The 57,671-nt window shown below is 64.6% G+C and carries 48 protein-coding genes (2 of these 48 running past the window's edge); 30 read left to right on the top strand and 18 right to left on the bottom strand.

From position 1 onward, the window contains the following. On the top strand, positions 1-281 hold the final stretch of the coding sequence (locus tag BO39_RS11815) for an aminotransferase class IV (protein ID WP_043833454.1). 664 nt of this gene lie to the left of the window's left edge; 281 of the gene's 945 nt are visible here — the last part of the coding sequence; its start codon lies off the left edge, out of view; its stop codon occupies positions 279-281. Beyond that, the gene (locus BO39_RS11810; protein WP_043833258.1) at positions 281-1,864 is read left to right on the top strand and encodes an ABC transporter substrate-binding protein; all 1,584 of its coding nucleotides are present in this window, start codon (positions 281-283) and stop codon (positions 1,862-1,864) included. Before BO39_RS11815 ends, BO39_RS11810 begins: the two co-directional genes overlap by 1 nt. Before the next feature lie 812 nt (positions 1,865-2,676). Here the strand turns inward: BO39_RS11810 and BO39_RS11805 are convergent. Beyond that, on the bottom strand, positions 2,677-3,390 hold the full coding sequence (locus BO39_RS11805) for an SOS response-associated peptidase (RefSeq protein WP_043833256.1): 714 nt from the start codon (positions 3,388-3,390) through the stop codon (positions 2,677-2,679). A 339-nt stretch (positions 3,391-3,729) separates the two neighbouring features. Here BO39_RS11805 and BO39_RS11800 point away from each other — a divergent pair, with 339 nt between their 5' ends. Genes BO39_RS11800 through BO39_RS11780 form a run of 5 tightly spaced genes read left to right on the top strand, consistent with a single transcriptional unit; the run spans position 3,730 to position 7,598 of the window. After that, positions 3,730-4,350, top strand: a complete 621-nt coding sequence (locus BO39_RS11800; RefSeq protein ID WP_043833254.1) for an HAD family hydrolase — start codon at positions 3,730-3,732, stop codon at positions 4,348-4,350. Further along, on the top strand, positions 4,347-5,468 hold the full coding sequence (locus BO39_RS11795; protein WP_043833252.1) for an alanine racemase: 1,122 nt from the start codon (positions 4,347-4,349) through the stop codon (positions 5,466-5,468). The genes BO39_RS11800 and BO39_RS11795 overlap by 4 nt, the downstream gene beginning before the upstream one ends. Positions 5,469-5,470: 2 nt before the next feature. After that, positions 5,471-5,860, top strand: coding sequence for a RidA family protein (locus tag BO39_RS33595; RefSeq protein ID WP_043833452.1), 390 nt, complete (start codon positions 5,471-5,473; stop codon positions 5,858-5,860). Next, the gene (locus tag BO39_RS11785; protein ID WP_052401975.1) at positions 5,857-6,837 is read left to right on the top strand and encodes a Bug family tripartite tricarboxylate transporter substrate binding protein; all 981 of its coding nucleotides are present in this window, start codon (positions 5,857-5,859) and stop codon (positions 6,835-6,837) included. Before BO39_RS33595 ends, BO39_RS11785 begins: the two co-directional genes overlap by 4 nt. Positions 6,838-6,878: 41 nt before the next feature. After that, positions 6,879-7,598 (top strand): GntR family transcriptional regulator, encoded by a 720-nt coding sequence (locus tag BO39_RS11780; RefSeq protein WP_052401974.1) that lies wholly within the window; start codon positions 6,879-6,881, stop codon positions 7,596-7,598. 130 nt (positions 7,599-7,728) lie between these two features. On the opposite strand, the gene BO39_RS11775 is transcribed toward BO39_RS11780, so the two are convergent. Continuing rightward, positions 7,729-8,637: a LysR family transcriptional regulator gene (locus BO39_RS11775; protein ID WP_043833250.1), complete on the bottom strand. Its 909-nt coding sequence runs from the start codon at positions 8,635-8,637 to the stop codon at positions 7,729-7,731. A gap of 89 nt (positions 8,638-8,726) precedes the next feature. Here BO39_RS11775 and BO39_RS11770 point away from each other — a divergent pair, with 89 nt between their 5' ends. Then, positions 8,727-9,170 carry a PACE efflux transporter gene (locus tag BO39_RS11770; RefSeq protein ID WP_043833248.1) on the top strand — a complete coding sequence of 148 codons (444 nt, stop codon included), beginning with the start codon at positions 8,727-8,729 and terminating at the stop codon, positions 9,168-9,170. A gap of 91 nt (positions 9,171-9,261) precedes the next feature. On the opposite strand, the gene pdxR is transcribed toward BO39_RS11770, so the two are convergent. Then, complete coding sequence (pdxR, locus tag BO39_RS11765; protein ID WP_052401973.1) at positions 9,262-10,734, bottom strand: MocR-like pyridoxine biosynthesis transcription factor PdxR; 1,473 nt, start codon at positions 10,732-10,734, stop codon at positions 9,262-9,264. Positions 10,735-10,825: 91 nt separating this feature from the next. Here pdxR and BO39_RS11760 point away from each other — a divergent pair, with 91 nt between their 5' ends. Both BO39_RS11760 and BO39_RS11755 read left to right on the top strand, forming a co-directional pair. After that, on the top strand, positions 10,826-11,449 hold the full coding sequence (locus tag BO39_RS11760) for an FMN-binding negative transcriptional regulator (RefSeq protein ID WP_043833246.1): 624 nt from the start codon (positions 10,826-10,828) through the stop codon (positions 11,447-11,449). A 29-nt stretch (positions 11,450-11,478) separates the two neighbouring features. Next, a complete protein-coding gene (locus tag BO39_RS11755) occupies positions 11,479-12,129 on the top strand; it encodes a LysE family translocator (protein WP_043833245.1) in 651 nt (216 codons plus the stop codon). A gap of 388 nt (positions 12,130-12,517) precedes the next feature. Here BO39_RS11755 and rpoD read toward each other — a convergent pair whose 3' ends face one another. Further along, positions 12,518-14,434, bottom strand: coding sequence for an RNA polymerase sigma factor RpoD (gene rpoD / locus BO39_RS11750; RefSeq protein ID WP_043833444.1), 1,917 nt, complete (start codon positions 14,432-14,434; stop codon positions 12,518-12,520). Positions 14,435-14,747: 313 nt separating this feature from the next. Beyond that, positions 14,748-15,071: a hypothetical protein gene (locus BO39_RS32575; RefSeq protein ID WP_156963658.1), complete on the bottom strand. Its 324-nt coding sequence runs from the start codon at positions 15,069-15,071 to the stop codon at positions 14,748-14,750. A gap of 147 nt (positions 15,072-15,218) precedes the next feature. Here BO39_RS32575 and BO39_RS11745 point away from each other — a divergent pair, with 147 nt between their 5' ends. After that, positions 15,219-16,451 carry an MFS transporter gene (locus BO39_RS11745; protein WP_043833243.1) on the top strand — a complete coding sequence of 411 codons (1,233 nt, stop codon included), beginning with the start codon at positions 15,219-15,221 and terminating at the stop codon, positions 16,449-16,451. 209 nt (positions 16,452-16,660) lie between these two features. Here BO39_RS11745 and BO39_RS11740 read toward each other — a convergent pair whose 3' ends face one another. From BO39_RS11740 to BO39_RS11720, 5 genes are all read right to left on the bottom strand, one after another. Then, positions 16,661-18,283, bottom strand: a complete 1,623-nt coding sequence (locus tag BO39_RS11740) for an amidase (RefSeq protein WP_052401971.1) — start codon at positions 18,281-18,283, stop codon at positions 16,661-16,663. Positions 18,284-18,329: 46 nt separating this feature from the next. Beyond that, a complete protein-coding gene (locus tag BO39_RS11735) occupies positions 18,330-19,304 on the bottom strand; it encodes a Bug family tripartite tricarboxylate transporter substrate binding protein (RefSeq protein WP_043833241.1) in 975 nt (324 codons plus the stop codon). A gap of 112 nt (positions 19,305-19,416) precedes the next feature. After that, positions 19,417-19,626 carry a type 2 periplasmic-binding domain-containing protein gene (locus BO39_RS11730; RefSeq protein WP_043833240.1) on the bottom strand — a complete coding sequence of 70 codons (210 nt, stop codon included), beginning with the start codon at positions 19,624-19,626 and terminating at the stop codon, positions 19,417-19,419. Positions 19,627-19,647: 21 nt separating this feature from the next. Beyond that, on the bottom strand, positions 19,648-20,277 hold the full coding sequence (locus tag BO39_RS11725; protein WP_245615118.1) for a DUF2270 domain-containing protein: 630 nt from the start codon (positions 20,275-20,277) through the stop codon (positions 19,648-19,650). Positions 20,278-20,546: 269 nt separating this feature from the next. Then, positions 20,547-22,421, bottom strand: a complete 1,875-nt coding sequence (locus BO39_RS11720) for an ATP-binding cassette domain-containing protein (protein ID WP_084698052.1) — start codon at positions 22,419-22,421, stop codon at positions 20,547-20,549. A gap of 359 nt (positions 22,422-22,780) precedes the next feature. Between BO39_RS11720 and BO39_RS29865 the strand changes: the two genes are divergently transcribed. Beyond that, positions 22,781-23,377, top strand: a complete 597-nt coding sequence (locus BO39_RS29865) for a DUF2383 domain-containing protein (protein WP_052401968.1) — start codon at positions 22,781-22,783, stop codon at positions 23,375-23,377. A gap of 57 nt (positions 23,378-23,434) precedes the next feature. Here BO39_RS29865 and BO39_RS11710 read toward each other — a convergent pair whose 3' ends face one another. The 5 genes from BO39_RS11710 to BO39_RS11695 form a co-directional block, all read right to left on the bottom strand. After that, positions 23,435-23,719 (bottom strand): hypothetical protein, encoded by a 285-nt coding sequence (locus tag BO39_RS11710; RefSeq protein ID WP_043833237.1) that lies wholly within the window; start codon positions 23,717-23,719, stop codon positions 23,435-23,437. Between the two features lie 1,363 nt (positions 23,720-25,082). Beyond that, entirely contained in the window at positions 25,083-26,087 is a 1,005-nt protein-coding gene (locus tag BO39_RS11705; RefSeq protein WP_043833235.1) for a sensor histidine kinase, read from the bottom strand. Positions 26,088-26,360: 273 nt separating this feature from the next. After that, a complete protein-coding gene (locus BO39_RS31020; protein WP_084698050.1) occupies positions 26,361-27,440 on the bottom strand; it encodes a PAS domain-containing protein in 1,080 nt (359 codons plus the stop codon). A 572-nt stretch (positions 27,441-28,012) separates the two neighbouring features. Beyond that, positions 28,013-28,510, bottom strand: coding sequence for a hypothetical protein (locus BO39_RS11700; RefSeq protein ID WP_043833232.1), 498 nt, complete (start codon positions 28,508-28,510; stop codon positions 28,013-28,015). A 121-nt stretch (positions 28,511-28,631) separates the two neighbouring features. Then, a complete protein-coding gene (locus BO39_RS11695; protein WP_043833229.1) occupies positions 28,632-29,552 on the bottom strand; it encodes a LysR family transcriptional regulator in 921 nt (306 codons plus the stop codon). 118 nt (positions 29,553-29,670) lie between these two features. Between BO39_RS11695 and BO39_RS11690 the strand changes: the two genes are divergently transcribed. The 9 genes from BO39_RS11690 to BO39_RS11650 all read left to right on the top strand — a co-directional run bounded on the left by BO39_RS11690 (position 29,671) and on the right by BO39_RS11650 (position 37,635). Continuing rightward, on the top strand, positions 29,671-30,621 hold the full coding sequence (locus BO39_RS11690) for a ketopantoate reductase family protein (protein WP_043833227.1): 951 nt from the start codon (positions 29,671-29,673) through the stop codon (positions 30,619-30,621). Then, the gene (locus BO39_RS11685; protein WP_043833224.1) at positions 30,618-31,004 is read left to right on the top strand and encodes a VOC family protein; all 387 of its coding nucleotides are present in this window, start codon (positions 30,618-30,620) and stop codon (positions 31,002-31,004) included. Before BO39_RS11690 ends, BO39_RS11685 begins: the two co-directional genes overlap by 4 nt. A gap of 13 nt (positions 31,005-31,017) precedes the next feature. Next, on the top strand, positions 31,018-31,476 hold the full coding sequence (locus tag BO39_RS11680; RefSeq protein WP_043833221.1) for a MaoC family dehydratase: 459 nt from the start codon (positions 31,018-31,020) through the stop codon (positions 31,474-31,476). Positions 31,477-31,507: 31 nt separating this feature from the next. Next, positions 31,508-32,746 carry a CaiB/BaiF CoA transferase family protein gene (locus tag BO39_RS11675; RefSeq protein ID WP_043833218.1) on the top strand — a complete coding sequence of 413 codons (1,239 nt, stop codon included), beginning with the start codon at positions 31,508-31,510 and terminating at the stop codon, positions 32,744-32,746. Positions 32,747-32,837: 91 nt separating this feature from the next. After that, positions 32,838-33,824 (top strand): Bug family tripartite tricarboxylate transporter substrate binding protein, encoded by a 987-nt coding sequence (locus BO39_RS11670; protein ID WP_043833433.1) that lies wholly within the window; start codon positions 32,838-32,840, stop codon positions 33,822-33,824. A gap of 47 nt (positions 33,825-33,871) precedes the next feature. Continuing rightward, positions 33,872-34,852: a Bug family tripartite tricarboxylate transporter substrate binding protein gene (locus BO39_RS11665; RefSeq protein ID WP_043833216.1), complete on the top strand. Its 981-nt coding sequence runs from the start codon at positions 33,872-33,874 to the stop codon at positions 34,850-34,852. Positions 34,853-34,969: 117 nt separating this feature from the next. Further along, the gene (locus BO39_RS11660) at positions 34,970-35,815 is read left to right on the top strand and encodes a shikimate dehydrogenase family protein (protein ID WP_211257435.1); all 846 of its coding nucleotides are present in this window, start codon (positions 34,970-34,972) and stop codon (positions 35,813-35,815) included. Between the two features lie 11 nt (positions 35,816-35,826). After that, complete coding sequence (locus tag BO39_RS11655) at positions 35,827-36,639, top strand: 3-ketoacyl-ACP reductase (protein ID WP_052401966.1); 813 nt, start codon at positions 35,827-35,829, stop codon at positions 36,637-36,639. Positions 36,640-36,825: 186 nt separating this feature from the next. Further along, the gene (locus BO39_RS11650) at positions 36,826-37,635 is read left to right on the top strand and encodes a sugar phosphate isomerase/epimerase family protein (protein ID WP_043833214.1); all 810 of its coding nucleotides are present in this window, start codon (positions 36,826-36,828) and stop codon (positions 37,633-37,635) included. A gap of 526 nt (positions 37,636-38,161) precedes the next feature. On the opposite strand, the gene BO39_RS31015 is transcribed toward BO39_RS11650, so the two are convergent. Further along, a complete protein-coding gene (locus BO39_RS31015; RefSeq protein WP_156963657.1) occupies positions 38,162-42,457 on the bottom strand; it encodes a multicopper oxidase domain-containing protein in 4,296 nt (1,431 codons plus the stop codon). 912 nt (positions 42,458-43,369) lie between these two features. Between BO39_RS31015 and BO39_RS32570 the strand changes: the two genes are divergently transcribed. From BO39_RS32570 to BO39_RS11620, 8 genes are all read left to right on the top strand, one after another. Beyond that, positions 43,370-45,451 (top strand): replication initiation protein, encoded by a 2,082-nt coding sequence (locus BO39_RS32570; protein ID WP_156963656.1) that lies wholly within the window; start codon positions 43,370-43,372, stop codon positions 45,449-45,451. Between the two features lie 833 nt (positions 45,452-46,284). Beyond that, a complete protein-coding gene (locus BO39_RS35215) occupies positions 46,285-46,530 on the top strand; it encodes a DUF6634 family protein (RefSeq protein ID WP_408735169.1) in 246 nt (81 codons plus the stop codon). 340 nt (positions 46,531-46,870) lie between these two features. Beyond that, on the top strand, positions 46,871-48,802 hold the full coding sequence (locus BO39_RS31010) for an AAA family ATPase (RefSeq protein ID WP_169742752.1): 1,932 nt from the start codon (positions 46,871-46,873) through the stop codon (positions 48,800-48,802). After that, positions 48,799-49,035, top strand: a complete 237-nt coding sequence (locus BO39_RS32565; protein WP_156963655.1) for a hypothetical protein — start codon at positions 48,799-48,801, stop codon at positions 49,033-49,035. The genes BO39_RS31010 and BO39_RS32565 overlap by 4 nt, the downstream gene beginning before the upstream one ends. A gap of 333 nt (positions 49,036-49,368) precedes the next feature. Further along, the gene (locus BO39_RS35610) at positions 49,369-50,004 is read left to right on the top strand and encodes a type IV toxin-antitoxin system AbiEi family antitoxin domain-containing protein (RefSeq protein ID WP_478212676.1); all 636 of its coding nucleotides are present in this window, start codon (positions 49,369-49,371) and stop codon (positions 50,002-50,004) included. A gap of 205 nt (positions 50,005-50,209) precedes the next feature. Next, positions 50,210-50,842, top strand: coding sequence for a type IV toxin-antitoxin system AbiEi family antitoxin domain-containing protein (locus BO39_RS35210; protein WP_084698046.1), 633 nt, complete (start codon positions 50,210-50,212; stop codon positions 50,840-50,842). Positions 50,843-50,958: 116 nt separating this feature from the next. Next, a complete protein-coding gene (locus tag BO39_RS11625) occupies positions 50,959-51,966 on the top strand; it encodes a nucleotidyl transferase AbiEii/AbiGii toxin family protein (RefSeq protein WP_043833204.1) in 1,008 nt (335 codons plus the stop codon). A 465-nt stretch (positions 51,967-52,431) separates the two neighbouring features. After that, positions 52,432-53,613 (top strand): hypothetical protein, encoded by a 1,182-nt coding sequence (locus tag BO39_RS11620; protein ID WP_156963654.1) that lies wholly within the window; start codon positions 52,432-52,434, stop codon positions 53,611-53,613. A 211-nt stretch (positions 53,614-53,824) separates the two neighbouring features. On the opposite strand, the gene BO39_RS11615 is transcribed toward BO39_RS11620, so the two are convergent. Continuing rightward, positions 53,825-54,943 carry a DUF4062 domain-containing protein gene (locus BO39_RS11615; RefSeq protein WP_043833202.1) on the bottom strand — a complete coding sequence of 373 codons (1,119 nt, stop codon included), beginning with the start codon at positions 54,941-54,943 and terminating at the stop codon, positions 53,825-53,827. A gap of 189 nt (positions 54,944-55,132) precedes the next feature. Between BO39_RS11615 and BO39_RS11610 the strand changes: the two genes are divergently transcribed. Beyond that, entirely contained in the window at positions 55,133-55,636 is a 504-nt protein-coding gene (locus tag BO39_RS11610) for a hypothetical protein (protein ID WP_043833200.1), read from the top strand. Positions 55,637-56,370: 734 nt separating this feature from the next. Here the strand turns inward: BO39_RS11610 and gyrB are convergent. After that, positions 56,371-57,671, bottom strand: the 3' portion of a protein-coding gene (gyrB, locus tag BO39_RS11605; RefSeq protein WP_043833198.1) for a DNA topoisomerase (ATP-hydrolyzing) subunit B. 1,156 nt of this gene lie beyond the right edge of the window; only the last 1,301 of its 2,457 coding nucleotides appear in the window; its start codon lies off the right edge, out of view — the gene reads right to left on this strand; it ends in the stop codon at positions 56,371-56,373.

The raw sequence follows: 57,671 nt of genomic DNA, 5'->3' as shown, positions 1-57,671 counted from the left end.
CGCGCCGCACGGTGCTGGAACTCTGCGCCGATCTCGGTATCGCGGTCGACCAAACTGAGGTCTCGCTCGACGCACTACGAGGCGCCCAAGAGGTGTTCCTGACTACCACGGCGGGCGGCGTGCTGCCGGTGACTCGAGTGGACGACGTCGCCATCCAGAACGGACCGGGCGCCTACACGCGGCGCCTGCACGAAGCTTACTGGTCGCGCCGAGCCGAAGGATGGCTTGGCGAGCCGGTCGATTACGCCACCTCACCCCCTCCAGCGAAGCAGGTGACCTGATGATTGATCGTCGTGGCCTTCTGGCCGCCGCAGGTGCAGCGATGCTCGCCCACCCCGCGCTTGCCCAACCCGCCTCGGCCCGCGTCCTCCGCTTCGTGCCGGAGACGGGGCTCATCGTCCTCGACCCCATCGTCACCACCGCGGCCGTCACCACCATGCATGGCTACGCGGTGTTCGACACGCTCTACGGCGTGGATGAGCAGCTCCAACCACAGCCGCAGATGGCAGAGGGTGCGCGCAGCAGCGATGACGGCCTGAGCTGGGAGATCCGGCTGCGGGAGGGCCTGCTCTTCCACGACGGCGAGCCGGTCCGGGCGCGCGACTGCGTCGCCAGCCTGCAGCGCTGGAGCAAGCGGGACAGCTTCGGCCAGGCGCTCGCCGCGGCGGTCGAAGCCTGGGAGGCGCCGGACGACCGCACGCTACGCATCCGGCTGAAGCGGCCGTTTCCGCAACTGCTCCGCGCCATCGGTAAGCCGCATTCCTCGCCCGCCTTCATCATGCCGGAGCGGATCGCGCAGACGGACGCGATGATCCCGGTGACTGAGATGGTCGGCTCCGGCCCCTTCCGCTTTCAGCGGGATGAGTACGTCGCGGGCAGCCGCGTGATCTACACGCGTTTCGACGCCTACAAGCCGCGCGATGAGGCCGCCTCCTGGAGTGCTGGAGGCAAGCGGGCGCACTTCGAGCGCGTCGAGTGGCACATCATGCCCGACGCCGCGACCGCCAGCGCCGCGTTGCAGGCGGGCGAGGTGGATTGGCTGGAGACGGTCCAGGGCGACCTCGTGCCGGTGGTGAAGCGGAATCGCCAGATCAATGTCCGGCCCCTGAATCCACTCGGCCTGATCCTCGGCATGCGCTTCAACCACGCCACAGCGCCTTTCAACAACGTGGTGCTCCGCCGCGCTATCCTCTCCGCCGTCAATCAGGACGACTACCTCCAGGCCGTAACAGGCGGCGACGCGGAGAGCTTCCGCCTCTGCCGCGCGATGTTCCCCTGCGGCCTGCCCGGCGTGAACGAGCTGGGCACGGAAGCGATGCGGCAGCCACCCGACCTCGGCAAGGCGCGTGCGGCCGTTGCCGCGGCAGGCTACAAAGGGGAGAGGGTCGTTCTGCTGCACGCTTCCGACCACCCCATCGTCGGCCCGCTCGGGGACATCACGGCGGACCTGCTTCGCAAGCTCAACATGAACGTCGAGCAGCAGACGATGGACTGGGGCACCGTGGTGCAGCGGCGGACATCCAAGGAGCCCGTCGAGAAGGGCGGCTGGAGCATCTTCCACACGACTTGGCCAGGGTCGTCCGTCACCAATCCTGCGGAGAACCTCTACATCCGCGGGCAAGGCGCTACCGGGTGGTTCGGCTGGCACGACAGCCCCGAACTGGAGAAGCTGTCCGTGGATTGGCTGCAGAGCACGGACGCGGACGAGCGGCAGAGGCTGTTGGACGCCGTTCAGCGGAGCGCGTTCGAGACGGTGCCGGTGGTGCCGCTCGGGCAGATGCTGCCGAACATGGCGCATCGGACCAGCCTCACTGGCATCGTAACCGCGTCGGCGCCCGCCTTCTGGAATGTGCGGCGGGGCTGACGCCGACGCTCCTGGCTGCCGCGCGCCACAACCTTGGCGCGCGTCCTCCCCCTTATCGAGGTTTTGCTAATAAGGTTCCTCTTATAGGCCTTGGCCGCGGCTAGGCGCCCGCACCTCGGTCGGCACGCTCGCCGTCGGTACTGCGTAATCATTCAGTCCAGCCCGGTCGGCTAGAATTCTGCCCCGCTGCTCAGGGTGCCACGGCGGGCGCAGCACGCCTCACCCACCACTCCGCGGCAAGAAGGTTTGGAATCCAGCACAGCCACGCGATAGCGGGGTAGGACAGGCAACGAGGTGCCCTCGTTTACGAGCGCGACCGTGCCCACCTGCATGGCATGGCCCGCAAGAAGATCCCCAACCACTTCGCCGCCTATGCTTGGTTCGCGGAGGCTGGTTGGGTCTTCGCGATGCACAGCGTCCAACTCTGGGCCGACCCCGCTAGGGCTAGCGCACGTTTGGCCGTCCTGGGGGCCGAAAAGCAAAAGGCTTTCGCCGAAGGCGCGATGAAGGCCAGCACTGCCGCCCTAAGCGGGGCAAGGCCCGAAGCTATCGCGAAAGCCGCCATGGCATCCGCCCGCCGTCGTGTGCGGGCGAATGCGAGAAAGATCCAGAAGGGGTAGGAAAGAAGGTAGGAGAACTTCCCCGGAGGCCCTGCGCGACATCCGCCTGCGGCGGAACTTCACTTGGCCAGTCGCATTAAGTTCGCTCGCCGCGACAACCTGCGCGAGTTTGCCCGACATGCCTGCGGATACCTGCACTCGGAGCCTCGGGTGTGCCAAACATCACGCGCGGGATGGTCGCGGTGCTGTTAGTTAGAGCAGGCTGCCTTGGCTCGGGCGCACGTCGCCGCCGGGCAAGGTCTCCTCGTCCGGCTGGTCGCTCCTCCCGTGTCCCACGACCCGCAGCAGCCCATCCGGCAACGGACGCTGCAACTCCTTGGCCACTGCCCAGGGCGCCGTCATCCAGGCCTCCAACTCGTCGGCCTCGGTCAAAATCACCGGCATCGCTTTTGGATGGATCGGGCCGACCTCGGCGTTCGGCTCGGTGGTGAGGAAAGCGTAGAGGTCGGCCGTCACCTCGCCCTCCTTTACCTTCCGCACCGACGTCCACTGCGGCACCCAGATCCCGGCGAAGAAGGCGAGCGGCCTCTCCTCGCCCTTACCCAGCGCGAACCAGGCCGGAACGGACTTCCCCTCTACCTTGTCCGGCTCGCTGAAGGCCGTGAATGGCACGACGCAGCGATGCTCGCGGGAGAGCCAGCGGCGCCAGTGTGGCGAGGCGGTGTTGCGGACGTTCGTCACGCCGGGGTCGGATTTCTTGCCCTGTAGCGCGAAAGCAGGGGACGGCATGCCCCAGCGCGCCATCGCCAACTCGTACACGCCGTCCGCAGCAGTACGGACGATCGGCGCTGCATAATCCGGATAGATGCCCGGTAACGTCTGGAGATTACCCGCGAGATCCCGCGTGTAGCGGGTTGCGTCCTGGATGGCGCGCTGGTTGGTGCGGGCTGTGTAGAGGTTGCACATACCACCGATGATAGCGGAGGGGTTGGTTGCCGGGCCACCCGGCCCAAACGAAAACCTCCCACCGCTGTAGAGGGACCAAGACGGGCGTCGCTAGAGAAGCGGTCGGGCTCCCGGTTCCGGCATTGGCTTGCCCATACTGCCTTCCCCCAAATTCCTGCTGGCGGCCTCAACCTCGTCTCCAGGCGCTGCCAAGCGCTTAGCACAACGTCGTGGAACTCCACGCTAAACCGATCGGCTTTGGCACGGAGTTCCATGGTTAACGGCGATGCCTCTGGTGCTTGCTCAGTCCAGCCCACTTGTGCAGCTTGCAATTCTACATGTAAAATGTAGATAGGATGTATGACTCAGCCCAAAGCCGTTGTTTTTGACCTCCTCACTGCGCTCCTGGACAGCTGGTCTGTCTGGGACGCCGCCGCCGGAACCGAGGAAGACGGGCGCCGTTGGCGTGCCCGCTACCTGGAGCTGACTTACGGCTGCGGTGCTTATCGGCCCTATGAGGTGTTGGTGGCCGAGGCGGCGCACGACGCTGGCCTGCCGCCCTCCGCTCCCGCCGCGCTCCATGCCGGGTGGGACGGGCTGCAGCCCTGGCCCGAAGTCCCGGCTGTGCTTCGGGATCTCAAAGCGCGCGGCATGCTGCTGGGCGTCGCCACGAACTGCTCTGTCGAGCTCGGTCGCCGCGCCGCGGCCCGTTGCGGCGTGCCTTTCGATGCTATCGTCACCTCCGAAGAGGCTGGGTTCTACAAGCCGCGGCCTGAGCCCTACCGCGCTGTCCTCGCCGCCCTCGGGGTGGAGCCACAGGACGCGCTCTTCGTCGCGGGCAGCAGCGCCGACGTGCCCGGCGCGGCTGGTGTCGGGATGGCGGTGGTCTGGCACAACCGCGTCGGCTTGCCCGCGCGGCCCGGCCCCGCCCCGCTGCAGGAGGCGCGGACCCTGGACGCGGCGCTGGAGGGCTTGGCGTGACCGCGACGCCTCGTCTTCTGCTCGACCGCGAGCGGCTGGAGCGCAACGCCGCTCGGCTGCGCGCGCGCTGCGCGGCTCTTGGTGTCACGTTCCGGCCGCACCTCAAGACCGCCAAGTGCATCGAGGTGGCGCGCGTCGCCCATGAGGGACAAATGGGGCCGGTCACCGTCTCCACCCTGCGCGAGGCAGAGTTCCTGATCGAGGGGGGCTTCGCTGACTTCGTCCTTGCCACCGCGATCACGACGGACCGGCTGCACCGTGTGGCGGCGCTCCAGGATCGAGGGGCGCGGGTCGCCGTCGTCGCGGACGACCCGACTATGGTGCGAATGCTGGGGGAGGCGGCCGCACAGCCGGTGGACCTCCTGCTGGAGGTAGATTGCGGCGAGCACCGTTCGGGCACGGACCCTGACGGCACCGTCCTCCTCGCCGCGGCCGGGGAGGCGGAACGGCACCCTAATCTTCGCCTGCAGGGCGTCCTGACCCATGCCGGGCACTCCTACGGCACGGACGATCCGGCGCGTCTTGCGGACCTCGCGGAGGTCGAGCGCGATGCGGCCGTGCACGCGGCGGAGCGTCTCCGCGAGCGTGGCCATCGGTGTCCTGTCGTCTCAGTCGGCTCCACTCCCACCCTGCTCTTCGCCCGCCACCTGGAGGGCGTGACGGAGGTTCGGGCGGGCGTATCGCTCTTCTGGGACCTGGCCCAGCTTTCCCGCGGCATGTGCAGTTGGGACGACCTTGCCCTCTCAGTCGAGGCGGCGGTTATCGGGCACCAAAGGACCTTCCCGGGCATGGCGGGGGCGCTGGTGCTGGATGCCGGGGCGCTCGCGATGAGCAAAGACATTGGTGCCAATGCCTTTATGCCCGAGGCCCGCTTCGGGATCCTGGCGGACGCCGCCACGGGCGAGCGCCTGCCGCTCTCGATCGCGGTTCTGCACCAGGAGCACGGCACCGTGCCCGTGCCAGATCCCGGCTGGTTCGAGCGGCTGCCGCTAGGCGCACGGGTGCGCGTGCTGCCCAACCACGCCTGCCTGACTGCCGCTGGCGGTCATGGCGGCTACGACGTGCACATGGGCGACGGCGTGCCGACGGCACGCTGGGCGCGCTGCGACGGGTGGTGAGCGTGCAGGTCGTCACTGCGCCTGACCTACCGCCGCCCGCCGGGCACTACGCCCACGCGGTGCGCGCGAGCGGGCTGCTGTTCATCTCGGGCTTGCTAGGCGTCCGGCCGGAGGAGCCCGAAGACCGGCTGCTGGGTGCAGGCGCCCAGGCTGCCGCCGTGCTGCGCCGCCTGGACCGGGTGCTGGCGACGGCAGGGTTGGAAGGCCACCACGTCGCGCGCCTCGGCGTCTACGTCACCGACGTCGCCCACTGGGCGCCGGTGAACGCTGCCTGCGCCGCGTTTTTCGGCCCCCATCGCCCCGCACGAACCATCCTGACCTGCCCCGGCCTGCATCACGCCTCCCTCGTCGAGATCGACGCCGTCGCCGCCTTCCCGGAGCCCTCCCCATGATCCTGAGCCGCCGTGCCATACTGGCCGCCCCGATGATCCTGCCCGCCGCGGCACAGGCCCAGGCCGCCTACCCCAACCGGGCCATCCGCCTCGTGGTGCCCTTCGCGCCGGGCGGCCCATCCGACACCCTGGCGCGCACCTTCGCCGAGCGCCTCTCGGCCATCCTCGGCCAGCCGATGCCGGTCGAGAACCGCTCCGGCGCGGGCAGCACGGTCGGCAGCGATGCCGTCGCGAAGGCGGCGCCGGACGGCTACACGCTGCTGTTCAACAACATCAGCCAGGCGACCAACCCGGCCTTCTTCGCCCGCCTGCCCTTCGACCCGCTGAAGGATTTCGCGCCCGTCGGGTTGCTGGCCGAGAGCCCGGTGGTGCTGCTCGGCGCGCCGAACCTGCCGGTGAGCGACCTGCGGGCTTTCCTGGCCCTCGTTCGCGACCACCCGGGCCGCTACGACTACGGCAGCGCCGGGAACGGCACAGCGGCCCACCTGGCCGTGGCCAAGCTCCTCTCCTCGGCAGGCCTCTCCATGAACCACGTCCCCTACCGCGGGGTAGCGCCTGCCACGAACGACCTGATGGCTGGGACCATCGCCCTGGTCGGAGATACGGCTACCACAGGCCTCGGCCAAGCGCGGGGCGGTACCCTCAAGGGCCTGGCCGTCACCTCCGCACAACGACTGTCCCAGGCCTCGGAGATCCCGACCGTCGCCGAGAGCGGCTTCCCAGGTCTGGCCGACTACACCATGGCCTCCTGGAATGTGCTGCTTGCCCCCGCACGCACCTCTGAGCCGGTGGTCGCGCGGCTGAACGAGGCCGTGCGGCAGGCGAAGGCCGACCCGACCTTCCGCACGCGGCTGAAAGCCCTGGGCAACACGCCCATGGACGACGCGGCGCCCTCGGCCATTGCAAACTTCCTGGAAGCCGAGCAGGCGCGCTGGGGCGAGGTGCTGCGGGCCGCTGGTATCCGGCCTGACGGATAGCCCGACTTGCCGGGCGCCTCTGCCTGCCCGAAATCGGAAAGATGACGAATCGCGCCAAGACCACGGACGACCCCCTTCCAACCATCGGTCCCGCGCGGGTGGTGGACGAGACAGTGGCCGCCCTGCGGCAGGCGATCCTCTCAGGTGATCTGCGGCCGGGCCAGAAACTCTCTGTTCCGGCTCTCGCCCTTCGCATGGGCATCTCCCGCTCCCCCGTGCGAGAGGCCGTGCTCGCCCTGACCGCAGAGGGGCTAGCCGTGGAGAGCCGACGTCGCGGCGTCGTCGTGACCGAGCTTGGCCTCAAGGAGACGGATGCCATCCACGAGGCGCGCGGCCCCCTGGAAGGCTTCGCGACGCGGCTCGCGGCAGAGCGAGGCCCCGCCGATCTCGGCGAGCGGCTGGATGCCATCCTTGCCGAGCAGGCCGAGGCTGTGGCGGCGGGTGACGAGGATAAATACTTCCGCACGAACGCCGCCTTCCACAGTGCGATCGCCGCGGCCTGCGACAATGCCGAGATTTACCGCCTTCTCGTCTCGCTGGAGGGGCGGATGGCCCTAGCGCTCCGGCAGGTTGCCGCTCGCCCTGGACACCGGGAAAGTGGCATCGAGGAGCACCGCAAGGTCGTCGCAGCCATTAAGGCGCGCGATGGAAGCGGCGCGGAAGCCGCCATGCGCGCGCACCTCGCCGCAACCCGTCAGCGGGTGGTGAGCACGCTGCACCCAGACGACCGAATGACCGTAGGGTCGGGCGCCGCCGAGTAGAGTTATCGTTCTACGGCCGCCTCCTCGCGTTTTGGCCGAGAAGAAACCTTCCGCTTCCGAGATCGTAGCGCGTGAGAGCGGACATCGATGCTCTGACGGATGCCGCTGCGGCCCATCGAAAATCTCTGCCTCAACTTGCCCGGCCACCTCCTGATAGGCTGCCGACCCGCTCTGCTGCGAAGCGCTCGCGCAGCCACGTCGCGGCCGGGCCGCAGGGCCGCTGCTTGTGCCAGACCAGCTCCAGCGCCACGGGCCAGTCGCCCTTGTCGAACTGCAGGTCTGGCGTGACGAGGTCCGGCGCGGCGGGGGAAGAGGCGATGACGTGGTCGGAGACGAACGCCCAGCCGATCCCGTGCTTCACCATCTCCAGGATGACCCAGTGGCTCTCCACCCACCAGACCTCGGCAGCTACCCGCAGGCGCCGCTTCTCCGGCCCGTCGCTGCGTGCAGCCACGAGGATCTGGCGGTGCCGCTTCAGCTCCTCCCACGCAACCCTTTCCTTCGCCAGCGGGTGATCGCGCCCGCAGACGAGCTTGAGAGGCACCCAGCCGATGGTCTGGAAGCCCAGTTCCGTCGGCAAACCCTCCTGGCGCCACATGACGCCCAGGTCGGCCGTGCCGGACTGCACCATGCGGCTGACATCCTCCATCAGCGGGAAGAGCAGCTCCAGTTCTACGAAGGGGAAGTGCCGGGCGAACTCGGCGAACAGGGCGCCCAGTGCGTGCTCGGGGTAGAGTTCGTCGATGGCGATCACCAGCCGGTTCTCCACCCGCTGCTCCAGGCTGCTTGCCACCCCGATGAGGTGCTCGCGCCGGTCGAGCACCACGCGCGCCTCCAGTAGGAGGCGCTCCCCTGCCGGGGTGAGCACCGGGTTCCGACCCGCTCGACTGAACAGTTCCAAGCCGAGGTCCGTCTCGAGGTTCGCCACCTGGGTGCTGACGGCCGATTGCGCCTTTCGCAGCGCACGGGCGGCACCGGAGAAGGACCCGGCCTCGGAAGCCGCCACGAAGGCCTGAAGCTGTTCGAGCGTGACGGCCATCTATCTGTTTCCTAGATACCTTCCAACTTGCTGGCCTGAGTATCGCAGATAGAAAGCGGCCCATCACCCAGGCATTTCGGGGCAAGACCATGCGCAGCACACGCGACCGTATCCGCCACGCCATCCTGTTCGAGGTAATCGGCCTCGCCCTCATCATCCCGCTCGGGACGCTGCTGTTCGGGCTACCCGCTTCCGACATGGGCGTGATCGGCGTCGGCAGCGCCTTCGCCGCGACGGCCTGGAACTATGTCTACAATCTCGGCTTCGACCACGCGATGCAGCGTCTGGCCGGACATACCCGCAAGAGCCTTCCCTTGAGGGTGGCTCACGCCGTGCTGTTCGAGGCGGGGCTGCTCGTTATCCTGCTTCCGCCCATTGCCTGGTACTTGGGCATGAGCCTTGTCCAGGCTTTCATTATGGATGTCGCGATCGCGGCCTTCTACGTGGCCTACGCGTTCGTCTTCAACTTCGCCTACGACCAGACGTTCCCGCTACAAAGCTGGGATAAGGTCGCTGTGGAGCCATTCCGCTGAGAATGCACGTGACTCGTGCCCAAGGGGCACGGGCGACTGTAGGCAGAACGGCTATTTTGGGAGGCGGCAGGCACCAAAGAGATCGCTCGTATCATCGTCCGACCTCGCCTCTACGGCGGACGGTATCCATTACCTCCGCAAGGATCTGGACGCCCCGGATGATGCTGCGCGCATCGAGGCTGGCGTAGCCAACGACCAGCCCTGCCGCATCGGGCCGGTCCGCCGCCGATCCCGGGGCGTAGAGAGGCGTGACGGGGTACACGCCGAGGCCCGCCGCGTGCGCCCTGACAGTCAGGTTTTCCTCCTGGTGTCTCGGCACGCTGTTCAGCCAGACGACCACATGCAGCCCGGCCTCGACGCCGACTACCGTCACCGCATCACCCAGCGTGGCCGAAAGCGCGGCGAGCAGCGCCATCCGACGTTCGGCGTTCCTGCGGCGGACACGACGGACATGCCGCTCGTACGCGCCGCTCTCGATCAGCTCGGCGAGGGCTTCCTGCTCAAGGCCCGGAGCGTGCCGGTCGGCCAGCCGCTTGGCCTTGGCAAATGGCTCCGACAGCGCCTTCGGGACGACGAGGTAGCCAAGCCGTAGGGTCGGGGAGAGCGTCTTGGAGACAGTGCCGAGATAGATGACCCGCCCGGCACCATCCAGAGCCTGGAGGGGCGGTATCGGCGCGATGTCGAAGCGATACTCGCTGTCGTAGTCGTCCTCGATGACATGGGCGCCCGTGCGTCGCGCCCAAGCCAGGAGTTCACGGCGCCTGCCCGCCGACAGGACCCCGCCGAGCGGGAACTGGTGGGAGGGCGTGACATAGGCCAGCGATGCGTCGGGCAGGCTGTCCGTCCGCATGCCCTCCCCGTCGACGGTGACGGGAGCCACCTGCGCCCCGGCGGCGAGGAAGACCTGGCGCGCGAGGGTGTAGCCAGGGTTCTCCATCACGGCCCGGTCCTCCGGGTCGAGCAGCAGCCGCGCGCACAGGTCGAGGCCCTGCTGCGAGCCGTTCACCACGATGACCTGCTCCGGCTCGCAGCGCAGGCCGCGCGCCCGCCATAGGTAGCCCTGCAAGGCGGTTCGCAGGCGGAGTGAGCCGCAGGGATCATCGTAACGCAGGCGTGGCTGTCGGCGCAGGATGACGCCCGTGACTGCCTTCCTCCACGCAAGCGTTGGGAAGTCCGCTGCGGACAGGTCACCATAGCGGAAGTCGGCCACCAGCGAGGGGGCGGAGGCGACGGAGGGCAGCGGGAACTCGGCCAGTCGCCGCCCGAAAGCCGAAAGCTGGCCGGTCATCGTCGTGGAGGCGGAGCGGGTCGGTTGGGGGGAAGAGGGGCCAAGGCCCCGCGCCACCTGAGCCCGGGCGCCCTGGCGTGTCTCGACGTAGCCTTCCGCGATGAGTTGCTCATAGGCGGCGGTCACCGTCGTCCGCGAGATCCCCCATTCAGCGGCGAGCGCCCGGGTCGAGGGCAGCTTGTCGCCAGGCCCGAGCAGCCCGGAGGCGATCCTGGTCTTGATGGTGTCGCAGATCCGCTGGGTGACCCGGGCCTGCGCAGCGTCATCCGATGCCATCCAAAACTGGCCCTCTGCACTTGGCAGAAACTGGCCGTTCCTTGTGGGCCAGGGCTGATGCATCGTCCAGTCCGGTCAAGGAGCCCAGCCGATGTACGTCCCGCCCGCCTTCCGCGAGGAAGACCTCCCCGCCCTGCACGGGACGATGCGGGACGCGCGGCTCGCGAACCTCGCCACGGCCACGGCCGAGGGCCTGATTGCCACGCCGCTGCCACTCTTCCTGGCACCTGACGAAGGCCCGTACGGCACGCTCTACGGCCACATGGCGCGCGCGAACCCGCAGTGGAAGCTGCCGCCCGTGGGTGACGCCATGGCGCTGTTCATGGGGCCGGACGCCTATGTCAGCCCCGCCTGGTACCCGTCCATGAAGGAGCACGGGAAGGTGGTGCCGACCTGGAACTACGTCGCCATCCACGCCTACGGCCAAGTGGAATTCTTCGAAGACGCCGACCGCCTGCTCGACGTGGTCACACGGCTGACGAACCTGCACGAAGGCCCCCGTGCCGAGCCCTGGGCCGTGACCGATGCCCCAGAGGGCTTCATCTGGGCGCAGCTCAAGGGGATCGTGGGCCTGCGCCTGCCCATTACACGTCTCGAGGGCAAGCGGAAGATGAGCCAGAACCGCATCGCCGAGGACCGGGCAGGCGTTGCCGCCGGGCTCGCCGCGAGTGACCGGCCCTCCGACCGGGTCGCTGCGGCTCTGATCCCGACCTGACCCTTGCAGCCCTCGCCAAGGTTCCTCCCGTGCCAGATCTGACCCAGCTCGCCCTCTACGTCGCCGCCGCCCTGCTGCTCGCAGTCACACCGGGCCCAGGCATCTTCTACGTCGCGGCGCGCACGCTCGCTGGCGGTCGTGCGGAGGGTATCGCGTCCAGCTTTGGTACCGGGCTTGGCGGCATGGTCCATGTGCTCGCGGGAAGCCTGGGCGTCTCCGCCATCGTGCTCGCGAGCGCGGAACTCTTCACTGCGCTGAAGCTGGCCGGTGCCGCCTACCTCGTCTGGATCGGGTTCCGCACCGTCCAGGCCGCTCGCCGGGATGCCTCGGCGGCCCTGGCCGGGGAAGTCGTGGCGCCGCCGATCGGGCCGCGCCGCGCATTCCGAGAGGGCGTGCTGGTCGAGGCGTTGAACCCCAAGACCGCAGCCTTCTTCCTCGCTTTCGTCCCGCAGTTCGTGGATCCGGCCGCCGGAGCCGTCGCCCCACAGTTCATGGTGCTCGGCATCATCTCGGTCGTGCTCAACACCCTTGTGGATGTTGTGGTCGCCTTCGCGGCGAGCGGCATCCGGGGCGGTGCCCGCGCGCGTCCCGTGCTGATCCGGCGCCTCCGGGCGGGTTCAGGAGCCGCGATGGTCGCCCTGGGTGCCGGACTGGCGCTGGCGAAGCGCCCCACCGGCTGAACGCGTCGTCTCAGCAAGGCCCGACTTGTGTCTGCTCCTGCCTGGACTGGCTTCCTACCACCAGCAGAAAGGTCCGCTTACGGGATGTCAGGAGAGACCCAATCGGTGACCGACATGGGCGCGAAGCTGCCGCTCCTGCCAGCCCTCATCGGGATGTAGTTCGGCGGCTGGCTTTGCCTGAGCGCGCAGCCCGAGATCTTCCGCCGCGGCTTCTTCATCCCACTCCTTCTCGGCAGCGAACCGATCTGACGGGGGCTGGCATGACCGGCCGCCGTGCCCTGGCTCTTACCCGCGCAACGGTGCTGAGCTTGGCCGCTCCCCTCCATGCTTGAGCAGACAAGGCCTCCACGCTCGCAACGCCGTTCGACACTCCCTTCAGCCACGCGCCTCAGACACCGTCCAGGAAGCTGCGGAGCTGCTTGGACCGGGTTGGGTGTTGCAACTTCTTCAGCGCCTTGGCCTCGATCTGGCGAATGCGCTCGCGGGTGACATTGAACTGCTGGCCGACCTCCTCCAGCGTGTGGTCGGAGTTCACGCCGATCCCGAAGCGCATCCGCAGCACACGTTCCTCACGGGGGCTCAGCTCGGATAGGGCGCGGGTCGCGGCATCCCGCAGGCCCGCATGCACCGCCACATCCAGCGGCATAACAGCGTTGTCGTCCCGGATGAAGTCGCCGAGGTGACTGTCCTCCTCGTCACTGATCGGCGTCTCGAGGCTGATCGGCTCCCGGGCGATCTTCTGCGCCTTGACGACCTTGTCTACCGGCAGGCCCATCTTGGCGGCCAACTCCGCGGGCGTCGGCTCCCGCCCGAGTTCGTGCATCATCTGCCGCGACGTGCGGTTTAGCTTGTTTACCGTCTCCGTCATGTGCACCGGCACGCGGATGGTCCGAGCCTGATCGGCAATGCTCCGTGTCACCGCTTGGCGGATCCACCAGGTGGCGTAGGTCGAGAACTTAAAGCCGCGACGGTACTCGAACTTATCCACCGCCTTCATCAGGCCGATATTGCCCTCCTGAACCAAGTCGAGCAGCTGCAGGCCGCGGTTGGTGTACTTCTTGGCGATCGAGATCACGAGGCGCAGGTTCGCCTCCGTCATCTCCTTCTTGGCCCGGTTCATGTCGCGCTCACCTCGCGCCACAACCGCCTGGACGCGCCGGAACTCGTCAACGGGCATCCCCGCCTCGGCGGCGAGTGCCAGGATCGCCGAACGGGCGCTCTCGGCCTCCTCCGCATATCGGGTGGCCAGTGCCATCCACCCTCTCCCCTTGCGGTTCGCAAGGCCGGGGATGAAGTCGGGCGACGAGCCTGCGGCGCGGTAGGCCGTCAGGAAGTCATCGCGCTTCACACCAGCTCCCTCGGCGACGCGCAGCAGCTGTCCCTCGGCAGCGGTCAGCCGCTTGTTGAGGTCGCGCATGCGGTCGACGAGTTCGGTAATACGGTTCGCATGCAGGTGCAGCTTGCCGACGAGCGCCACAAGTTCGCTGCGCAGTCGGGCATGGTCCGCCTCTTCGCCGTGCGACAGGGATCCGCCATCGGCGTAGGCGGCCATCCGGCGCAGCTGGAGGCCTCTCATCCCGTTATGGGCTGCTTCGATCGCGGCAAAGGAGGCCAGGGCCTCGGGCTTGACCTCCTGCTCCAGGACGGAAGGGGAGGTCGTCGCGGACTGCCCCTCCGCCTCGTCCCGCTCTTCGTCGCCCTCGCCATCATCGACCGGTCCCTCTCCAGCGCCCGCGGTCGCCTCAAGGTCAAGTACGTCGCGCAGGAGCATGCGCTCCTCGCAGACGGCGGTCGCCCAACCGAGGATCGCGTCGAGCACCAAGGGGGCCTCACAGAGCCCCCCAATCATCATGGCGCGCCCGGTCTCGATGCGCTTGGCGATCGCGATCTCGCCCTCACGGGTCAGCAGCATCTTCTCACCCATGTCGCGCAGGTACATGCGGACCGGGTCGGCGCTGACGCCCGCCTCGGCCTTGATGTTGCCGCTGGCGTCCTCGTCCTCCTCCGCAGCTGCCCCCGGCTTGCCGGGAACCCCGACATTGACGCCGTCGGCTTCGTCGGCGTCGTCCTGGTCGGACACCTCGACACCGAGATACGTCAGAACACGCAAGGCATCCTCGATGCGATCGGACGAGATCTGTTCACTTGGCAGAGCGGCTTCAACCTCGGCGTGGGTGACGTGGCCACGGCTCCGGGCGATCTCTGCGAGCTGCCGCAGGGCACGTCCTTCGGCTTCGGGCAGCGCGGCAAGCAGGGCCTCCTCACGCTCGTCCAACACCAGCTCGCCTGCGCCTGTCACTGCCATTTCGAACTCCACCAAGAAGACGCACGACGTCGCGCGCTCGGCCGTGAGGCGTCGCGCGGAGGCGCACATCTGCAACCTGTGTGCGCTAATTTCTAGGCCGGATGCGTGAAGCTTCCCGCCTCCACCGCATTGCCGCCCTGCATCCTCGGCGCTTGCGGTACTACAAGGGAGCACTGCCGATCGGGCCTCCCAGGATCCGCGAGGCTGCTTTCAGTGAACCGCGGATCATGGCCGACACCCTTGAGCCCCCTTAATTAGCTCCCGGCGTGCAGAAATAGCCGATGAGCGGCTTCAGAGTTCGGAACGCTGGTAGTCAGCGCTCCTCTGCAACAGGCAAGACTATGGTGCAGCGCAGGCCAGCCGCCTGAAGCTCATAGCTGGTCTCGGCCCCCAGTTGATGGGGCAAGGCCTGCTCGATCAACTCACGTCCATAGCCTCGCCTAATCGGACGTGCGTTAAATCCCAAGAATACCGGCACGCCAGTTTCTTCCCAGTCGATCCTGAGTTGCCGCGCACCGTTCGGCTTCTCTCGCAGACGCCAGGCTGCCTGAAGCCGACCTTCCGGCTGGGAAAGGGCACCATACTTCAGGGCGTTGGTAGCAAGTTCGTGCAAGCCTAAAACGAGTGTCTGCACCATGGACGAGCGCAGGCGCACGCCAAGTGGCCCGTCCAGCCTCACCTGCGGTCCGCTCGCGCAGCTATCTCGGCCGTGTCAAGTTTGGCCGAGTGAGGGCAGTCTGGTGCCGCTGCAAGTACGGCGATGCCAATACGAGGAAGCAAGTCGGTGTTAAAGGAAAGCGTAACGGACTCCACTTATGCCTGGCGGCGCCTGATCGCGGCAGTGCTTCTGGCCACCATCGGCGGCATCGGCCTCTGGTCCATTGTAGTTGCGCTTCCTGCCATCCAGGCCGACTTCGGTGTGGCCCGGGCTGACGCTTCGCTGCCCTATACCCTTACCATGCTCGGCTTCATGGTCGGCGGGGTAGCCATGGGCAGGCTGGCGGACCGCTTCGGCGTGGTCCTGCCGGTTGTCATCGGCACGCTCGGATTGGGTGTCGGCTACATCGCCACGGCCTTTGTTGCCGACCTGTGGCAGTTCGGGGTGCTTTACGCGCTGTTTGTCGGCGGGCTAGGCAGCTCCGCGGTGTTCGGACCGCTGGTAGCGGACACCTCCTTCTGGTTCACCCGGCGCCGAGGCATTGCCGTGGCGCTCTGTGCGAGCGGCAACTACTTCGCCGGTGCCATCTGGCCACCTATCCTCCAGCACTTCATCGCAGCTTACGGCTGGCGCGCGACGCATGTCGGCATCGGCCTGTTCTGCGTGGTCACCATGCTGCCACTGGCACTCGCCCTGAGACGGCCGCGGCCGATGCAAGCTAGCGAAGCCAATGTGCAGGCTACGAATGGTCTGGCCCAGCTAGGCCTTTCACCAAATGCGCTCCAGTGCCTCCTCATGCTGGCTGGTGTCGCCTGCTGCGTCGCGATGGCCATGCCTCAGGTGCACATCGTAGCATATTGCGCCGATCTTGGTTACGGGCTCGCGCGCGGGGCGGAGATGCTCTCCCTTATGCTCGGCTTCGGCGTCGTCAGCCGCCTGATCTCCGGTGCAATCACCGACCGGGTCGGAGCACCCGTCATGCTGCTACTCGGGTCGGGTCTGCAGGCGATTGCTCTGGCGCTGTTCCTGCAGTTCGACAGCCTTGGCGCCCTCTACATCCTCTCGGCGATCTTTGGCCTTTTCCAGGGTGGTATCGTGCCGAGCTATGCAGTCATGGTCAGGCAGTTCTTCCCGTCGGCGGAGGCCGGGCTGCGGGTGAGCCTCGTACTGTCCGCGACCCTCGCGGGCATGGGGCTGGGCGGTTGGCTGTCGGGTTTGATTTTCGACGCGACGCTCAGTTACCAGCTGGCGCTGGTGAATGGCATCGCCTGGAACGCCCTTAACCTCACCATTGCTGCCTGGATCGTTATCCGGCTGCGTACCCGGCCAGCACCTGCGGGAAGGCACCTAAGAGCCTAAACCAGCTTCCACGGCTCCCAACCCAACAAGACGCGATGGCGGGATTGATGCGGCACTTTTGCGCTTGAGCCGAGCGTAAAGGGTGCACGCGCACGCGTTCACCCTTTACGCGTTCGGAACCCTCTTCCGTGTGCCGCTTCCCCGGCTTGGAGTGCTTCTCGGCGTCCACTCCTATCCGATCGCGAGGCGGCAGCTGATCTCCTGAAGCGTCAGCCGAGCTGGTACGCCGGTTCCTGCGCCAGCGGCATCGGAATCTGGAGCCGCTCCACCATGGCCTGCACGTATGGCGCCGCCGAGCAAAGGTGCTGGAAGGCGCGGTCCGGCAGGTCCAGCCCGGCGGCGCGCGCGACCCCGCGCAGGGCATCCTCCTGGTTCGCCGAGAGCAACGACGGCTCAGGATCGGGCACCGACGGGGTGACTCGCGGCGGAGCATGCGGATCGAGACATGGCCGAACCGAGCGCCAGTCTGTCGCACCCTCGAAGGCGTGCGCCACCCGCAGGACCGTCGCCTCGTCAAAGGGGCGGCCTGCTACCTGCATCGACAGGGGAAGACCCTGATGGAAGCCGATGCACTGCGCCAAGGCCGGGCCGGTCGGGATGTTGAAGGGCGTCACCAGTGAGGTCGTCTTTCGCCAGAACTGCAACGGCCTGTAGGCGTCCAGGCGTGGCGCAAGACTCGGCGCAGCGGTGACCAGGACGTCAAAGCGCTCGTAGAGCCGGTCGAACTCCTCCATCATCATCCGTCGGAGGCGCTGCGCCTGTACGTAGTCCGCCCCGCGGAAGAGGATGGCGGGCAGGATGCGCGCCAGGAAGTCCTCGCCGAAGTCGCTGGGCCGTTCGCGGAGCGCCTGGGCATGGACGGCATGGATCTCGCTCTCGCCGATGACGATCTTCACATCGTTGTAGGCGGTTGAGGGTCGAATGCGGACCTCCTCGAGTTGGGCGCCGAGCTGGCGCAGGACGCCGAACGCCTCCTCGAGCGCCCTCACTGTGGCAGGAGCCGCCCCGCCTTCCTCCTCGTACAGGTGCCGCAGCACGCCCACGCGTAGCCCGCGGATGTCGCCCGTCAGGGCAGCGCGATAATCAGGCGGAGAGATCGCTGCGCTCGCCGGGTCGCGCGGGTCGTGTCCGGCCATGGTCTGGAGGGCGATGGCGCAGTCCTCCACCGTCCAGGTCAGCGGCCCGACATGGTCGAGGCTGAAGGAGTTCGGCATCACCCCGCGCCTGCTGACGAGACCCGAGGTCGGCTTCAGGCCGACCAACCCGCAGAACCCTGCCGGGTTCCGGATGGACCCGCCCGTGTCGCTGCCGATCGCGAACGGCATGAGACCCGCCGCGACGGCGGCGCCGGAGCCGGAGGAGGAGCCGCCGGTGAAGTGTTCGGGGTTCCAGGGATTGTGTGCGGGCGGCCAGGCTAGGTCGAAAGAGGGGCCGCCATGCGCCCCCTCATGCGTCGTGAGCTTGCCAAGCAGGATGGCCCCGGCAGCGCGCAGCCGGGCCGTGACATGGGCGTCCTCCGCCGCCATGCGGTCGGCATAGACACGGGACTGCCCTGTGGTTGGCAGCCCGGCCGCGTCCACGACGTCCTTCAGGCCGTAGGGAATGCCGTGCAGCGGGCCCTGGGGACCGCCTGACAGGATCTCTCCCTCGGCGCGCCGTGCCTCCTCTAGCGCGGCCTCAAAGGTCGGGCGCAGGTAGGCGTGCAATTGCGGCTCCAGCGCCTCCGCCCGCGCGATCAGCGCCGTCACCAGCTCGACGGGCGACAGGGAACGCTGGGCAATCAGCCGCCCAGCCTCCGCGACGGTGAGGAAGGCGAGTTCGTCGGTGCTCATGATACCTGCCTCCGGAGAACGTGCAGCGCGCAAAGCGAAGATCGGGTCAGTTCTGGGTGATGCCTGCCGCCTTGATCAGGGCGGCCCACTTGTCGCGCTCCGACAGCACGAAGGCACGAAATGCCTCCGGGGTGTCCGCCTTCTGCTGGGCGCCCTGCTGGAGGAGCGCCTGCTGGGTCGCGGGCTCGGACAGCGCCCGGATCAGGGAGGCGTTCAGCCGGGCGACGATCGGTCCGGGTGTGCCGGACGGTGCGAAGAGACCGTACCACCCCTCAACCGCATAGCCGGGAAGCCCGGACTCGGCGATCGGCTTCAGGCCGGGCAGCAGCGGCGAAGGATAAGGGGCCGTCACCGCCAGCGCGCGTAGCCGCCCACCCTGGACGTGGGGCAGGCAGGTGGCGATGGAGTCGAACATCACCGGCACACGCCCGCTGAGCAGGTCTGGATAGGCGGCGGCGCTGCCGTTGTAAGGCACGTGCACCATGTCCACGCCTGCGAGATTCTTGAACAGCTCGCCCGAGAGGTGGATCGTGCCGCCTGCGCCGCCCGAGGCGTAGGAAAGGTCCTGGCGCTTCGCGAGGGCGATCAGGTCCGGGACACTCCGCACCGGCAGGTCCGGATGAACGACCAGCACATTCGTCACGGACGCGACGTGCACGACGGGCGTGAAGTCCCGGATCGGGTCGAAGCGCAGGTTGCTGTAGAGGCTCGGGTTGACGGCATTGGTGCTCGCCGCCCCGAGGAGGAGCGTGTAGCCGTCCGCCGTGGCACGCGCAGCGACCTCGGTCCCAATATTGCCGCCCGCCCCGGCGCGGTTCTCGACCACCACTGGCTGGCCAAACTGGTCAGTAAGCTTCTGCGCGACGAGGCGGGCGAGGATGTCGGTGGTGCTGCCCGGGCCAAAGGGGGCGATCAGGCGGATAGGCCGCGAGGGATAGGCATCCTCCTGCGCCTGGGAAGCGCGAGAGAAGGACAGGAGGGCAGCCGTGCCGAGAAGGCCGCGACGGAACAAGGTTCTCATGGGAACACTCCTGCTGGACGTGAAATCGCGTAGCGCTTCCCCGCCGAATACCTACTCGCTTCATCCGATCCCATCCAACCGCGATCCTATTGTCATCCACGCCCCGAGAACCTCAGAAAATGACCGAGAAGGGACCGCATGAAGGGCGGTTGGCGATCGTCGTCCGGGCCACGATCTTCAACGAACGGCGGACCCAGGCCTCCGCTAACTCGAATGCGGCGCAACCCGTTAAAGCGTTGAGGCTTTGGTAGATGCTGTGGGGCACGATGGCTAACCCCACGTTGCTGGCACCGAACTGCAGCAGCACCTGGAAGCTGTCCACATGAATGCTTCAAGGCCTCTATCAGACGTGTACGTCTCCATGCCCGAGTTCACCCGACAGATCCCGAGGAGCGAAGGTAAGAAGAGCCAGCCAAGCGTAAAAGGCCAGCACTGCCGCAAGTACAATCCAGCCTGGGATCGGACCCAGCGATAGATTCTGAATGATGCCTGGAACAGGCTTGGCGGGATCTATCGGAACCTCCTCCTGCAGGAGCCGCGAGGACGAGATTTTGAGTACCCAGGCTGCGAGCAGTACCATAAACATCGGGAAGTAGTTTCGACGAAGCCTGCGAGTCATTGCCGTCTTCCGCGAGATTAGAAAACGCGGTTCACGCAAATCTGTCCCGATGCGCCACGCCCACTCGGCTTCCGCATCCGCGCGGGGCGCAAAGACCTGTGCATAGTAGTTCCGCTCCAGAAGTCGAACTCTGGTCCTGTAGAAATCGAAGAACCGGTAACGCCGCGCTTCAATGGAGAGTAGAAGAAGCACCAAGAGCATAGCGAAAAGGAGCACGCCGTGGTGAGCGTTTGGCGTCGAGAGCGACACGGAGAGCATTCCCGCCACCACTGTAACGGCCCAGTTGGTGGTCATATCGATGCGCGCCCGCCACCCCGCCATCCGGCCGATCTCGGCTCGGTGGAAGTGAGCCACGACAGTGATCAGTTCTCCTGGTGCCGAAGGGAGTGGGGGGCTGAAAGGGCGCTCCCCACTGTGAATCGGCTCCCCTTGCATGCCGTTCATTGCTGCCTCCCTGCTACCCCGAAGCCTTACGTATTCTAGGATATCCCACGCGAGTAAACGGCTCTGCCCCATGGTTTGGTGGAGAAGTCGACAGCCGCCATCACACCAATCGCCATTATGTCCAACGCAATCCGCTGACCCGCTTCTGCAGCCGCAAGCAGTGCCACCCCTCCCGTTGATCAGGCGCTTTCCCAATCGGGGGTCGACCTTGTCGGATGAGCAGCTGCCTGCTCACCGCCCGCCAAGCTGGACAGAGCTACCTCCTCCTGTGCATGCCATAGGGCAGCATACCGCCCACCTAGGGTGAGCAGTGTGTCGTGGCTACCCCGTTCAACAATCCGGCCATCCTCCATTACCGCGATCTCGTCGGCATTCCGCACGGTGGATAGTCGATGAGCGATGACGAGGGTGGTCACCTCGCTTGCGGCAGCCTCCAGGGCCGATTGGATGTCCCGCTCTGTCCGAGTATCGAGTGAAGCCGTAGCTTCGTCGAGAATGAGCAGGCGTGGCCGCCTCAGAACGGCTCGGGCGATGGCTACGCGCTGCTTCTCCCCGCCAGATAGGCGAAGCCCTCGCTCCCCGACCACCGTGTCCCATCCGTCCGGTAGCGCTTCCACCAGGACCGACAATCCTGCTACGCGCGCGGCTTCCAGCAGTGCGGCTTCAGGAGCGTCGGGCCAAGCAAAGATAACGTTGGCGCGCAGCGTGTCGTGAAGGAGCACGGTGTCCTGCGGTACCACGGCGACTGCCGAGCGAAGTGCAGCGAGGGAAAGATCAGAGATGGGCATCTTGTCCAGCCGTAGAGTGCCACTATCCGGACGGTATAAACCGCACATCAGCCGGGCCAGCGTTGACTTGCCCGACCCTGATCGCCCCACCACCGCCAGTGTCTGCCCTGCTGGGATTGCTAGGCTGATGCCGTGTAGTACTGGACGCCGAGGATCGTAGCCAAACTGCAGATCCTGGATTGCGAGTGCCACCGGCCCCTGGCCAGCGAGAGTTTGCGTGCCGGGAGACAGCGCCGTTTCCCCTGGCTCTGCCATCAGTTCGCGCAGGCGGGCGGTCAGATCGAGGCCCTGGACCACCTCTCGCGCCATCTGACCCAAACGCTCAACCGGGCCAACAACTTGGAGGACGTACGCATTCACCAGTACGAAGCCACCTGGTGACATACGGCCTGCCGCAACCTCGCCAGCCGCCAACAGGAGCATAGTACCAAGAGCAAGGGTGAAGATGGCCGACAGCAGCAAACCGTTGATTGCCACTATTCGGTTATAGAAGTCCCAAGCGGCGCCGCCACGCGCAAAGGCTCCTCCAATCTTCTCCTCAACGAAAGCCTCGCGCGTAAAAAGCTTTACGGTTTCCTGGCTAACCAGTGCATCGGAGGCAACACCCTGTGCCTCGGCATCCGCTCTGGCGGCCGTCCGGAAACTTCCACGCTGGCCAAGAATACCGCGGTGGAAGACCAAGCCATAGGTCAGCACGAAAGCCAGCAGCACCCCGAGGATGGATGTTGGAATGGAGGCACTGAGGAGTACGGCACCTACCGTACCCACCTCCACCACAAAGGGCAGCGCCGTGAAAACTGCGGCGTCGAGCATGCGCCGCCAGCCGCGTACACCGTCAGTGACGGTACGGGCGAGTTCCCCGGCCCGCCGGTCAAGATGTACGGCGTGCGGTAGCGCGAGAGCATGAGCATATGCCTTGCGGTAGAGGTCCCGCTCAAAGCCGCGCGCCACCGCCCCGTATGCGAGGGAGACGCCCTGCCGCAGGGCACGGGAGAGCCCTGCCATGGCGGCGTAGGCAGTGACCGCCACCAGGGCGGCGGGCAGATTGCCCGCCGTCAAGCGATCGACACCAGTGGTCAGCGCCAGGGGCGCCAGTCCCTGAATTCCTGCTCCGAGTGCGACGAGGCTGGAGACGAAAAGCAGGCGGCGCCGCTGCGCGGGGGAGAGGGCATCCCAGAGCCCTCTGCGGAACTCGCCAACCATCCCGCGCAGGCGGTGACGCCGTAGCTCATGCAATGCTGGTGGTGAGTACATGCCCGAGAACATGGCCCTTCACTGGGCATCTTCGAGGTTCGTTCCTATGCGAATCAGTGTCGAACTAGCTGCCTACCGAAGGTGGCCGCAACAGGCTCATCGTCGCTGCCCTGCGCAATGGCAAGGGCGAGATGCAGGAACCCGCCGACTTCGCTTCGGCCACCGGAGGGGGGCAGCAATACGTTCAGCAGGGAGCGGGTGGCACTGGGCAGCCTTGGTGCCAGTACCGACGATCGTCGGCGCAAGGGTCGCACCGCCGTCTTCCTCTAGCGCGGCCGCCAAGCTTGGCGGCCGTGACCGGCGCTGGGCTGTGCATTGGCGGGACAGGTCACCAAGTGAGCACTCCTGCAACCGCCCGGAGCCCAGCACCTATGTCCGACACTGAAACCGGCACAAAAGGCGTCGACCTCCCCGCGCTGCAGGCAGATCTCGCCGATTTGCTACAGCTCGAGAACGACGCGTTGCCCATGTACGCCATGGCAATCTCGGCCTTGCGTGATCAGGCGCTGCGGGAAAAGCTTCAGACCTTTCGAGAGGATCATCGGCGGCACGCCCGTGATTTGACAGCCCTTATCCGCGAGCTCGGCGGCGTGCCGCCCGTGATGCCACACCTGCCAACGGGGCTGCTCAAGCTCGGGGTCCAAATGGCCGGGCTACCCGGTGGTGACCAGACCATCCTGCTCGGCTTCGTTTCGAACGAGTGGCAGTCGCGCGAGAAGTATGCCCGCTACGCGGCCAAGTCCTATCCGCCAGCCATGAAGGCACTCATCAGTGGCCACGCCGCGGACGAGGCGAGGCACTATGAGTGGGCCTGCGGCGCCCTGCGCGATCTGGGATGCGGCGAGCAAACGATCGCGGGGCAGGCAACCCAGGCCTTTGCGCGGGTGCACGGCTCCGTTGCTGACGTCTTGGAAGGGATCGGACGCGCAGCAAATGAGGCCGTGCTCCGAATGACCCGGAGGAGCTAGTCGGCAGACCACGATCCGTTTCGACGTCGCTGCAAATAGAAGCGAGCGGCCCTTCCGCTAGCCGGTCTGGATCTTCCTCGCGTTTGCCCGGACGCGGCGGCGAGCTGGTGCCATGGCCAGCTTGGCGACCGTTTCCGGCGAAGCCCCGCGCATGGCAGCGGCGCCTGCTTTCATAGCACCTTCAGCGAACGCCCTCTGCTTCTCGGCTCCGAGAGAGATCAAGCGGGTGCCTGCCTTGGCGGGATCGGCCCAAAGCTGCGCGCTGTGCATCGCGAAGACCCATCCGGCCTCGGCGAGCCAGGCGTAGGGGGCAAAGGGGTTTATCGTGTTCTTGCGAGCCATACGCTTCATTTTAGGCAAACGAGCGTCGCGGGACGAAGGCGCTTTGACTGAGGCTGATCCGCATCCGTCGGGAGGGTCACGGAGAAGTAGTCATTTAAAGTGCGTGCGTTTCAAGACGCTGTGCCACCCACCAGTATGCTGTAACCCAGCTGCTCCTCCGCCAAGCGTGCAGGACGGATGTTCGGAACCACAGCCCTTACCCAGGTCCTCGATCCCTAAGGGAAGGGAAAGGAGACCTACGTTGTTGCTCGACCGGTCCCCATTGGCATCCGCTATTGTCGGGCCACCGGCGGCGCCGATCCGCTCGAGGTCAAAAGAGGCCCAGTTACCGAGACCAGCCTTCGCTAGGCCTGCACGGCGAGCGGCTCGTACCGCTGGGTCATCGAGGGAGCGGAGTGCACTCTTGATGGCGTCCGCGATCAGGAGGGTAGAATCCCGACCCCGGCCAGCCCAGAGATCGACGTAGACGACCTTGGCTCCACGGGTGCGGAGCTCGTCGCCAAGGTCGTTCTTGGCAAAGGTTGTCTTGCCCGTGCGCCACGGCGCGGTAAAGAACAGCCCGGAGGTGCGATCGAACGGGCCAATGCCCAGGAGGGCGTCTGCGTAGCCCCGCGCCAGCGCCGGGCGCCGATGGATAAAGAACTGAACACCAGACGATCCCACGTGGCTTTACCCCGGATTATTCCTGCAAAAGTAAATTATGGTCGCGTGAATAAAAGTGAATAAAGATGACCACTCCCTATGCTCCGCGTTGCGGAGCAGGACTCCTCAACAAGTGGTCACTGTAATGGCCGTCCGATGGTTGTTGTCCAGGGGCGTGCTCCTGGTGTTTCTCTGGTCCGCTAATGCTGACGCGCAGTCCACTGGAGGCACCTGCTCCAATCGAGTGCTCGTCCGCTATGTCTATGCCGTGCTGCTTAACCCGGGCAGTTACGAATACCGCGCTTACATCCGAAATGTTACCCACGACACGCTTGGCTGGACCTTGTCAGTGGGCTCGTTCCCCAACGTCGTCAGCACAACGCCCGACGACCTGATGCGCGGAGTCCTGGCACCCCATGCGGGTGGAACCGTGCGCATCGGCAGAGGCTCTACCGCCATCAGCCTAGATACGGTCGAGGTGCTCTACGATCGCACAGGCGGAGCAAAGCCCTTCATTAGTTTACACTCCTGCTCGGTACGCCCCCGTTAGCCGATGGCAGATGGCAGATGGCAGATGGCAGATGTGATAGGCACGACGTCTCGTCATACGCGGCGGGAGAGAAGCACGAGTGGGTGTTAAGCTTGGTTCCGCCCTCCTCACGTTGCCCTATCTACTGGGATCCTCCTACCCATCGTGCGGCCATCCCTGCCTGCAAAATCATCAGGCGGCGAGGCGAGCTCTGCTCATCCGCAGGGTGGCAACCATGCCGCTGCTCAGCCACTCGAACGAAATGGCGCCGCCTAGCTGCCCTGAGATGCTTCGAGCCACCAACTTGCTTCCGTAACCCATTCCCCCGTTGGGCGCCGTGACGGGTGGACCACCCTGCTCCTCCCAGACGAGCACAACCTCATCGTCACGGACCGTGCACCGCACGTCTAATGTGCCACTAGGCGTCGAGAGCGCGCCGTACTTGACCGAGTTCGTCGCCAGTTCGTGGACTACCAGAGCCAGGGTAGATGCCGTGATCCCACCGACCTGTACCTCAGTCACGCTGACCCGGACACGTGAGTTGGGAGCCACCTCGCCGCCATAGGGCGCCAGCAGTATCCAGAGAAGGTCACCTAGCAGGGCGGGTTTCTCCCGCATCTCGCCAGGTGAGGGCCGAACAAGGTCGTGGGCACGACCGAGCGAAGTCAGCCGCTGTGTCAGATCGTGTGCCATCTCTTGAGTGGTGGTCGCCGAGCGCGCTGCGATGGCGGTAAGGGCCGAAGCAATAGAGAATAGATTTTTGACCCGGTGGCTCATCTCACCGGCTAGCATCTCGCGCGCCTCTTCGGCCTTCTTGCGCCCGGTGACATCCAGGAAAACGCCGAACATGATCCGGTCAACAATGCCGACATCAGCGCCCTGGCCGCGGGCGGAAATCCACCTGATTTCGCCATCCTGTCTAATTCGGAAGTCAATCTCGTAGGCGCCTGCCTGGGCGCGGGTTTCCTGAAAGGCCGTCCTGACCCGCTCGAGGTCAGCTGGGTGAATGCGGCCAGATAACTCTTCGAACGTGACCACGCCTTCCTTCTGAACACACCACAGGGCACGGGCACGTTCATCTAGCGCTATCTCGTCGGTGTCGACGTTCCACGACCACAGGGCGATCCCAGCAGCGTTGGTGGCAATTCGCAGGCGCTCGGCATCCCAGACCAGGGCGCTCGATCCTTCCCAAGACACGGTGCCGGATCCTCCAGGTGCGTCGAATCGATGCAATCGAATGCACGGTTCCGCGCAAGCCTATGGCATATTAGTTTAGAGGAGTGAAACTCGCGTGGTGCTTGCTGAACCTCAGCCAAGAGGTGGGTAGTTTTGTTGTCGGTAAACTAGATCCTGATGCAGGACCTTACAGCACTGGTTTTCAGGTCCGGAAAGGAGGCAGGCGACCCATCCATTCAGATAGCCGTGCAGGTTGGCGGGGAACCTAGGTAATCCGCATCTTTCCCAACGGCTTCACGATCCCCTACTAGCCACCGCGCCAAGCGGCATGTCTATCTGGCAGCGCAGGCCAGTCGGCTCAAAACTGAGCTGCGCCCGTGCCTGCAATTCGTGGGACAATCCCCGCTCGATGAGGCGCGACCCGAACCCGCGGCTCTGTGGCTGTTCCGGAACCGGTGGTCCATCGACCTCGACCCAGTAGATGATCAACCGCTCCCCGATCGGGTCCGACTGTACACTCCACCGGAGCCGGACGTGACCCCCTGGCACCGAAAGCGCACCATGCGCTACCGCGTTTGCTGCCAGTTCATGCAGTGCCAAACCTATCGCCACGGCCGCGTTGGGACGCAGCAAGACTTCTGGTCCCTGCACGTCCAACCGAGTGACAACCGCATCGGTAAGGGCCGTCACCTGGGCCGCCGCAAGATCGCATAACGGTACGTCCGCCCACTGTCGTCGCCCCAAAAGTCTATGCGCGCGAACAAGGGCGCTCAGGCGCCTCCTGAAAGCGATTTTGAACTCGGACGCCGTCTCTGCCCCCGGTGCGGTCTGGGCTGCAACAGCCTCGACGGTGGTCAGAGTATTATAGACCCGGTGGTTGACCTCAGCAGCCAGGAGCGCTCGCTGCTCTTCAGCACGCCTCGTCAGAGTCACATCGCGTTGCGTAGCCACCCACTGGGTCACACGGCCATCTTGCACGACAGGCGTGATCAACCACTCGACAATGTACTCGCTGCCATCCTTGCGATAGTTGACGGCCTCACCTTGAAAACGCTGTCCTGACCTCAATGCCACTCTCAGTTCGTGGAGGACAGCAGGATTTGTTTTCGGCCCTTGGAGAAAGCGGGGGCTTCGGCCCAAAACTTCTTCAGAAGTATATCCTGTCATCCGGCAAAAAGCGGGATTTACATATTCGATGGTGGGACCCGGCGCATCGAGTTCCGCGCCAGTGATGACAACTGCCTCGCCAATGGCCTCGATGGCAGTGCGCAGCAGAGCGGCCTCGCTGTCGGAGAAGCTCGGTGGTACGGAAGTGGTACCCTGGACGTGGACGTGACCTGTGGGCTGGTCTTCGTCACTTGCTGCAGGGGTCATCAGGGTTCAGCGCGCTCCGCCTCAGGCCGTCGCGGCACCGGGAAAACTCCAACAACGGGCGCCATTTTGCGGTTTCCGGAAAGCTGCATCACTTTAGACGCCTGATATCAAAACGCTGAGTAAGGCAACCGAACCCCTCTCCAATAGTTGATCAAACAATTCTTCCCGCCCCCAAAACCGATCCGCCTTCTATCTCACCCCGACAGTTTGTGCTTCAGCGCCGAACCGGAACCCCTCCGGGAACTGGCCACAAGGCACTTATCTCTCAATAAATCTCGGCTGGAGGATGGGGTCTCGATTGCCGCCAATCGGGACCCCATCCTCACGGGAGCTTTTCTGGGTGAATCAGGAACATGGGCTGAGTTTGGGTGGGGTCCGGGTTCAGCGCTTTTCTACAGGCGTTTAATACACCGGTGACGTTGCCTCCCTGCTCGAGACCATCGCTCCTCCCTGTTGCCCGGCGCAGCAGATGGTTGCTGTTTTAAGGTCAAGCATAATGCTCGACGGTCTGAACCCGGCAAATCAAGGAACGCTAAGTCGGCAGCTGTCCGGGGTTAGGGAAGGCGCCTGTGTTACTCAGCGACGGGTCCGCGCTGGCACTGGCCGGTGAGCGTGCGTGACTGCTCGTCGTCTAGCGTGCGGCCACCCTCTGGGTTGGCTACGGTGAAAACCGTGCTCAGTCTTGCCGCGAGCGTCTCCTTGTCGACAGCCATCCTGAATGAATAGGCGGCCTCCCCGGTTTGGGTATCGGGGAGGAACCATTGGACGTCGTAGGCGGCAGGGGTCTCAAAGAACTGGCTTCCAACGCTCACTTGCTGGCCGTTCAACCGGCGTAGCTGCCGCCGATTGAGGGATATGGTCACCGTTGAGCTGCTGTCGGGATCTCGCGGGTCCCGGAAAGTGCAGGCGAGGCCATCCCTGGGCAGCAGCAATTCGCCCAGGGTTTCAGCCGACAGGATAATGGGCGCGGCCTGCTGGACAGGACGCCTAGCCTGGACGACGCGTTCCGTGGAACAGGCGGAACACCCCAGGGCGAGAACGGCGCCCAGAATTTGGTCGGTGCGTATCATATATGAGACATGGTGGGAGACCGTATCTATTCAACGGCAGAGGGCAGACACATCCCGTCTTCCGTTCTTCGTGGCTGACCTCCTCATCTCCTTCGGAAGGCGCGGTCCTTTTAACACTCTCTCAGTTCGGGCTGCGTCCGTGGAAGAGCCCTGCACATTGCCCACGCAGCCATTTGTTCGCCGCGTCCTGATGGAAGCGAGCGTGCCAGTGCAACTTCACCGTGAAGCCTGTGATGGCCATCGGACAGGGGTAAAGTTGTAAGCCGTTCAGCTCAGCAAGCGTCGTCCCGATGTGACGTGGCAGGGTGACGATGAGGTCGGTGGTCGAGAGGATCGCACCGAGGCCGAGAAACCCGGGCAACTCCAGTACCATGCGGCGGGTGATCCGATGGCGCTGAAGGGCATCCTCCTGCAGAGCGTGGCCAGTACCGGAGACGATGCCAACATGGCCTTCGGCAGCGAACTCGCGGAGCGTGAGTTCCGCACCGAGCCGGGGATGCTCACGGTTCGCAAGGCATACCCAATCCTGTTCGTAGAGGGCGAGTTGGTAGAATCCGGCCTCGAGTTCCGGGACGAACCCGAGCGCCAGGTCGACTTCGCCTGACTGGAGACGGTGGCCTGTATCCGGGCCAATCCTGACCACTTCGAGCTGCGCAAGCGGCGCCGCGTCGCGGAGCTTGGCAAGGATGCGCGGTAGCAGAGTGATGTGGCTCGCATCGGTCATGCAGATGCGGAACTGCCGTCGTGTCGTCCACGGCGTGAATGCCGGTTCCGGTGCCGATACCTGGCGCAAGGCCTCCAGGGCGGCGCGCGCTGGACCGGCGAGAGCCTCCGCCCGCGGAGTGGGAAGCATCCCCTCCGCTGTCCGCACGAACAGGGGATCATTAAGGGAGCGGCGGAGGCGACCGAGCCAGATGCTGATGGTTGGCTGGCTCTGGCCGAGCTGCTCCGCGGCGCGGGTGACGCTGCCGCCTTGGTAGAGAAGCAGGAACAGGCGAAGCAGCTTCGCGTCCAGTAGTGGCTCGAGTTCGCCCTCTGCCATACCTGCGGCCCCTATTGCCATTCGCAATAGCCTCTATTGAGACGTTCGAATACGCAATACAGGCGCGGCGCGCCAGGATAGCTCCATCAGAACGGCGGTTAGTCTGGAGGAGCGAGCCTTGAGGATCTGTGTCCTGGGTGCTGGAGCACTCGGGAGTGCACTGGGTGGTGTGCTGGCAGATGGCGGAGCAGATGTCCGCCTCCTCGGCCGGGTAGCCCATATGGAAGCCATAGCCCAGGACGGCCTGATGCTCCGGGAAGGGCAGCGCGACCGGAAGGTTCGCCTGCAGGCGCATACCGATGCGGCTGCCATTGGTGCGGTCGACCTCGTCATCGTGCTGGTGAAGTCCTTCCACACCCGGGAGGCAGTGATGGCAGCCCGTGCGCTGGTCGGCCCAGAGACCACGGTGCTCTCGCTACAGAACGGACTGGGTCACGAGGACGTCCTGACTGAGGTGGTGGGCCGTGACCGGGTCATTGCCGGAAAGACCTACGTTGGTGGCGTGATGCTCGCGCCCGGCCATGTCAGGGTCGGAACACTCGGCAAGGAGACCCTGATCGGCGAACTGGACGGAACGGTTAGCGCGCGGGTGAGACGGATCGCCGCTGTCTTTGAGGCTGCCGGTCTTGCTATTTCGGTCAGCACCAACATCCTCGGCGTGATCTGGGACAAGCTCCTGGTCAACGTCGCCACCGGCGCCCTGAGCGGCATCACGCGCCTGCCCTACGGGCCGCTCTACGCCGTGCCGGAGGTCGAGGAATGCGCCATCGCCGCGGTGGCGGAGGCTATGGCCGTGGCGCAGGCTCAGGGCGTCACCTTAGCGACCCGCGACGCGCGGGAGGCCTGGGTCAAGGCGGCCGAGGGCCTCCCGCCCGAGTTCAAGGCGTCGATGCTGCAGAGCTTGGAGAAGGGTTCCGCGACCGAGATCGACTTCATTAACGGCGCGGTGGTTCGTTGGGGCGAGCGGAGCGGGGTGCCGACGCCGGTAAACCGGGCGCTGGTCGCCTGCATCAAGGGCATCGAGGCGAGCTTGGGCAGGGATGCTGCCGTCCTGGAGAGGGCCGCATGAGCGCCCCGGCCCGCTGCTACGTCGAGCACGTCGCCATCCGCGTGCGCGATCTGGACTGGCACCTCCGCTTCTTCCGCCAGGCTCTCGGCATGGAAATCCGTGACATCGACGGCGAGGCAGCGGCGCCACGTCAGGTCTGGCTACGTGGCGGTCCTCAACTCGTGGCGGACCCGGACTTCGAGGGCCCGGAGGGCCGCCTTTTCCACCTCGGGGTCATGACGACTGACCTGGAAGCATCCATCGCCGCCGCGCAGGACTGGGGAGTGCGGGAACTGCCGCATGGCCGCAACTGGCTGGCCCTGCCGGACGGTCTCGTCGTCGAGCTGCTGCAGGCCAGCCCTGGCGCCGTTGAGGCCGCTCTCGCCGTCAATCCCCGTGCCTGAGGAGAGGAAACAAATGTCAGAGGACCGCTACTACGAGGATGTCCAAGTCGGTGACGCGTCGGTCAGCCCGGAAGTGACCGTCACCGAGGCAATGGTGATGACCTATGCCGAGCTAACCGGGGACTTCACGCCGGTTCATACGGACGAGGAATACGCCCGGACCACACCCTTCGGCACCCGCGTGGCGCACGGGCTCTTCGGCCTCTCTCTGGCCGACGGTCTCAAGACCCGCTCCGACCTGCGTTTCCACCCTGGCATGTCGCTCGGCTGGACCTGGGACTTCGTCGCGCCGATCAAGCTTGGCGACAAGGTGCGCGTCCGGTTCCACGTCGCCAGCATGCGGACGACCAAAAGGCCGGGCTGGGGGATCGTCGTCCTGCCGTCCGAGCTGATCAATCAGCGCGACGAGGTCGTCCAGCGCGGCGAGCACCGCCTGATGATCCCGCGCAGACCCGTCGCAGAAGCGGCTTGAGCCCCACCATTTCTCGAACCGGAGTTCACCCATGGCCGCCCAGCCACGCCCGCTCTCAGGCCTCAAGGTCATCGACTATAGCCACTTCCTCGCCGGGCCGTTCATGTCGCGCGCCCTCTCCGCGCTCGGCGCCGAGGTTATCAAGGTCGAGCGGCCCACCGAGGGTGACGCGGGCCGCGCGCACCCGTATCTGATCAATGGCCAGAGCGGGTACTTCCTGCAGCAGAACATGGGCAAGAAGGGCCTGTGCATCAATTTGCGGGACCCGCGCGGTCTCGAGCTGCTGCACAAGCTGGTCGAGACGGCCGACATCTTCGTGGAGAACTACCGCCCCGGCGCGCTCGACCGGCTGGGCCTTGGCTACGCCCAGCTTTCCGCGCTCAACCCCAAGCTGATCTACTGCTCGGTTTCCGCCTATGGCCACACCGGCCCGGACTCCGAGCGGCCAGGCTTCGGCCTGATCGCCGAAGCGAAGTCGGGCGCGATGGCGCAGCTCGGCATGCCGGGCGAGCCGCCGCCGCTGCTGCGCATGCCGCTGGCGGACATGTACACCGGCATTCACGGGGTGGCGGCCATCTGCGCCGCCCTGGTCGGGCGGGCGACGTCCGGGAAGGGCCAGCACATCGACATGGCCCTCTACGACTGCATGGTTTCCATGCACGACTTCGCCATTCAGCGCTACACGCTCAGTGGCGGCCGGGAAGTTCCCGTTCAGACCGGACACGACCAGCCGGAGTCTACCGTCTACGGCGTCTTCGAGGCGCGCGACGGCTACCTTGTCATTGCCGCCCAGGTGGACGAGGCCTGGAAGCGCCTTGCCCGCCTGATCGGGGGCGAGGAGTTGGCCGCGGATCGCCGCTTCCTGGACCCCGACAGCCGCAACGCCAATCGCCTTGAAGCCCTGGCCTATGTGCGGGCCTGGGCCCGGGCGCAGCCCTCAAGACAGGCTTGCATCACAGCCCTCGACGCCGCGGGCGTGCCCTGTGCCCCGGTCCAGACAATCGGCGAGGTGATCGAGGATCCGCAGATCAAGGCACGTGGCATGATCGTCGAGCAGGATCACCCGGTGCTCGGCCGCATCCGCCTGCCGAACCTGCCCTTCCGCTTCTCCGATTGCGACACCTCGCCCACCGGCATCGCGCCGACGCTCGGACAGCACAACACGGAGGTCGCGGCCTCGCTCGGCTACCCGGCGACCGCCATCGAGGCGATGCAGCGCGACGGCGTCCTCTACGCGGAGGCGGGCGCCCACCAGGCCGCAGCCGAGTAGGCACACGCAAAGCCAACCAGAGCGCTGGTTGGTCATCGATATCCAGAACGGATGGCCCAAGGCCACCAAAGCAAAGAGGAAGTCCAACAACATGCATCGTCGTCACGTCTTCCAGGTCGCGCTTGGCTTGGCCACCGGCACCGCCCTCGCGTCGAAGCCGGTGATCACACAGGCGCAGTCCGCCTATCCGAGCCGCACTGTCACGCTGGTAGTACCCTGGGCCCCTGGCGGCTCTCAGGACACCTTGGCTCGCGTCCTGATTGAGCCGCTCTCGGCCCAGCTCGGTCAGGCCGTGGTCGTGGACAACCGTCCTGGCGCAAGCGGCACCGCCGGTTCTGGCACGGTGGCGCGGTCGCGTCCGGACGGGCACACGCTGTTGATGGGCTCCAGCAGCACCTTCGCCATGGCGCCGCACCTCTACCAACTGCCCTACGACAACGATCGTGCCTTCAGCGCGGCAGGGCTGATCGCGTCGATGCCGATCCTCATGCTGGTGCCGAGCAGCTTCCCGGCGAAGAGCGTGAGAGAGTTTATCGACTTGGCACGGCGCCCACAGGCCCGGCTCTCATATGCCTCCTCGGGCGTCGGCAGCTCCACCCATCTAGCGACCGAGATGTTTCTCCAAATGGCGCAGCTCGAGGTGCAGGACGTCACCTACCGTGGTGGTGGTCCGGCCGTGCAGGGCATGCTGACGGGCGAAACCCAGATGACCTTCCAGACGGCCGCAACCGTCCTGGGTTTCATGAAGTCGGGCGACCTGCGCGCCCTGGCGGTCGCCAGTCCGACGCGCATCGCCTTCCTTCCGGACATTCCCACCTTCGCTGAGTCCGGTCTCACCGACTTCGAAGTGGTCGAGAACATTGCCCTGCTGGCACCGGAGGGGACGCCACAGCCGATCCTCCAGCAGGTTAACGCAGCCGTGGCCAAGGTCATGGCGCTGCCACAGGTGCAGGCAAAGCTGACGGAACTCGCCATCACGCCGACTGTTCGCCCGCCCGCCGAGTTCACGGCCTTTGCGACCGCGGAGAGCGCGAAGTGGCGGGAGCTCATCCGCGCCCGCAACATCCGCGTCCAGTAGGGATCGGCACAGCTCATCGAAGGCAGGTGTGAGGGAAGGAACGGGACATGATTGGTCGACGCAGCTTCGGGGTGACGACGCTAGGCCTTGCGGCGGGCCTAACAGCGATAAGAGGTGCCGCCGCGCAGGAGAGCTGGCCGACGCGGCCGGTAACGGTGGTGGTGCCCTGGGGGCCTGGAGGCTCCACGGACACCTTTGCCCGTCTTCTGGCGGCGCGGCTCGCGACTGACCTCGGGAAGCCCTTCCCGATCGACAACCGCTTCGGTGCGAATGGCACGATCGGCTTCGCGTCGGTCGCTCGGGCACGGCCGGACGGGTACACGGTGATGGTGGCGACGGTCAGCACCTATGCCATGGCGCCGCACCTGCTCCAGCTCCCATACGACAACGCGACCGCTTTCTCCGGCGTCGGGCAGTTGGCGCAGATGCCGATGTTTATGGTGGTGCCGAAGTCCTCCCCCATCCGGACCTTGGCCGACTATGTCGCCCAGGCGAAGCGCTATCCTGGCCGGGAGACCTACGCCAACTCGGGCGCGGGCTCCTCGACCCATCTCGCGACCGAGCTGTTTCTGCAACAGGCCGGTATCCAGGTCACCGAGGTCGGGTACCGAGGCGGCGGCCCGGCGACCCAGGCCGTGATCAACGGCGAGGCAGGCATGGTCTTCGTGGTCAGTTCGGGAGTGATGCCGTTCCTCCAGTCGGGCGACCTCCGCGCCCTGGCGGTCACCACGCGGGAGCGCACGCCGCTCGCGCCAGATGTCCCGACCTTCGCGGAACTGGGCTTTCCCGACTACGAGGTGGTCGAGGATCTTGCCATGCTTGCGCCCGCCGGAACGCCCACTCCCATCCTAGAGCGTCTCAATGCGGCTTGCGCCGCCGCCATGCAGGCGCCGGAGGTCGCGGAGCGCCTGACCGCCCTTGCCGTGACTCCCAAGGTATGTCCCGCCTCGGAATGGCCCAGCTATCTAGTGGCGGAGAACACGAAATGGCGGGATCTCATCCGGTCCCGTGAAATCCGCATCCAGTAGGGAAGACGTCTATGGTGGAGGACTGCCCAGTATCAGCACTTGGGCGGTCCTCTAGCATCTATCTTTCGGGCGCCTCGTACCGTCGCGGTGGCCCAGATTACACGGAGACGCCTCGGCATGCCGGATAGGATGATACCATCGCCCGAAGGCGCGACGCGCCTCTACGCGGTGATAGGCGACCCGGTGGCCCAGGTGCTTGCCCCAAGGCTGATGAACCGCCTGTTCGCGGATAATGGCATCGACGCTGTCATGGTGCCTGTACAGGCTTCCACGGAGAGGCTGAGCGCCGTCGTGGAGGGGCTGAAGTCCACGGGGAACTGTGACGGGATCCTCGTGACCATCCCCCACAAGTTTGCGGTGGCCCATCTCGTCGAGCGCCGGAGCGGAATGGTCGAGCTCACGGGCGCGGCGAACGCGCTCCGACGTGATCCGGACGGTACCTGGTCAGCCGATAACTTCGACGGGCGGGGCTTCGTCACCGGTCTGCTGAAGGCAGGACAGGACCTGCGAAACGGGTCTGTCGTCCTGTTCGGCGCGGGTGGTGCCGGTGTCGCTATCGCGGCCGCCCTTCTGGAGCAGGGCGCGCAGGAGTTGCACGTGGTCGACCCAGTACTGGGCAAGACGGCAGCACTGGCGGAGCGGCTGTCCGGGCGCTGGCCCGGCGCTGTCCATACCCCGGCTCGGCCGCCTCTGGAGGATGCGGCAGTCGTCATCAACGCGACACCTCTCGGTCTCCGTGCTGAGGATCCTCTGCCCTTCGAGCCTTCGGCGCTGAGACCTGGTACCCGTGTTGCCGACATCATCATGAAGCCCGCGGAAACCAGGCTGCTGCGGGAGGCCGCCTCTCTCGGTCTTCCGGTTCAGCCGGGCATCCACATGCTGGCCGAGCAAATCGGCCTTTACCGGGAGTTCTTCCGCCTTGGCGAAGAGTCCCAGGTCATCGCTTTCGCGCCGGTCCTCTGAGGAGCTGCATTATGTTGTCCTCAGCCGAGGCGGCTCCGGCCACACAAGGCATTCCACGTCGCGTGGCGCTGGTAACCGGCGGGGCGGGCGGGATCGGCGGAGGTATTGTCGTCGCCCTGACACGACGTGGGTTCGATGTCGTCGTCGGCGACCGGTCCTTCAGCGCCGAGCGAGAGGCTGACCTGAGGGAAAGGGCTGATCCATCGGCCAGGATCGCCTTCGTGGCCGGGGACATCGCTGACCTGGAGGATCACCCCCGTTTCGTCGATGAGGTCTATGCAGCGTTTGGACGCCTGGACTGCTTGGTCAATAACGCCGGGGTCTCCGTGGCCTCGCGCGGCGACCTGCTCGACGTATCCGTCGCAAGCTACGACACGAATTTTGCCGTCAACACGCGGGCAGCCTTCTTCCTGACTCAGGCTGTCTGTCGCCGTATGTTGGCAGCCGAGTCCCAGGGGGTGGAGGGCAGCCGCTCGGTCGTCTTCATCTCGTCATCCAACGCCGCGATCGCTGCACCAGAGCGCGGGGAGTACGCCATGTCGAAGGCGGCGGTGTCGATGATGGCAAAGCTGTTCGCAGTCCGCCTCGCGGCACATGGGATCTGCGTGTACGAGGTGCGGCCAGGGTTGATCCGGACGCCCATGACGGCAGTGGCGCGCGACCGCTTCGATGCACTGCTGGCCGAGGGCTTTACGCCCATTAACCGTTGGGGAACACCGGACGATGTCGGCCGAGCTGTGGCCACCCTGGCTGCTGGGGATATGCCATTCGCGACCGGGATGGCCGTCCAGATCGATGGCGGCATGCACATCCACCAGTATTAGTTGATCAACGTGACGTCCCTGGTGATGGGCATAGAGGTGCTCGCCGAGGCCGCGCGGCGCTTCCTGGTCATCTAATACCCGGCTCGTAAAGTTCGGACTGACCGCAGGTACAGGTGGTCTGCTCCGCTATAACTTTGCGCTCGTGGCCGCCGTGAGCGTAGTCTGCCACCGAGTAGGACGTCCGGCATGCCGACGACACGCCTCTCCCTCGCGCACCTCACCGTCATGCCCTGCGGGCCACTGGAACTGCTGGACGCAGCGGCGGCGGGCGGCTTCGATGCGGTTGGCCTCCGAATAGTCCCGCCGATGCCGACCGACGTGATCTTGCCCGTGACCGGCGATGAGGCGATGATCCGCGCCATCCTGGAGCGCCTCGATGCCACCGGGCTGCGGGTCCACGACGTAGAGGCCGTGTGGCTCACCCCGAGGACAAACATCGCCGCCCTGGCGCCCGCGCTGGAGACAGGGGCCCGTCTCGGCGCGGGACACCTCCTCGTCGTCGGCAACGACCCTGACGTGAGCCGCTGCCACGACAACTTCTTCCGCCTCTGCGAGCTCGCGCGCACTCACGGCCTTTCGATTGCCCTCGAACCTATGTCCTACGTCGCCCTGAATACGGTCGGCGCGGCGCTTGCCATGCTGCGGGAGGTGGCGCAGCCGAACGCGAGGTTGCTCGTGGACGCGCTGCACCTCTGGCGCTCCGGCGGCTCACCGGCCGATCTGCGCGACATTGCGGCTGACCTGTTGCCCTACATGCACCTTTGCGATGCGACCCTCGCCTCGCCCCCGCCCGAGGGGCTCCGGCCGGAGGGACGGGGCGGGCGCTTCTACCCCGGAGAAGGCAACTTGCCGCTGCGTGACTTCCTCGCAGCTTTCCCACCAGAAACTCCGATTGCGATCGAGGCGCCCTGCGCGCGCGACATTGGCCTTCTCGCTACTGAGAAAGGTCGCCTCTGTGGTGAGGCAACGCGAGCGTTCCTCGAACTCAATGCTTGAGCGGATGGCGGCCGCCTCGCGCCGCTGTCTTCCCCAGCGTTCAGGCGCGGGTGAAAGAAGCGCTGGCCCGCTTTGGCGTGCTAAAGCCCTTGCCATGAGGGTCGAGAGGGTTCGTCTTATACCAACCGCCTCAGAACGAGGGGATGTAGGTTGGCCAAACGCCCCTTGGTCCTCGCCCACCACGTCGCGAACGGTTCCCGGTCGGCGCCGCTGTAGCCGATCGGCTCCAAGGATGGATCCCGGGCCAAGTCGTGGCGCACGCGTACGTCGATGAGCATTCCTCCCGTTAGAAGAGCGTGGAGGGATCCTCAAGATGCTGCGGTTCGTGCCATATTAAACCCCCGCACATCGCACTCCGAGCGCCAACGGCGTCTAGTGCAATACGAGCGGGACGTGCAGCAGGGACGCCCAGAACAGAAGCTTCCCATCCCTCAAGGAATGCAAGGTCGGCGATGAAGCAGGCTGATCCGCGTTCCATTGGTTCAGCGGGAGCCCCAGCCAGTGTCGCCAGGGCGCCCACCAGGTCCTACCGCCTCCTATTCGCCAACAGACCAGCGACCCACCCGACCGCACCCGCGATAAGCAGGGACACCACCGGTTGCTGATTGACGGCCTGAGCCGTCCCAGACATCCCTGAGGAAGTAGCTGGTGTCTTGCGGACGCGGAGGATCCCCCACAATCCCTGGGGCACCGCCCACTTCAAAATGCCGCTTCTATAGGCGTAGTCCCCCGCACCATGGACCTTGAACTCGTACGTCCTCGCAGTACCCGTCGTGATCGCTGACTCCGACGAAACGCAGGGGCCCACTCCCTGGCCCAGAAACCGGTGCTCTCGCCAGGCTACCCCATGGATGGTGAAGCTTTGATTCCGGGGCTTATCGGTAGCGCCAATCAGGTGGAGCCTGACCAGGCTCTGTTCCGGCACAGAGAAGACGGGGGTCGCAGGGTTTGGGTTGGAGAGCCATCTCTCAGACTTGCCCTGCAGGACCCGTTGTATGTCGGGGCCAACCGGTTCGGACCTGTAGTTGAACCCCTTCTGTCCCTGATCCTCGTGGTCGGCCTCCTCCTCGCCATGGCTTGGCAGTTCGTCCTGTATGGGAATGTAGATGTTTCCCCGTAGGTAGTGCCGGAGACCGTCCTGGAGCAGCAGGACGACCTCCTCCACGCGCTGCTCTCCCTTGCCCTTCCCGCTGACCAGGGTAGCGCGAGGGCCATCCCAGGCCTCCTGGTGACCGACGGCTGATGAAGCGCCAGGCTCCACCCAGATAGGGGTGGCGTCCCTTGGTTCGACGATGAGCGCACCGATAAGGCCGTGATGCCGGTGGTTGCGGAAGTCAGCCATGTCCTGGAGGAGGAGTGGCCCCAGCGGTTCCCCACCATTAGGGTTAGGGTTCTCCGGGGATGGCGGCGGGCGATCAGTCTGCCATTCGTAGACCACGGTTTGACCTGGAGGCGCGCTCTGCAACCCGTTGCCTGTATTCCGGCCAACGTTGGCGCCATCGGAATGCTTGACGTCGAAGCGCAGGAGGTCCGCGTGCATCGAGACCTGGGAGGACACCGGACGGGTCGGGCGCTCCAGGACTGCACTGCGCTCCTCGACGGGCACGGTCGGTGCAAAGGGCTCGGGCAGCAGTTTGGTGCCAGGTGGCAGGCCGTTGGTCAAGCGCACCCTTACCGTCTCTCCCTCTCGGCAACGGAGTACCAGTGGCTCAGCAGGATCCCCTGGGGGGGCCTGGCGAACTGGCCTCTCTGTACCATCAGGACCGATGACCTTCTGAAGCTGGTAGACGAGGCCAAAGGGGTCAACGAGATCTGGGTCTCTGTAGACGATCCGCCTCATCTCCGCCCGGACGTGGAACTCCCGGATGAGCCCAGATACCGGTGGAGCAGCAACAGGTGGGTTATCGAGCTTCAGCAACCCGCCGGTGACAGCATCTCCATCTGCAGGGTTGTGGGCGCGGATCAGGCCCCAGCAGCCCAACCAAAGGTCATCTGCGCTCGATAGCTTGTAGAGGTAGTCGCCCGATCGGTAGGGCTCCCCCTGGATGAACGTAAAGGCTTCAGCAAGGCCAAATGTCTGCTGATTGCGGATCGCAGAGTCCGGGTTCACCCGGAACCGCTGCCAGCGCATGCCGTGGATCTGAAAGCTGTGCTGCTCTTCATGGGATCCCTGGACCAAGCGGAACCAGAGAGGATCGTCAGCGTAGGTGTCAAAACGGACCGTGTAGGGATCCCGATTGTAGGGAGTTCCCGAACTGAACCAGTAGGCGGGGTCTACAACATCAGCAGCGGCCGGACCTGTCCGCAGGCGTTCGTGGATGGGATCACTGCGATAGTTCAACGCCATGACACCCTGATCCCCATGGCCGCCCGGGTGGTCTGGTGGATTCAGCGGGTTGTCGTCGCGATCCCACATCGGGATGAAGTCCTGAATGCCGATGCAGAATTCCCTGGTCCATTCGGGTGTCCTGCCTGGCACTCGAATGCGTGCCTGAAGACCGCTGACGATCTGTCGCCCCTCACGCGGGTGGTAGAACTCTGCTCCAGGGGGCTCGACGATCAGTGCACCGAACAGACCATGCTTCTGTCGATAGTTCGCGAAGAGATGGTCGTGGAAGAAGATGGTCCCGAACTCCTGGTCCAGCCACCAGCGGTAAACCATCTTCTTGCCCGCAACAGGACCGCTAATGTAGTTCCAGCCAACGCTGGCACCGTCAGCGCAGATCGGGTCGAACTTGACCATGTGAACATGCAGCGTGCACTCGCCCTCCCACGGGCGCTCTGCGCATGGAGGGAACGCAAGGTCGAACTCGGTTTCCGGGATCTGCAGGGGCAGCTTGTTGTGGAGTGTCAGGTTCAAGATCTGGCCGTGCTGCGCCCGGAAGAAGAGCGGCTGTTTGATGTCGCCCGGTTGTGGCTCCCCATCGGCATCTCGATAATAGAGATGCCCCTGCTTGTCGTGCCAGCCGTAGCCGTTGTACTCGACCGGCATCGTGGCGACCGAGATGTCATGGCCCACTTGGCGCGGACCGTTCGCGCTGTACTGTGATGGTCCTCCCTGCGGCCATTCGGCATCCTGTCCAACGACAAAGGGGTGCCGGGTGAACATCTCGCCGGGCACCGGATTGCCGTTGAAGGCATCCTTCTCTAGGGCTGTCGGCACAGGCCGGTAATCGTAATCCGCTGGAAGTGGTTGACCCTCCAGAGGCCAGGGAGGAATCGGCGACTTCTGTCGGACCTCGCCTGGGATGTAGAGAGGATATCCAGGGTGCGTCGGTGTGGGAGCGGGTGGCACACGGCCCGGTAGTGGCCACAGTCGCTCGACGGGGGTGCCGTCCGGATAGTGGTCGAGCCGTCGTCCAGCGTAGACAGGATCCGGGATGGAGATCAGCGGGCTCTCCACGTTCTTCTGAGCCCCTCTCTGCAACGTCTCGAAGGTGCGGAACATTCCCCACATACCCTCGTGAAAATGGGGGTAGAGGTGGCAGTGCCAGATGACATCGCCCGCAACCTGATGACGGTTACCCGCACCCCAGGCGAGCTCAATGGTATGCGCTGTCTGCGGACTAACGGAGATGGCGTCGATGCGGGGCGATGTCCTGTCCTCTGGGACGGCGTGCCACTCGTAGAGGTGGAGGTGGAAAACGTGTGTTTCCCTTACCCCGGCATGAACGAAGCGGATGCGGACGGGATCACCGATGTAGGCCTTTAGGATCGGTGTTGCCGGATCACCGTACAGCCATGAGCTGTGGTGCTGCTCTTCATTGAGCACGGGGCGGTGCAGCACGTGTCCCTGGCGTAGCCATCGCCATAGGGTCTGTTCGCGGTTGACCATCGGCTCCGCACGGTAGGAGATCGGCATGATCGGCAAGGGATCATCCCCTGCGCCGTGCCCACCATGCGCACCTCCGGCACCACCGGGTTCCGCAGCCAAGCAAGGGTCCTGCACGACTTCCACATGCGGTGGGACGAACTCCGGCTCATCGTGGAAGAAGATGACGAACTCGCGGTGATCCTCTGTGTGGAAGTCGTGGTACTCGCGGGGTGTCTCCCAGGGGTGGTGAGGCAGCGTCGTTGCCGACGTCGGGAAGACCTTGGATGGAGCCTGACCACTGGAGATGACATCGAGATACAAGCCGTCCAATGGCCCATCCTCTGAAGTGCGGCCTGTAATGGGATCTCGCCAGATCGCGTGCTCGGGCTCGACGATCAGGGCGCCAAACAAACCATGGACGTTGGTCCCGTCCTCACCGCCCGAGTAGCTGCCACCGTCATGGAACGGGAAGACGCCTTCGTCCTCACAGGCCCACTCGAAGCGGCGGTAGGCACCTGGTGCTACCAGGGAAGGCGGGTTTGCGCCGACTTCGGATCCATCATCCGACCTCACATCGTACCCGGGTCCTACGAGATGCAGGCCAACCCAACGAGCTTGGATTTCATTGTGGAGTTGAATGCAGAGCTTCCGGCCCTTGTTAACCCGCACGACCAAGGGGCGAACAAGAGGGTGTGGGGCTCGCGCTTGTTTTTGCGTCTGAGGAAAGGGCATTCCGAGCCGACCCGCGAGGAGCAGCGCCTCTGCTTTATACGGGGTTTCATCCGTGCCATCCGCCAGAGCACGAATGTACTTCAGGAGCGGGAGGTTTATATTCAGGGCAAAGATAAGGCCGTTGTGGTCGTGATCACCCTCTCGATTGTAGTAGATCGGCATCTGAAGGGCGGTGACGTGGTACTCGGCTGAAGCCGCAATGGGCGCAGCATGAGCACTCGTGCCTGCTTGTTGGGCCATGTTTCTCTCCGGCAGATGCAGGAAAAAAGGACGCACGACGACCGCCCGAACCTCTGGTCCGGCAAAACTTTTTGCGCAGATCTTCCAAAAAGAATTAAACCGAACTGAACAGCGTCTTCATCAGGGGGGGCGCTGAACGCTGCTTAAAAACCGCGCTGCTTTTGCTGGTGCCGCATCTGAGTTTGATGAGCTATCTTTATGCAAGTTAAAATTGTATGGGCAGAACCGAGCGTCACATGGAGTTGAGAAGTAGCCGCTAGTTACCGCGTCAAAACAGGTGACATGGCTGATACCACAGCACGGGGTGGTACCCTCAACGCACTCAAATGATAGTAACCTTTCTCTTGCGGTGGCGGTCTGTGACCAAGGACACGTCCGCCTGTTTCGGGTGCCTTCCTACTATTCGGCGGCCCAGCCGTGGGCGAACCGCCATGAACGGGTTACGGCATCGGCCTGATCGGTCATCCAGGTTTGCGAGAAGCTGCAACCTTGGTGCCCAGGCGTCGGTACGCCGTTTGAGTGCTCCCGCGCGCCTCGCCCCTCCTATCCACGGCAGTCGACGTGCTGCTGAAGAGCGTCCGTCAGGACATCGATCTCTATGTCGTGGAGATGGCTATGCGGAGGACACCCAGGGCTATCGACACACGACCGCCAGTCACCGCCGAGAAGATGATTATAGTTATTGCTTACTGCAGGCGCCGTGACGATCATGTTGAAGTGGGGCGTCCCGATCGTGTCAGCTGCCAGGCACCACGATCCAGAGCGCTCCAGACATCCGGGATTGGCTTCCGATGCTGTGCGCAAGACGCCCCACACGGGCAATGATGAGGGTGGTGCTGCGGAAGACACAAGTCTTTTCGACGGCAACGATGCCGTTCCAGGTCGAGATCCCCGTGAGAGCCCGCCGACGGCGACTGCAAGTTCTATTCCCTTGCACGGACGCCGATCATGCCCTTTGACGGCTTCGATACCGGTGCCGCCCTCATCCTCCCGCCGCACGCTGGAGTTTGGTGGAAGGGGCATGAGGCAGAATTGCAGGCCGCTTTGCTGGTCGCGGAGAGTGCCGCACCGCATCTCACCGATCTCGCCCACATGCTTCTGCCGCGCTTGCCGCGGTATGTTTTGGCGTCGTCGTCGATCAAGGGTGCTGATGGTCGTCCCTCATCGAGGAGGCTGCCCCTTGCTGAGGCTCTCCAGCACCAATGGATTGCCTTCAATGGAAAGAGCTTTGTCAACACTGAGTCCGCCGACATCGACGAGCCGGTGGAATGGCGCTCTGGTTTGTCGGACATGGTGAACCGGCATGGGCTACCGATGCCCGCCGCGATGGTAGCGTCACCTTGGCGCGGCACTGTTCACCTGCTCTGGATCTACGAGACCCCCTTTAGCAATCGGTGCGAGGCGGCCACACGACTGCGTCGGGGTATCAAGCGAGGCCTAAGGATGCTCGGCGCCTGCCCCCGCTTCGCCAACCGGCTGCAAAAGAACCCTTGGCATCGGGCGGGAACCCCAGTCGTCCCTGACGAGGGCATTCCCAGCGGCGACCGGGCGATTTGGGAAGGCTACTGTGCTGAGAGTACGGGACTAACCTACCACACAGAGATACTGGCGCTCGGCACCGTCCAGGGCCGGGATCTCTTCTCACCGCTTGCCGCCGAGGCGACAGGGCGGAAGATCACTCTGCTTGAGCGCAGACCAGAGAAGGCCACCGGTCGCCAAATCCCACTGAGCGTCTCCGGTGCGGTGCTGGGCAAGAAGGGATCGAGGCTGTTTCACGCTGCCGCGCAGGCAACCCGCCGGGCCTGCACAGGGGATTTCGACCAGATCCATGATCTGGTGTCCCGCACTGCCTCAGCCATGCGCAGCCCCGCCGGTGCCAGCCAGATTGTCAGCATCGCCACCTCAATCACCGAATGGATGAACTCCCTATGGAGGGGCCCACTCGATGGGAGAAGCCGGTGCGGAGGATCGGCTTCGAAGCCAGTCAACACAGGGGTCATGAAGGTCGAGGCCAGCAAACAGGGTGGCGCTGATCTCGCTCTATGGCGAACGCTCGACACACAGGGGAGGCAGAGTGCAGCCGCGAACCGGACCAACAGGGTAAAGCGCCAGAAGAACGATGATGCGGTCCGGACGGCGATGGAGGCCCTGGTCCGGGAAGGGGAGGCCGTGACCCAGGCCGCGGTAGCGAGGAGGGCTGGGGTTTCCCTGTCAACGGTGGAGCGTCGCTGGGGCACACTCGAGGTCGTTCGAGGGGGCAGGGACAAGAACCCTTCATACGGTCTTATCCGCCTCTCCGGAAAGCCCCCGGTCCCCCAGGAGGAACCCTTGGTCATTCCCTCAGAGGGTTCTGCCTGCTCGATGCGCGTCCTGGCAAAGGAGGTGCGCGCCTCACGGGCCGTGGATCGCCACAACGAACGCAAGGTCATCCGGCGATTTCGGACTCAGGCTTCCCGCCTGATGCGTCGAGGTGCCCGCGACGAGATCATCCCGACCCTCAGGCCCGGCTGTTCTACGCTTGTCCAGGCTGCTCATGCGGAAGCCCTCGTGGCGCAAAGTGACCTCAGACGCCGCCTGGCAGGACGGGAGCAGAGGGAACGGCAGAAGATGGCCGCTCAGGACCGTGAGGCATGGCATACCGAGTATGCCCTGGCTGAAGGGGCATGGATGGATCGGCTGGAACGCTTGGAAAGGAACCGCGACCTGGCGTTGAGCAAGGCTGAGGACCGGGAGAGAGATGTCGACCGCATCCGCCTGATGTTTGCGTCGATCTTCTCCGCCGAGTACCGGGCTCGTCGCCGGGCCAGGGGCGAGCCGGAACGGGCTTCTCAGAGCCGCTTCCCCTATCGGGATCGGCGCCGCAATCCGAGGGTGCAGGCTCCTACCTCGGATGCTCCGTGCAAGAGGCCTCAACAGGCCAAGACGGTGCCCTCCACCTACACGCAACCGGCCTTCATGCGTCGTCGTCCACCAAGCATCTCTACGAACGTTTTAGATCACCCGCTGGTCGGAAGCCCGGCGCATCAGTGACATGACGCCTCCCCCTTCTAGCGCTCGGCATCTCAACCAATGGTGCGAGCGCATCAGGGGGAATGGCTTGGGGACTGCTTCGGTCTCCTGCTCTTTCAGCCGCAGCGATTGATTGCCGCATGGGTAAAGGCGAGCTCACCTCACCGGAGATAGCGGCGGATGTGATCATGCCGGGCGGGGCCGCCATTCATCGATGTGCCAGACCCCTCCGTGGTTCCCCATGCCGAGGCTGGTCAGAGACGCCACCAGGAGCGTGAGATACGTACGGAAGCGCATGCGATGACTGCTCTCCTGGCAGAGATGAACAACGCCGATACTGTGCCCCGGGCTTCTCTGGTCGCCCGGCGCCATTGAGTGCGGAAAAGCTCGGTCTGCCAGCAGGTGCGTCGATAGCGGTCACGCGCGGCGGCCTGCTCACGGTTCCTCGGATGGCCTGTGGAAGCGGCAGGCTCCTGGTAGTTCTTTGCCGTGTTCAGCCTTGCTACACGGCAACGATGCTGGGGAAAAAAGCGCACAAATTATAGTTGGACTCACTCCACTCGTGTTCCTTATTTGTTCTTCCCATGAACAACCTCTTTGCCCCCTCAGAGGCAGTGATATCCACGCTCCACTTGGAGGCGGCTGAGGTGAGAGGTGGGCATCTCCAGAGTACTGAGTTCCGAATAGGCAGGGCGGCAGCAGCCTAAACGCTGCCTGTCCGCATCGCAGATTTCACCGACATTACCATCGGAACTCTAAAAATGATCCTCATGCACTTGGGGCTGGAACGCGCGCGTTCATTGCTCCTTACCGAGGCCGACCGCCTCGAACATCTCGCCCGTGACCTCCGCGCCATCGCCGAGGGTACCAGCCCTACTCCGGCTGACCTCCATGCCGCTCCCGTCGTCGACCACTGGCAGTGGAGTTCACGAACCATGAGGACGGTTGTTGGAACGGTTCAAGGGCATCCCCGCCTGCCAGACGGCCCGGTCCTTACAACCGAACTCTGGGCCGTGGATCTTGAACGCCGTTGGGCCCGGACGCTGTCGCGATACTACGTTCTCGGTGACCAGCGCGGGGAGGCTGATCATGGCGGTTGATCGCAGGAAGCCTCGGAAATCCTCGTTGGGCAAAGGTAACCCACCTCTCGCGGAGGTCGCCCCTCATCTCCCTACAAGTCCAAGCACCGGCAAGGATGCCCCACCCGATCAGGGGAAGGCTCCTGCCGAGGCAGTGGTAAACTCCACTAAGGGCTGTGAACTAAACGCGCGGCATACGAGCAGGCTCCCAGTCCCTTGGGGAGACAACCTAACATCGGAACTGAATCCCTTCCGTCGTGCTGCCGATCTCACTCCATCGACCGTTGTCGGCCTGCTCATCCTTCGTGCCGCCCTACTGGTACAGCCAGATTTCCTGGTGCGTGCAATGGAACCCGGCACCGTGTCCGTGCTCCATCTTCCCAGCAGGGAGTGGAGTTATAACGTCATTGAGGCCTGGAACTTGGTGGTGGACGCCGTTGTAGCGCCTGAGGCATCCCTCGAAGGTGATGCTCTCGCCCAGGCATCCTACCACCGTCTCGCGCGCGCCCGTTCGGAAGCCAGTGCTGACTACAATGGCACCTCCAAGATCAAACAGGTTGTAGCCCTGGAGAAGGCGACGCGAGCAATCGACCGCTCGCAGGTCCCCCGAGACAGTCTCAGTATGCAAAGGCCTGTGCATGCCTTCTCTCACGAGCCTGACAACCTCCTTCCGCACGATGTCATCCTGGCGGAAGACCAGCGGCTTGTCCTTGAACTGCCAAACACCGAGGCCATCGGTTTGGTGGCAAGTGCCCTCTCCTCAGATGATGGTTGGCCATCCGCGCAGTTGCCGCGGGTGCCTCCACCTATTGTCGCTGCTGCCAGTACTCTGACGCCCACCCTTATCGACCTGGCAAGACGACCAGGTCAGACGCCGGGTGCCTATCTGCAGCGCCTTGCAGACCTGATCGTTAAGAACGATACCATTGCTGCGAGAGGCAAGGAGTCTACGGGGGTTACCCTGGATGACCTGCCGGGCCTTGGTGCCGTGGGCGAGTGGGGCCAACAGACAGCTGCAGATCTTCGGGCCTATGCAGCTGAGCTTCTTCCGTGGTCTGAGCTTGACCGTGGCGTAGTTCTGGAAGGACCGCCCGGTACAGGTAAGAGCACATTCGCTCGTGCATTGGCTAACTCAGCCGGTGTGGATTTTGTCTCCGCATCACTTGCTCAATGGCAGGGTGACCGCGACGGCCATCTCGGTACGCTGTGTGCCGCAATGCGCCGATCTTTCGAGGAGGCACGAAGGAAGTCGCCGTGTATTCTCCTCATCGACGAGGTGGACGCATTCCCAACGCGCGCGTCAATCCGGCATGTACACAGGGACTACACGGTGCAGGTGATCAATGCACTGCTAGAGCAACTCGATGGTGCCGCCGATCGGACTGGAGTGCTCGTGGTCGCCACGTGCAACGAGGCGTCCGGGTTGGACCCAGCCCTGCTCCGTTCCGGACGGTTGGAGCAGATTATCCGGTTGGAGAGGCCGGATGAAGAGGCACTGATAGACATCACGCGAGTTTACCTCGGTGATAGCTTAACGGGCGCAGACCTCAGACCCGTCGCAAAGACTGCACATCGTCGTGGTGCCGTTGGAGCGGACGTTGAACACTGGTGCCGGGGTGCACGGAGACGGGCCCGGACTGCAGGGCGTCCCATGCGGCTGGAAGACCTCACCGCTGAAATCGGGGAACCGCCACCTTTGCATGGACACGAGGCCATCTGGCGCATGGCGCTGCATGAAGCCGGACATGTGCTGGCCTGCGCTGCCTTAGATGCATCATCCGTTCAAGGGGTGACCGTCGATCCAGCAGTCGGTGGCCGGTCGGCTACCATGGTCAACACTTTCGAGCTCCATCGAAGGGTGCCAAACGCAACGAGGCCTCAGGCCCGAGCGAAGTTGAGAGTTGCCCTCGCGGGTCGTGCAGCCGAAGAAATCATCCTCGGGGAGCCCTCAAGCGGAGCAGGTGGAACGGCTGACTCGGACCTGGCGAGGGCAACCAGAATGGCAGGTATTCAAGTCGTATCCTCCGGTCTCGATGAGCACTTTGAAGGTTTGCTATACCTTGGCGATGCCGATGACCAGCAACGGTTGGACAGCCTTCTGCTCCTGCCAGAGGTCCGCGGTCGAGTAGCTGCCGTCTTGCGCGACGCATACGCAGATGCCCTGGACCTCGTTCGACGAAACCAACCGGAGGTGGAGCGAGTGGCTGGGGCCCTGGTAGAGCGAGGATCGCTGTCTGGAGAGGAGGCCCGAGATCTCCTTGGTGACCTGGGGCTTGAGGGGAACACCCGGTGAGCGGTCTTACAGACAGCCAGGGATGGACGTCTCTGGAAGAGGGAACGCGGCTCGGACGCTACGTCACCGTGAGGGACACCAATGGTGTCCTCCATGCAGTGGCCACCTCCGCTGTGGCGGCGATCTGTGAAACGGAGGATGGCGCCCTGCTCATGCTGCCGGGGGGACGCATGGTCCAGGTGGAGCACTCGCTTCGGACGGTGCTCTCCTGGCTGGAGGTGGGGGTGCGCTGACACACGTCCCTCCGGCATCCCTCCGGGGATGCCGGACATAGACTGCGGGGACATTCTTGAGCGACAGGCCCGCGTGTCGAATTGAGCATTCGCAGTGACGGTCTTGGCAGGCGAATTCTTGGACGAATCCTTGTGGCACAGGACTGGAGGGCACCTGCAGTGTCCTGAGCGGGGTTTCCCTTCCACTGCCCGTGCTCACGCCTGCCCGTGGGTACCTCAGGATTCATGCCTGCGTTAGGGTCGATGCCATTGCGGTAGGAGCAGGGTGCACCCACTCTGATATCGGGAACCTGTCGGGATAAAGATTTCAGAAATCATGCGGCGAATTCTACTATGCCGCCCGTCGGCATGACGCAGAAGGACCACCTGGAACGCCTTTTGGCCAACGGCTCTGTGAAGAGGTCGTCGGAGTTGCTTGCGGGTGGCGTCCGCCCGCAGGCGATCGCCAACGCGTTGAGGTCCGGCTTCATCACCCGCAGCGCGCGGGGAGCGTACCACCTGACGGGGGCATCACCGCCTGCGGCGATGGTGGCAATTGCATCAGCATGCGCCCGCATGCCCCATGCCGTGGTCTGTCTGACATCAGCCGCCTTTTTGAATGGCCTGGTCGATCAGCCTCCTTCGGTCACATGGCTTGCTCTCCCCGCACAGGTGCACATGGCCAAGAAAGGCCACTCGCCGTCCCGGGTACTCCGCTGGAGCCACAAAGGAGCCTTGGAAGTCGGGGTAGTCCAGGGTGAGGTTTGTGGAGTCCCTATTCGGCACACCGGTCCCACTCGCACGATCGTCGACCTCATCCGCTACGCACGTCATCTTGGGGGCGAACGCCCTGGCATCGATGCAGGACGCCGTTTCCTGGAGCAGGGCGGAGATCCTCTGTCCATTCTGACGGCCGCTAAGGAGCTGGGTATCCCGGCGAGGGCCCTGCGTACCCTCACGCTAGTCGTCGAGGCTCTCAGGGCACCCTGAGCCTCGTTGTGGACCTCGCCCCGAAGAGGGGGTGTGACCTGTTCCACGGTTGGGCACTGAGTGTCGCGTCTGATCAAACAGGAAAGGAGAGGCCCACCCGCCGTTGGTATCCTAGCAGGAGGTGAGATGACCACGATGGTCTAACCCGCAGCGTGTAGAATTTCGCTCAATATTAACGATTCGACATAGGGGTTATCTTCCCTCCATGCTCCTGATGTCTTTGGATCAGGAGAGGGAGATGAATGTATTTAGAGGAGATCCCAAGCAGCCCCTGACGCCGCCCCCGGCGCCATGTCGCCAGCTCGACCTCTTTGGGATAGCTGCAGACAGGCCCAGAGGTTCCATTGCTCCCGAGGAGCATCCCCTTCTTCACGGGACAGCCCCCGAGTTTCTAGCCCTCGCAGAGGCCTTTTCGCGCACGCCCCAGGCCGTTGCATGCATGCTCACCGCCGCACGCCTCCAGGGTCTCCTGCCGGATGCACCGGACAGGGTGTGGCTCGGTGCCCCCCTGCGAGTCTACGTCCCGAAGACAGGTCCCGCACCAGCGCGGGTGCTGCGGTGGAGCAACGCCCAGGCCTTCCACGCGGGCGTGCAGCGAGTTGTGCTCCACGATGTCACCATCCTGCTCACGGGGCCTGCTAGGACGGTTGTGGACCTAGTCCGCTATCGACGGCATGTCGGTGGAGTAGAGGCGGCCTCTCAGTGCCTCCGGACCTTCTCGAGAGCAGGTGGCACCCCCACGGATCTCCGGTCCGCGGCTGCAGCGGTCGGGATGCCTCAGCGAGCACAGGACGCCCTGGACCTCCTGATCCTCGGGGCAGGGTTGACCCGGTCATGAACGCCTCACCCGAGAAGTCAGCACCCCTGCCTGGAACCCAGGCGCAGGTGGTTGCGGATCGCGCTTGGTCCCTGACGTACCTGAAGGAGGTCGCCCGAAGCCGAGGTAGCGACCTCATGGGCGTTCTCGCCCGCTATGCCGAGGAGGAGATCCTCGCCGCGCTGGCCACCTCCACCTACCGGACGCGATTTCCGGTGCATGGGGCCTGGGCGATGGCATCATGGTGCGGCCGCTTTCTGCGACCAACATCGGGGATCGATCTCTTGGATATGGAGCGCTCCTCACCGGATCAGGCCGTCGCGCATCTCGGGGCTGCCATTGGTCCCATGCCAAGAGGGCTTGATGTCGACTGGTCTCGTGCCCGGGTGCGGACACTATCCCGGCGGCGATCTCCGCTGCACACGATAAGCCTGCCCACCCAGTTGGATGCTGCCTGCTTCCAGGTCGCAATCAATGTCATGGAGGCGAGGCGGCCTGCACCGGAGATAGAGTTCCATCCCCTGCCCCAGGAGTTCAGAGCAGGCCGCCGCCGCTGGATTGCCAGCACCAACGCCGAGGAGATGGTAGCGGAGAAGGCGGCCCTGCTTGTGACCTATGGGCCCGATCACACTCGCCTCAAGGATATCTGCGATTTATGGCTGCTGAGTAAACACCTGAGGTTCAACTCGGATGACCTGATCGAAGCGATGTCGGCCACGTTCGCTGGGCGTGATGCCGCCAAGATGATCCTCAGGAGGGATGGATACTGGGAAGCGGCGTTTGACCCGTCCATCAGGGGCAGGACAGCACTGTTCCAGTGGGCGGACCTCTCGCATTCGATGCGATCAGACGTCCGACCCCCAAGTCTCAGGAAGACCTTGCAAGAGTTGGCGGAGTTCCTGTTCCCCCTCTTCAAGGCACTGCGTGGCGAACGTGCTGCCCCAGGATCCTGGGATAGGGATGGACGGTGGACGCTTCTATCGGGGTGCTCGTCCGCGCCGCGCCGCTGTCCGGTTATCGGTGGAAGCCGGGATGAGGGCTCCGATGAGCAAGGCAACGAAGCCGCCAAGTTTGTCTCAATTGGGTCGCTGCTCCAGGGGGAGATCTCCCGCATGGCTGTCAAGGGAGCCCACAAACCGAAGTGAACCCTCTAGATAATGGCAGCCGAGATGGGGCAACGGACTTCGATCAGTTCGCGATGGACAGCCATGCCAACCTGATCACGGAGCTGTCCGCTCGCGATCTCAGGGATGCATTTGGCACGTTCGGCAGCAACACGGAGGGGTGGTATCAACGATGGCGGGATGAGGTTCGAAGGCACTGCGAGCAGTCCCCAGAACGGCATCGGTCACACCCGCAACCGAAGCCCTGATCCTGCCAACGAGTAAGCTGTTGCGACGGCTGGTCCGCCCTACTGACCAGTGTAGCCAAGTGCTCCACACGGACCATCAAATCCGCGCTCAGGCCGCTCTGGAAACACGACCCCGCTGGCCGATACGCTTGCTCTCGTGGGTAGGGAATGGATCGGGTAGCCGTGCTCAGCCATCCAGCCCAGCTGGTCCTAACTCCACCACGCACATGATCACACGACAACGAGGCTCTTCAGCATCATGGTTACGACAACGCGGACCCTGAACCCTCTGCCCTTTCATGACCTCGAACCCAAACGATTCGAGGATCTCGTGCGGCAGCTGCTCTACGATTTCAGACCGTGGCGACTGCTGGAGGCAACTGGGCGGGGCGGGGCCGACGATGGGTTCGATGCCCGGGGTTACGAGCGCGCTGGGGATCAGAGCGCTGTCGATCCGGAAGGCGACCTACCATCTGGAGATGACGACGAGGGTGCAGCTCCGGATCGACTTTGGCTCATCCAGTGCAAGCGGGAGAGAGCCATAACGCCATCCAAGATGGCCAAGCACCTGGCTGATATCCCTGATACGGAAGCAGGGACGCTCTACGGCATCGTCTTCGCCATCGCCTGCGATGTCTCTAAAGCAACCCGAGATGTCCTGCGGCAGTGGGCTGCCCGGAACGGCATAGCGGAAGCCCATATATGGGCGAAGTCGGAGCTCGAGGATGCTGTCTTCCAGCCCAAGAACGACCACATCCTTTTTGCGTATTTTGGGATCTCTCTCCAGATCAGGCGACGTTCGGCTCGAACGGCTATTCGGGCACGGCTCGCGACAAAGAAGCGCTGCGAAAAAGTCCTATCCGAAGGTAGGACCGTGTTGCTGCGCGACTCAGAGGATGACAGCTATCCCGACCAGGACGCCGATAAGGTGGGGAAGCAAAACTGGCGAGTCACTGAGATCCTTGAAATGCATCCCCGTGGCTTGATCCTCCTAGCGTCTCGCCATTTCGCTTACCTCGCCGACGACGGGGTCAGATGGGATTGCTTGGACGGGTTCAACGACGGCACGAAGTCGCGGCATGAGGACCCTTGGATCACTCAAAAAGACGAGGCGAAGACGGCAGAAGATCGGGCAACAATCATCTCCGTATGGTCATTATTGCCCCTGGAGAACCGAGCGATGGCAACCCGGGTCATCCTTGTGCCCTATGACAGCATCCTGGCAATCGATGACACTGGCGACATGTGGGCGTCCTATCCGCACATCTACCTCGACGAATTGGGCGGTAAGCTGGGGGGACTGGTTATCGAAGGCGTCCAGGGGTACCCGCCGTCCAAGCTCTACGCGGAACGGGCACAGCGGATCTCGGCATTTCCCCCTGAGTTGCAGAAGTGGCGTGTTGCGCCTCCTCCTGCCCAGACTGCTAGAAAGAACAAATGATGTTGGCCGCTAGGAGTAGCAGAGTGCTCACGATGCAGGTGACGGACGTCCTAGGCTAGCTGAAGCCAGATCAGTGCAATGGCTCACGATAAAGGAAAGGCTGCTCCAACCGTCCGTCTCTCGAGGGCGACATGGCCGATGACGGGTCAACCCAGGGCCTTATCCCATCCCACATGGCGGATCGGGCACCCCAACCCCGCGAGCAGGAGATCTACCGCGAGGGCTGGTAAGCTCGTTTTAGCAGCGTTGTCAGATCCTCCACTAAGACAGCCAGATCCTGTGTTAGGGCCGCACGAAGGCGCTCTGGTGGCGTCAGGTGGATAGGGGGCAGGACGTCACTGCCGCCCCGCATGCTCATCCCGCCACTCAGACGCCGGAACTCCTCTCGCCGCATCCAGGGCTGATAGCTGGCCCCGATCAGCGAGATCACAGGCACGATGTGACGCAGAGCCTGGGTAGGATCGATCTCGTCCAACACTGCGGAGCCAAAGCGGAGCCCCTTTTGGATTGCGCCAACCACATCTTCCTCGATCAGAGCCTGCATTCCACCTCGACCTTCAGGCTCCAAGTGGATTGTTACCCTGACCCCCCCAAGCTCATCGACGGCCAGAGAACCACCACGTTCCTGCGAGATTGACAGGACAGAGCCATCCAGGCGCGAGGTTGTCGCTTGGGTCGGCGTGAGGAACTTGAGCGGTCCGAAGAGTGCCATCTGCTGCAACCGATCAGAGAGAGCTGCGGCCTCCAGTTCGGACGGGCGGAGCACAGATTTCCGGGGACCGCCCGCAATCGCTGTTGCCACTGAGATTCCGTAGTAGTGGTACTGCCTGTCCTGACGGGGCAGGAGAGCCGTTGCACGGCTGAGCAGTTCAGCGGGATCGGCGGCAGTCTCGGCGCGGTTGAGCTCCCAGGAGTGCAGTGCTCCAGTCACTAGTTCGCGTAGGTCGTCCGCTTCCGTGAAGCGCTTGGTGATCCGCCCTTCCACCCACTCCTGCACCTCACGGATGAAGGCTTCCTGATCGGGCTCGCGTGGTCCTAAAGTTGGTTCCCGGACAAAGGCAAAAATTGGTCTGGTGTCCTTGGATGTCCGAAATTCCTCGTGGGTTGCGGACAACCCGGACGCCTGCTTGGCGCCATAACGCTCAGTGAGGATCAGAACCACCGCCCCAGCGGCCCTGACGCTGTCCAAGCATGCCACACGGGGCGATGTCGCCATCGCCGGGAAATCCTCGGCGAGGATGACCTCATGACGGAGTGCCCGGATGGCCGGGATCGCTGCGGCGCGCAGGTCCTCGTGGCCGGTGATCAAGGAGCTGACGAAAACCTTCATGGCAGAAGGACTCTTTCTCGATGGCGCTCACATCGTGGTCTGTAACGACGCCCACCTTGCATCGTCTGCCTACCTGATGGACCGCCATCGGTGATTTCCTGGATGCCCGATAGCAGAAGTCACATCGAGCCACTCTAGCCGGGCCATCCATCACCATTCGCCGAAGTCACCTTCTCGGCGGAGCCCTCCATGCGCACCCCTTCCTGGTTCCGTCAGCCCACGACCGCCCACACCAGTGGCGACTGGTTCCACCTCCTCGTGACGCCCGCCCAAGGATGGGTGGACGTCCTCGACCGCGAGATGGCCAACCACCTCAAGTTACCGGCCGTCAATCAGGCCCTCCGCCAGGACCCTGGCTGCATGGAAGCCCACCTCGTCCTGGCCGCGCACACCACCAACCGGGACATGGCCCGCCTGCACCTCGAGAAGGCTGTCAGCACGGGCAGGGCGCTCTGGAACCCCGTTGCCCGCGCCCAGGGTGACTTCGCCTGGTGGGGCGTGACGGCCACCCGCCCGTTCATGCGGGTCATCAAGGCACTAGGTGACCTAGGCAGAGAGATGGGCGACGAGAGGGTAGCCGGGGTCTGCTATCGTAAGCTCCTGGCCATGAACCCCTATGACAACCAGGGTGTCCGGCTTCTCATTGAGTATGACATCGAGGGCGAGGTGGAGCCGCCTGCATGGGGAAGGTAGGTGATCTGGAGATCTCGTGATCTGACACCTGGCGACTTTTATTCGACATCGAACTGAATTGGATCTACACAGTAGAAGCCGAAACGATCCGAAAAGAGATCGTCCAGGGTAGGCGCGAGGAAGCCTCATGCAAACCGTGACGTCACCTCCTAAATCCGGCGCTCTGAGCCATGCTCGGATCCGAGCTATGCTCCAGGACGCCGAAGGGCTGGCGGCCGCTATGCGCGAGCAGTTGGCAAGACGGCCACAATCGCTGCCGTCGAGAGCCAGAGCCCTGCTCTTCCTGTTCGTTGCCCATGGCTTCTCGGCCGAAATGCGCCGTCGCCTCCGCTAAGCCACCCATTGCGCCCAGCGATCCTGCGAGAAGGCCACTAGCCCCACACGCAATGCCCTGGCCTGCCATCCTATCCATGGGTGACCTCGTGACCAGGGAAGGCAATTACGCTGCCTCTGTGGAGTGCCACCGGTCGACGCTGTACATGATCTCAGGTGCCTGTCGGGGCGGACGCTTGGTTCCCGGGTATGACGTCCGACCCGATGTGTAGGCGTCTGGGTGGAGGATGTAGGGGACAGGGCATCATCATTCCTGCCCTGACCCACCACAAACACCAAAAAATGCGCAACAGGATTTCAAGCAAGAAGAAAGAAGGAAGTCAGGGAGTACAGAGAGTTAGCTGAGGAGTTGTCTGGATAACTGGTATTTTGTCCAGACAACCGCGGCGAGCTATACTAGGCTACACGTCCAGGTTCGCCACCTTCAGCGCATTGCCCACGATGAAGTCGCGCCGGGGCTCGACCACGTCGCCCATCAGCGTCGAGAAGACGCGGCCGGCGTCGTCGGCATCCTCCACGGCCACCTGAAGAAGCGTGCGCGCCTCCGGATCAAGCGTGGTCTTCCAGAGCTGGTCGGGGTTCATCTCGCCCAGTCCCTTGAAGCGCTGGACCGCCAGGCCCTTGCGGCCCTGAGCCAGGATCCGGTCGAGCGCGGCCATCGGCCCGCGCGCCTCGTGGCGCTGCGCCTCGAACTGCAGCACCGCCGGCTCGTTGAAGTCGGCGGCAAGGCTGTCGCGCCGCTCCTCCAGCCAGCGCCCCTCGGCCGAGCGCAGGGCGACGGGATCCAGGTGGTGGCTCTCCGTCACGCCGCGTACCTGGCGGAAAACGCGCAGCCCCTCCTCGTCCAGCGTCGCCTTCCAGCTGCGCTCGCTGGCCAGGGCGAGCTCGTTCAGCCGGGCAGCGAGACGCGGGGCGGCATCCGGGCGCGGGTTCGTGCCGAGCGCGCCGGCAACGGCGGCCTGCTCCACGATCTCCGCGGGCAGGTTGTTCGCCAGCCGCCGGATCCGGCGCGTCGCGGCGCGCATCTCGTCCACCGCTCCGCGCAGGGCCTCGCCGGCGACCTCGCGGCCATCGGCGTAGGAGAGGCGGGCGCCGTGCAGCGCCTTCTCCAGAAGGTACTCCTCCAGCGCGCGGTCGTCCTTGAGGTAGCGCTCCTCGTTGCCGCGCTTGGCGCGGTAGAGCGGCGGCTGCGCGATGTAGAGGTAGCCGCGCTCGATCAGCTCCGGCATCTGGCGGAAGAAGAAGGTCAGCAGCAGCGTGCGGATATGCGAGCCGTCGACGTCCGCGTCCGTCATGATGACGACGCGGTGGTAGCGGAGCTTGTCCGGATCGAAGAAGGGCATGTTCGGCCGGTCCGGGTCGCGCGCGCCGATGCCGGCCCCGAGTGCCGTGATCAGCGTGCCCACCTCGGCGGAGGACAGCATCTTGTCCATCCGCGCGCGCTCCACGTTCAGGATCTTGCCCTTGAGCGGCAGGATCGCCTGGTTCGCGCGGTTGCGCCCCTGCTTGGCGGAGCCACCGGCCGAATCACCCTCGACGAGGAACAGCTCGGACTTCGCGGGGTCCTTCTCCTGGCAGTCCGCCAGCTTGCCCGGCAGGGTGGAAATATCGAGCGCGTTCTTCCGCCCCACTTTCTCGCGCGCGATCTGCGCCGCGCGCCGCGCGACGGCCGAGAGCACGACCTGATCGAGGACGAGCTTCG

Origin of the sequence: Roseomonas aerilata DSM 19363 (assembly GCF_000711725.1) — a bacterium.
Taxonomy (GTDB): Bacteria; Pseudomonadota; Alphaproteobacteria; order Acetobacterales; family Acetobacteraceae; genus Roseomonas; species Roseomonas aerilata.
The sequence above is the reverse complement of the archived record's forward strand: the minus strand, read 5'-3'. Positions and strand labels throughout refer to the sequence as shown.

Bases quoted from the DNA above. Each gene is read 5' to 3' on its own strand.
- BO39_RS11610 (WP_043833200.1), top strand. From the start codon at position 55,133: ATGCGCACCCCTTCCTGGTTCCGTCAGCCCACGACCGCCCACACCAGT.
- BO39_RS11680 (WP_043833221.1), top strand. From the start codon at position 31,018: ATGTCAGAGGACCGCTACTACGAGGATGTCCAAGTCGGTGACGCGTCG.
- BO39_RS11685 (WP_043833224.1), top strand. From the start codon at position 30,618: ATGAGCGCCCCGGCCCGCTGCTACGTCGAGCACGTCGCCATCCGCGTG.
- BO39_RS11720 (WP_084698052.1), bottom strand. From the start codon at position 22,421: ATGTTCTCGGGCATGTACTCACCACCAGCATTGCATGAGCTACGGCGT.
- BO39_RS11735 (WP_043833241.1), bottom strand. From the start codon at position 19,304: ATGAGAACCTTGTTCCGTCGCGGCCTTCTCGGCACGGCTGCCCTCCTG.
- BO39_RS11770 (WP_043833248.1), top strand. From the start codon at position 8,727: ATGCGCAGCACACGCGACCGTATCCGCCACGCCATCCTGTTCGAGGTA.
- BO39_RS11805 (WP_043833256.1), bottom strand. From the start codon at position 3,390: ATGTGCAACCTCTACACAGCCCGCACCAACCAGCGCGCCATCCAGGAC.
- BO39_RS35610 (WP_478212676.1), top strand. From the start codon at position 49,369: ATGCCGCCCGTCGGCATGACGCAGAAGGACCACCTGGAACGCCTTTTG.
- BO39_RS31020 (WP_084698050.1), bottom strand. From the start codon at position 27,440: ATGACCCCTGCAGCAAGTGACGAAGACCAGCCCACAGGTCACGTCCAC.
- BO39_RS11675 (WP_043833218.1), top strand. From the start codon at position 31,508: ATGGCCGCCCAGCCACGCCCGCTCTCAGGCCTCAAGGTCATCGACTAT.
- BO39_RS11660 (WP_211257435.1), top strand. From the start codon at position 34,970: ATGCCGGATAGGATGATACCATCGCCCGAAGGCGCGACGCGCCTCTAC.
- BO39_RS11800 (WP_043833254.1), top strand. From the start codon at position 3,730: ATGACTCAGCCCAAAGCCGTTGTTTTTGACCTCCTCACTGCGCTCCTG.
- BO39_RS29865 (WP_052401968.1), top strand. From the start codon at position 22,781: ATGTCCGACACTGAAACCGGCACAAAAGGCGTCGACCTCCCCGCGCTG.
- BO39_RS35210 (WP_084698046.1), top strand. From the start codon at position 50,210: ATGCTCCTGATGTCTTTGGATCAGGAGAGGGAGATGAATGTATTTAGA.
- BO39_RS11700 (WP_043833232.1), bottom strand. From the start codon at position 28,510: ATGATACGCACCGACCAAATTCTGGGCGCCGTTCTCGCCCTGGGGTGT.
- rpoD (WP_043833444.1), bottom strand. From the start codon at position 14,434: ATGGCAGTGACAGGCGCAGGCGAGCTGGTGTTGGACGAGCGTGAGGAG.
- BO39_RS11650 (WP_043833214.1), top strand. From the start codon at position 36,826: ATGCCGACGACACGCCTCTCCCTCGCGCACCTCACCGTCATGCCCTGC.
- BO39_RS11625 (WP_043833204.1), top strand. From the start codon at position 50,959: ATGGGCGTTCTCGCCCGCTATGCCGAGGAGGAGATCCTCGCCGCGCTG.
- BO39_RS11620 (WP_156963654.1), top strand. From the start codon at position 52,432: ATGGTTACGACAACGCGGACCCTGAACCCTCTGCCCTTTCATGACCTC.
- BO39_RS11775 (WP_043833250.1), bottom strand. From the start codon at position 8,637: ATGGCCGTCACGCTCGAACAGCTTCAGGCCTTCGTGGCGGCTTCCGAG.
- BO39_RS11760 (WP_043833246.1), top strand. From the start codon at position 10,826: ATGTACGTCCCGCCCGCCTTCCGCGAGGAAGACCTCCCCGCCCTGCAC.
- pdxR (WP_052401973.1), bottom strand. From the start codon at position 10,734: ATGGCATCGGATGACGCTGCGCAGGCCCGGGTCACCCAGCGGATCTGC.
- BO39_RS11785 (WP_052401975.1), top strand. From the start codon at position 5,857: ATGATCCTGAGCCGCCGTGCCATACTGGCCGCCCCGATGATCCTGCCC.
- BO39_RS11615 (WP_043833202.1), bottom strand. From the start codon at position 54,943: ATGAAGGTTTTCGTCAGCTCCTTGATCACCGGCCACGAGGACCTGCGC.
- BO39_RS32575 (WP_156963658.1), bottom strand. From the start codon at position 15,071: ATGGTGCAGACACTCGTTTTAGGCTTGCACGAACTTGCTACCAACGCC.
- BO39_RS11670 (WP_043833433.1), top strand. From the start codon at position 32,838: ATGCATCGTCGTCACGTCTTCCAGGTCGCGCTTGGCTTGGCCACCGGC.
- BO39_RS11710 (WP_043833237.1), bottom strand. From the start codon at position 23,719: ATGGCTCGCAAGAACACGATAAACCCCTTTGCCCCCTACGCCTGGCTC.
- BO39_RS32570 (WP_156963656.1), top strand. From the start codon at position 43,370: ATGCCCTTTGACGGCTTCGATACCGGTGCCGCCCTCATCCTCCCGCCG.
- BO39_RS11695 (WP_043833229.1), bottom strand. From the start codon at position 29,552: ATGGCAGAGGGCGAACTCGAGCCACTACTGGACGCGAAGCTGCTTCGC.
- BO39_RS11780 (WP_052401974.1), top strand. From the start codon at position 6,879: ATGACGAATCGCGCCAAGACCACGGACGACCCCCTTCCAACCATCGGT.
- BO39_RS11740 (WP_052401971.1), bottom strand. From the start codon at position 18,283: ATGAGCACCGACGAACTCGCCTTCCTCACCGTCGCGGAGGCTGGGCGG.
- BO39_RS11665 (WP_043833216.1), top strand. From the start codon at position 33,872: ATGATTGGTCGACGCAGCTTCGGGGTGACGACGCTAGGCCTTGCGGCG.
- BO39_RS11810 (WP_043833258.1), top strand. From the start codon at position 281: ATGATTGATCGTCGTGGCCTTCTGGCCGCCGCAGGTGCAGCGATGCTC.
- BO39_RS11655 (WP_052401966.1), top strand. From the start codon at position 35,827: ATGTTGTCCTCAGCCGAGGCGGCTCCGGCCACACAAGGCATTCCACGT.